Source organism: Pseudoalteromonas aurantia 208 (assembly GCF_014858725.1).
Lineage (GTDB): Bacteria > Pseudomonadota > Gammaproteobacteria > Enterobacterales > Alteromonadaceae > Pseudoalteromonas > Pseudoalteromonas aurantia.
The window spans coordinates 1,211,104-1,267,804 of sequence record NZ_AQGV01000015.1; the positions used below are offsets into that span (position 1 = coordinate 1,211,104).

44 protein-coding genes (1 of these 44 cut by a window edge) are annotated in these 56,701 nt (G+C 40.4%); 24 read left to right on the forward strand and 20 right to left on the reverse strand.

The window, feature by feature from the left end; translation table 11 throughout:
- Positions 1–63: the 5' portion of a type B 50S ribosomal protein L36 gene (ykgO, locus tag PAUR_RS23290; protein ID WP_010361844.1), read on the reverse strand. Its footprint begins 78 nt before the window's first position; 63 of the gene's 141 nt are visible here — the first part of the coding sequence; its start codon is at positions 61–63; its stop codon lies off the left edge, out of view.
- A 10-nt stretch (positions 64–73) separates the two neighbouring features.
- Positions 74–325: a type B 50S ribosomal protein L31 gene (locus PAUR_RS23295; RefSeq protein ID WP_010361845.1), complete on the reverse strand. Its 252-nt coding sequence runs from the start codon at positions 323–325 to the stop codon at positions 74–76.
- Positions 326–518: 193 nt separating this feature from the next.
- Here PAUR_RS23295 and PAUR_RS23300 point away from each other — a divergent pair, with 193 nt between their 5' ends.
- Positions 519–776: a hypothetical protein gene (locus PAUR_RS23300; RefSeq protein WP_404821726.1), complete on the forward strand. Its 258-nt coding sequence runs from the start codon at positions 519–521 to the stop codon at positions 774–776.
- Positions 777–796: 20 nt separating this feature from the next.
- On the opposite strand, the gene PAUR_RS23305 is transcribed toward PAUR_RS23300, so the two are convergent.
- Entirely contained in the window at positions 797–1,450 is a 654-nt protein-coding gene (locus tag PAUR_RS23305) for a DUF6058 family natural product biosynthesis protein (protein WP_192510101.1), read from the reverse strand.
- Positions 1,451–1,599: 149 nt separating this feature from the next.
- Between PAUR_RS23305 and dapA the strand changes: the two genes are divergently transcribed.
- The 6 genes from dapA (at position 1,600) to PAUR_RS23335 (ending at position 13,175) form a co-directional block, all read left to right on the forward strand.
- Positions 1,600–2,514 carry a 4-hydroxy-tetrahydrodipicolinate synthase gene (dapA, locus tag PAUR_RS23310; RefSeq protein WP_192510102.1) on the forward strand — a complete coding sequence of 305 codons (915 nt, stop codon included), beginning with the start codon at positions 1,600–1,602 and terminating at the stop codon, positions 2,512–2,514.
- Between the two features lie 56 nt (positions 2,515–2,570).
- A complete protein-coding gene (locus PAUR_RS23315) occupies positions 2,571–3,884 on the forward strand; it encodes a DEAD/DEAH box helicase (RefSeq protein WP_192510103.1) in 1,314 nt (437 codons plus the stop codon).
- A gap of 212 nt (positions 3,885–4,096) precedes the next feature.
- Positions 4,097–6,781, forward strand: a complete 2,685-nt coding sequence (locus PAUR_RS23320) for a hypothetical protein (protein WP_192510104.1) — start codon at positions 4,097–4,099, stop codon at positions 6,779–6,781.
- Between the two features lie 4 nt (positions 6,782–6,785).
- Positions 6,786–11,363 carry an RHS repeat domain-containing protein gene (locus PAUR_RS23325; RefSeq protein ID WP_192510105.1) on the forward strand — a complete coding sequence of 1,526 codons (4,578 nt, stop codon included), beginning with the start codon at positions 6,786–6,788 and terminating at the stop codon, positions 11,361–11,363.
- Complete coding sequence (locus PAUR_RS23330) at positions 11,360–11,818, forward strand: hypothetical protein (protein ID WP_192510106.1); 459 nt, start codon at positions 11,360–11,362, stop codon at positions 11,816–11,818. Before PAUR_RS23325 ends, PAUR_RS23330 begins: the two co-directional genes overlap by 4 nt.
- 310 nt (positions 11,819–12,128) lie before the next feature.
- Positions 12,129–13,175: a fibrinogen-like YCDxxxxGGGW domain-containing protein gene (locus PAUR_RS23335; RefSeq protein WP_192510107.1), complete on the forward strand. Its 1,047-nt coding sequence runs from the start codon at positions 12,129–12,131 to the stop codon at positions 13,173–13,175.
- A gap of 526 nt (positions 13,176–13,701) precedes the next feature.
- Here PAUR_RS23335 and PAUR_RS23340 read toward each other — a convergent pair.
- The 4 genes from PAUR_RS23340 to zapE all read right to left on the reverse strand — a co-directional run bounded on the left by PAUR_RS23340 (position 13,702) and on the right by zapE (position 18,511).
- Positions 13,702–14,181, reverse strand: a complete 480-nt coding sequence (locus PAUR_RS23340) for a LabA-like NYN domain-containing protein (protein ID WP_192510108.1) — start codon at positions 14,179–14,181, stop codon at positions 13,702–13,704.
- A 307-nt stretch (positions 14,182–14,488) separates the two neighbouring features.
- Positions 14,489–16,123 (reverse strand): methyl-accepting chemotaxis protein, encoded by a 1,635-nt coding sequence (locus tag PAUR_RS23345; protein ID WP_192510109.1) that lies wholly within the window; start codon positions 16,121–16,123, stop codon positions 14,489–14,491.
- A 570-nt stretch (positions 16,124–16,693) separates the two neighbouring features.
- Positions 16,694–17,110, reverse strand: a complete 417-nt coding sequence (locus tag PAUR_RS23350) for a hypothetical protein (RefSeq protein WP_192510110.1) — start codon at positions 17,108–17,110, stop codon at positions 16,694–16,696.
- A gap of 303 nt (positions 17,111–17,413) precedes the next feature.
- A complete protein-coding gene (gene zapE, locus PAUR_RS23355; protein ID WP_192510111.1) occupies positions 17,414–18,511 on the reverse strand; it encodes a cell division protein ZapE in 1,098 nt (365 codons plus the stop codon).
- Between the two features lie 93 nt (positions 18,512–18,604).
- On the opposite strand from zapE, the gene PAUR_RS23360 reads away from it, so the two are divergent.
- The 4 genes from PAUR_RS23360 (at position 18,605) to PAUR_RS23375 (ending at position 21,053) form a co-directional block, all read left to right on the forward strand.
- Positions 18,605–19,201 (forward strand): Crp/Fnr family transcriptional regulator, encoded by a 597-nt coding sequence (locus PAUR_RS23360; protein WP_192510112.1) that lies wholly within the window; start codon positions 18,605–18,607, stop codon positions 19,199–19,201.
- An 82-nt stretch (positions 19,202–19,283) separates the two neighbouring features.
- Positions 19,284–19,928, forward strand: a complete 645-nt coding sequence (locus tag PAUR_RS23365; RefSeq protein ID WP_192510113.1) for a nitroreductase family protein — start codon at positions 19,284–19,286, stop codon at positions 19,926–19,928.
- Positions 19,925–20,377: a DMT family transporter gene (locus tag PAUR_RS23370; RefSeq protein ID WP_192510114.1), complete on the forward strand. Its 453-nt coding sequence runs from the start codon at positions 19,925–19,927 to the stop codon at positions 20,375–20,377. The genes PAUR_RS23365 and PAUR_RS23370 overlap by 4 nt, the downstream gene beginning before the upstream one ends.
- Positions 20,370–21,053, forward strand: a complete 684-nt coding sequence (locus PAUR_RS23375; RefSeq protein WP_192510115.1) for a GNAT family N-acetyltransferase — start codon at positions 20,370–20,372, stop codon at positions 21,051–21,053. Before PAUR_RS23370 ends, PAUR_RS23375 begins: the two co-directional genes overlap by 8 nt.
- On the opposite strand, the gene PAUR_RS23380 is transcribed toward PAUR_RS23375, so the two are convergent.
- From PAUR_RS23380 to PAUR_RS23390, 4 genes are all read right to left on the reverse strand, one after another.
- A complete protein-coding gene (locus PAUR_RS23380) occupies positions 21,044–21,679 on the reverse strand; it encodes a glutathione S-transferase family protein (RefSeq protein WP_192510116.1) in 636 nt (211 codons plus the stop codon). The genes PAUR_RS23375 and PAUR_RS23380 overlap by 10 nt on opposite strands.
- Before the next feature lie 386 nt (positions 21,680–22,065).
- On the reverse strand, positions 22,066–23,670 hold the full coding sequence (locus tag PAUR_RS23385) for an AbgT family transporter (RefSeq protein WP_192510117.1): 1,605 nt from the start codon (positions 23,668–23,670) through the stop codon (positions 22,066–22,068).
- A 217-nt stretch (positions 23,671–23,887) separates the two neighbouring features.
- On the reverse strand, positions 23,888–24,166 hold the full coding sequence (locus tag PAUR_RS23735; RefSeq protein ID WP_404821730.1) for a hypothetical protein: 279 nt from the start codon (positions 24,164–24,166) through the stop codon (positions 23,888–23,890).
- A 59-nt stretch (positions 24,167–24,225) separates the two neighbouring features.
- Positions 24,226–24,489 (reverse strand): DUF3081 family protein, encoded by a 264-nt coding sequence (locus tag PAUR_RS23390; protein ID WP_192510118.1) that lies wholly within the window; start codon positions 24,487–24,489, stop codon positions 24,226–24,228.
- A gap of 75 nt (positions 24,490–24,564) precedes the next feature.
- Here PAUR_RS23390 and PAUR_RS23395 point away from each other — a divergent pair, with 75 nt between their 5' ends.
- The gene (locus PAUR_RS23395; protein WP_192510119.1) at positions 24,565–25,506 is read left to right on the forward strand and encodes a ribonuclease Z; all 942 of its coding nucleotides are present in this window, start codon (positions 24,565–24,567) and stop codon (positions 25,504–25,506) included.
- Here PAUR_RS23395 and PAUR_RS23400 read toward each other — a convergent pair.
- The 6 genes from PAUR_RS23400 to PAUR_RS23425 all read right to left on the reverse strand — a co-directional run bounded on the left by PAUR_RS23400 (position 25,471) and on the right by PAUR_RS23425 (position 32,829).
- Positions 25,471–26,790 carry a DUF2252 family protein gene (locus PAUR_RS23400; protein ID WP_192510120.1) on the reverse strand — a complete coding sequence of 440 codons (1,320 nt, stop codon included), beginning with the start codon at positions 26,788–26,790 and terminating at the stop codon, positions 25,471–25,473. The genes PAUR_RS23395 and PAUR_RS23400 overlap by 36 nt on opposite strands.
- Positions 26,791–27,124: 334 nt before the next feature.
- On the reverse strand, positions 27,125–28,918 hold the full coding sequence (locus PAUR_RS23405; RefSeq protein WP_192510121.1) for a lipoprotein N-acyltransferase Lnb domain-containing protein: 1,794 nt from the start codon (positions 28,916–28,918) through the stop codon (positions 27,125–27,127).
- A 4-nt stretch (positions 28,919–28,922) separates the two neighbouring features.
- Positions 28,923–29,279 (reverse strand): adenosine deaminase, encoded by a 357-nt coding sequence (locus tag PAUR_RS23410; protein WP_192510122.1) that lies wholly within the window; start codon positions 29,277–29,279, stop codon positions 28,923–28,925.
- A gap of 410 nt (positions 29,280–29,689) precedes the next feature.
- Positions 29,690–30,493, reverse strand: a complete 804-nt coding sequence (locus tag PAUR_RS23415) for a DUF1338 domain-containing protein (protein WP_192510123.1) — start codon at positions 30,491–30,493, stop codon at positions 29,690–29,692.
- A gap of 69 nt (positions 30,494–30,562) precedes the next feature.
- The gene (gene astA / locus PAUR_RS23420; protein WP_192510124.1) at positions 30,563–31,582 is read right to left on the reverse strand and encodes an arginine N-succinyltransferase; all 1,020 of its coding nucleotides are present in this window, start codon (positions 31,580–31,582) and stop codon (positions 30,563–30,565) included.
- Between the two features lie 41 nt (positions 31,583–31,623).
- Positions 31,624–32,829: an aspartate aminotransferase family protein gene (locus PAUR_RS23425; RefSeq protein ID WP_192510125.1), complete on the reverse strand. Its 1,206-nt coding sequence runs from the start codon at positions 32,827–32,829 to the stop codon at positions 31,624–31,626.
- 232 nt (positions 32,830–33,061) lie between these two features.
- On the opposite strand from PAUR_RS23425, the gene PAUR_RS23430 reads away from it, so the two are divergent.
- A complete protein-coding gene (locus tag PAUR_RS23430) occupies positions 33,062–33,490 on the forward strand; it encodes an Lrp/AsnC family transcriptional regulator (protein ID WP_192510126.1) in 429 nt (142 codons plus the stop codon).
- 7 nt (positions 33,491–33,497) lie between these two features.
- Here PAUR_RS23430 and PAUR_RS23435 read toward each other — a convergent pair whose 3' ends face one another.
- Complete coding sequence (locus tag PAUR_RS23435; RefSeq protein ID WP_192510127.1) at positions 33,498–35,414, reverse strand: putative bifunctional diguanylate cyclase/phosphodiesterase; 1,917 nt, start codon at positions 35,412–35,414, stop codon at positions 33,498–33,500.
- A gap of 466 nt (positions 35,415–35,880) precedes the next feature.
- On the opposite strand from PAUR_RS23435, the gene PAUR_RS23440 reads away from it, so the two are divergent.
- The 11 genes from PAUR_RS23440 to rluF all read left to right on the forward strand — a co-directional run bounded on the left by PAUR_RS23440 (position 35,881) and on the right by rluF (position 52,409).
- The gene (locus PAUR_RS23440) at positions 35,881–36,186 is read left to right on the forward strand and encodes an isoamylase early set domain-containing protein (protein ID WP_192510128.1); all 306 of its coding nucleotides are present in this window, start codon (positions 35,881–35,883) and stop codon (positions 36,184–36,186) included.
- 6 nt (positions 36,187–36,192) lie between these two features.
- The gene (gene malQ / locus PAUR_RS23445) at positions 36,193–38,181 is read left to right on the forward strand and encodes a 4-alpha-glucanotransferase (protein WP_192510129.1); all 1,989 of its coding nucleotides are present in this window, start codon (positions 36,193–36,195) and stop codon (positions 38,179–38,181) included.
- On the forward strand, positions 38,174–40,402 hold the full coding sequence (gene glgB, locus PAUR_RS23450) for a 1,4-alpha-glucan branching protein GlgB (RefSeq protein WP_192510130.1): 2,229 nt from the start codon (positions 38,174–38,176) through the stop codon (positions 40,400–40,402). Before malQ ends, glgB begins: the two co-directional genes overlap by 8 nt.
- A gap of 3 nt (positions 40,403–40,405) precedes the next feature.
- Complete coding sequence (gene glgX / locus PAUR_RS23455) at positions 40,406–42,457, forward strand: glycogen debranching protein GlgX (protein ID WP_192510131.1); 2,052 nt, start codon at positions 40,406–40,408, stop codon at positions 42,455–42,457.
- On the forward strand, positions 42,450–44,933 hold the full coding sequence (locus tag PAUR_RS23460; RefSeq protein ID WP_192510132.1) for a glycogen/starch/alpha-glucan phosphorylase: 2,484 nt from the start codon (positions 42,450–42,452) through the stop codon (positions 44,931–44,933). Before glgX ends, PAUR_RS23460 begins: the two co-directional genes overlap by 8 nt.
- 27 nt (positions 44,934–44,960) lie before the next feature.
- Entirely contained in the window at positions 44,961–46,259 is a 1,299-nt protein-coding gene (gene glgC, locus PAUR_RS23465; protein WP_192510133.1) for a glucose-1-phosphate adenylyltransferase, read from the forward strand.
- An 11-nt stretch (positions 46,260–46,270) separates the two neighbouring features.
- Positions 46,271–47,812 carry a glycogen synthase gene (locus PAUR_RS23470; protein WP_192510134.1) on the forward strand — a complete coding sequence of 514 codons (1,542 nt, stop codon included), beginning with the start codon at positions 46,271–46,273 and terminating at the stop codon, positions 47,810–47,812.
- 191 nt (positions 47,813–48,003) lie between these two features.
- A complete protein-coding gene (locus PAUR_RS23475; RefSeq protein ID WP_192510135.1) occupies positions 48,004–49,218 on the forward strand; it encodes an EAL and HDOD domain-containing protein in 1,215 nt (404 codons plus the stop codon).
- Between the two features lie 2 nt (positions 49,219–49,220).
- Positions 49,221–50,324 carry a DUF418 domain-containing protein gene (locus PAUR_RS23480; protein WP_192510136.1) on the forward strand — a complete coding sequence of 368 codons (1,104 nt, stop codon included), beginning with the start codon at positions 49,221–49,223 and terminating at the stop codon, positions 50,322–50,324.
- Positions 50,317–51,399, forward strand: coding sequence for an ABC transporter substrate-binding protein (locus tag PAUR_RS23485; RefSeq protein ID WP_225738561.1), 1,083 nt, complete (start codon positions 50,317–50,319; stop codon positions 51,397–51,399). Before PAUR_RS23480 ends, PAUR_RS23485 begins: the two co-directional genes overlap by 8 nt.
- Positions 51,400–51,455: 56 nt before the next feature.
- A complete protein-coding gene (gene rluF, locus PAUR_RS23490) occupies positions 51,456–52,409 on the forward strand; it encodes a 23S rRNA pseudouridine(2604) synthase RluF (protein WP_192510137.1) in 954 nt (317 codons plus the stop codon).
- A gap of 41 nt (positions 52,410–52,450) precedes the next feature.
- Here rluF and PAUR_RS23495 read toward each other — a convergent pair whose 3' ends face one another.
- Both PAUR_RS23495 and PAUR_RS23500 read right to left on the reverse strand, forming a co-directional pair.
- Positions 52,451–55,516, reverse strand: a complete 3,066-nt coding sequence (locus tag PAUR_RS23495) for an efflux RND transporter permease subunit (RefSeq protein ID WP_192510138.1) — start codon at positions 55,514–55,516, stop codon at positions 52,451–52,453.
- A 2-nt stretch (positions 55,517–55,518) separates the two neighbouring features.
- Positions 55,519–56,598, reverse strand: coding sequence for an efflux RND transporter periplasmic adaptor subunit (locus PAUR_RS23500; protein ID WP_192510139.1), 1,080 nt, complete (start codon positions 56,596–56,598; stop codon positions 55,519–55,521).
- Between the last annotated feature and the right edge of the window lie 103 nt (positions 56,599–56,701).

Below are 56,701 nucleotides of genomic sequence, written 5' to 3' on the forward strand. Positions count from 1 at the left end.
TCTTTTTACCACTTGGCACCCAGGGCGGTTCTTTGCACTTTTTAGCGAGCTAAGTACTTTCATAAATCCTCCGTTACTTTGTACTTAAGTTTTTAAACCTTCTATTGAATTGAGCAACACGTCCATCACTGGCAACGGCTTTTTGCTTACCGGTATAAAATGGATGTGATTCACTTGAAACATCAATTGGTACATAAGGGTAAGTGACACCTTCCAACTCAATAGTTCTGTCAGTTTTGATTGTTGAGCCTACAACAAAGTAGCTATCAGCTGCGGTATCGTGAAAAGCAACTTGTTGGTAATCAGGGTGGATCCCAGGCTTCATAAAAACTCCGTAAATAATGTTTTGTTATAATGTAACGAATGGTATTTTAAATAAGAATTGATTGCAACAATTAAAAGTAATTATAAATTTATCTACAGAGATCGCGTGAATGTTGCGCAATCAAGCTCTTTGGGGGTACCAATTCCTTTTCAGCCTGTTATAACTAGTAAAACAACAAGAAAAGGGAACACTTATGATGCAGGACAATGAGCAGTTGGATAACACTGTTATTGCAACTTTGAAAAATAAAGATCACTCCGCATTGAGTGAACAACTCGACAGTTTAAGCTGCACACATACCGACATTATAGAGTTGCTGTCACAGTACCAAGTGCTGAGCGAGCAAGATGACGATGAGAAATTTGATACATGGTATGACGCACTGTGTAAAGAGCAACTGGCTGTATTAAAAGCATTTGAAGTAATGCGAGCTCATTATGAGCAGGCATAGCAGCAGTCAAATACACCGAGCTACTTGACGCTGAGGTCATATTTAACCACTAAAGCGTTAATGTATCGCTCACGCAAAGATAGATTTTGCTCGTGTTTGGCTTGATGACTAATCGCACGGTTTAGCAGTTTTATAGCCTTAAGTAACTGTGGGCGTATCGCTACGTCAATACTTGAGGCTGAGCGTTCATCGGTTAATTCATCAACAATTGCTCTGCCAAGCTCAATGTAAACGATTTCTTCTATTAGCCCGTTTTGACTAATCGCGCCGTATTTGCTGCATAAATATTGTTGCCAGCTACTTTGTATTTGTTCGTCTAAGTCATCGCTAAACCGAGGGTCATGGCAAGCAAGCCCTTGCTGTTGGCACTTACTTAATGTCTGTAAATACTGTTGATAATATAACTCATAAGCTTGTGATGAACTTTGTACTGTATGTTTAGCTAAATCTTGGCCCCATTGAACGCAACCACGTGGGTAAAAGTCTGTAAACTCCTCACATTCATATAGCCCAAGGTATGAACTACATTTAATGTGGTTTTGAATACTATATGATGGTTTTGGGAATAACCCTTTTTGCTGCCATTCAAATAATGTATCTTCAGAAATTTTCAGCGTTTGACACAATTCATCAACACTATAAAAATAGGTATTTAGGTGGCTAAGTAAGCTCATAATAAAATAAACTGGATAAATATACAGTGTTTTTATTGTGGATGATTAAATTTAATAATTCAAGTACTATTTTGCATCGTGAAGTACTCGGATATTGCCACTATTTATGGTAAAACATAGCCCAAATGATACAACGCCAAAAAAACCAAATGCGAACAATACAAACAATTAAACAAGCAAGCTTAATCACCGCAATTAAAACGCCGTATACCATGAATGGTGAAATTGATTTAGACGCATATGACCGTTTGGTCGAAACGCAAATAAATGCGGGTGTTGACGGTATTATTGTCGGTGGTACCACGGGCGAAGGCCAGCTAATGAATTGGGAAGAGCATTTAATGCTTATTGCCCATAGTGTAAACAAGTTTGCAGATAAATTAGTGATTGTGGGTAATACTGGCAGTAATAATACTCGCGAAGCAATAAAAGCAACAGAATATGGTTTTGCATCTGGTATGGATGCAGCATTGCAGATAAATCCGTATTACGGACGCACTTCAATTGAGGGTGTAAAATTACACTTCGAACGATTACTAGAGTTAGGGCCTGCGTTTGTTTACAATGTACCAGGTAGAACTGGGCAAGATTTAACGCCAGATATTATTGAACCGCTAGCAAAGCATAAAAACTTTATTGGTGTAAAAGAGTGCGGTGGTAATGAGCGCATCGGCCATTATGAATCTCAAGGAATTGCATGTTGGTCAGGTAATGATGATGAAGCCCATGATGGTCGGCATTTATATCAATCACATGGCGTGATCTCGGTCACTTCAAACCTGATCCCTGGCTTGTTTCGTGATTTGATGGACCGAAAAAAACCTGAGTTAAATCAGCAGTTAACGCCATTGATGAACTGGTTGTTTTGCGAGCCGAACCCGATTGCGATAAATAGCGCATTAATTATGACGGGCGCAGTGAAACCGGTATTTCGCTTACCTTACGTCCCATTGAATAGTGTGCAGCAGCGCCAGGGCGTTGAGCTTATTAATGCACTCAACGAAACGGATGTTGTCGGGGGTAAAGCAAATATCATAGACGAAACCCTATTAAAACTTTGTTAGGGCGCAACAAATAACGTATAATCTGCGGCCCTTAAGTATTGGTCGCAGGTTTTTTCATGAATTTTAAATCTTTTAGTTTTTCTCCATTGTTGCTTCAGGCACTAGACGAAATAAACTTTCTTACCTTAACCCCAATACAACAAGCCGCTATTCCGGTTGTGCGAAAAGGGCATGATGTACTCGCGACAGCGCAAACTGGCACGGGCAAAACAGCTGCATTTGCACTCCCTATTATCCAAAAGTTACTTGAATCTCAGTGTGCACAGCAAGCTACCACTAAATCGCCGCGTGCTCTTATCTTGGCACCAACACGGGAGCTGGCTGAACAGATCGGCCGAAACTGCGACGAGTTTACACAATATACTGATATTAAAACGGTATCACTTTTTGGTGGAGTAAATACAACGGGTCAAGCTGATAAGCTTGCACTTGGCGTAGACATTGTTGTTGCGACGCCTGGACGCTTACTTGACCACATTCGCTTGGGTAATATCAGCTTAGCCAATGTTCAGCATTTGGTGTTAGATGAAGCCGACCGCATGCTCGATATGGGGTTCATCACCGACATTCAGCAAGTCATCGATTTAACCCATGCTGACAAACAAATATTACTGTTTTCAGCGACCTTCCCGCCGGCAATGAAGCAATTTGCTGGGTCGGTACTGAGACACCCTAAATATGTGCAAGTAACACCAGAAAATACAACGGCTGACACGGTTCGACACGTTGTGTATCCGGTAGAGCAATCTAGAAAGCAAGAATTGTTATCAGAGCTTATAGGTAAGAAAAATTGGCAGCAAGTATTAGTCTTCGTCAATATGAAAGACGTTGCGGATGATTTGGTGAATGAATTGATGCTTGATGGGATCCCGGCAATTGTATGCCATGGTGATAAAACCCAAGGGGCGCGCCGACGTGCACTGCGTGAATTTAAAGAAGGTAAAGTGCGCGTATTGGTTGCAACTGAAGTTGCTGCGCGTGGGATTGATATTGAAGGATTGCCGAGAGTGGTTAACTACGACCTACCTTATTTAGCAGAAGATTACGTACACCGCATTGGTCGGACGGGTCGTGCTGGCAATGAAGGACAGGCAATTTCTTTTGTTGCACGCGAAGAAGAGCAAGTATTGGTTCATATTGAAGAGCTTATTGAGCAACAAATTAAACGTTATTACTTACCGGGCTACGAAGTCAGTAATCGCGACAATTTGATTAAAAAGCTCAGCAAAAAGCAATCGCACCAACGTCGTCAGCCGCGCAGCAATAGGCCAAGTAATCAAGCCAGTGGTGAAGCACGTGCTAAAAACCGTTCGCGTATTGCAAATGTACGAAAGCAAGTTAAAGGCACTAAGCTAGGTCTCGAGAAGTAATGTCAGAACTAGTTAATTAAATTAAATAGCGGCTTAGTCCGCTATTTTTATGTCCAATAGTGTTTTTGACTGAAAATAAACCGCCTAAGTTATAGGTAAACTGATTTTAGGTCGACGCTGGTAATCAGTTTTGATTGTGTGACTGGCTCGGTGATTGGGAAAGTTAAAAAGGTGCTGATTAGTATATCAGCTAGATTTAGAATGGAAGGTCAATGAAAAGTATAGCCGAGTTGTTTCGTGTAAGTCCTGCGATTAAGTTATCGGTGTTTTTTAGCATTTTATTAATGTTGGTATCGCCCCAATCACTTGCAAATAATGTTTATAACAAAGTCACTCATACTTTAAACCTATCATCGACTGTACAAATAAATGGTTCAACCACCGCCAACATTAGCTGGTCGCCATTAAGCGAATTTAAAAGTGTTAATTTTTCATTTGTTAAGCTTGCTATAAAACAGGGTAATAATGGTTGGGCATATACAGACTATCGAGGTAATGGAACTTCAATTCAGTTAACGCAAGTTGGCCGTTGGTGTTTTATGCTCCGTGGCTGGGATAGTTCAGCAAATCAGTTTGGACTATTTGATGCAGAACAATGTCTCACCGTGCCACAACCCCCATTACCTAAAACGCCGACTTTTTCATCTATGTCTAGTTATTACCCGATTAATTCTGAATTTACGCTAAGTTGGAGCAATGATAGCGCAGCTTCGTATTATCAGATTGATGGGAAAACAATATCCACTAATAGCTATACGACCAGCAGTGCTCATTATGGTCAAAAGTCTTTCTCTGTACGTGGCTGTAATATTGTGGATGTGTGTGGCCCATATAGTACGACTAGACATGTAATGGTTTATACAGGGCCAGGTGCACCAAGAACTTTAACAGCTAATCCGGCGGAAGCTGAAGTCGGTAAAGTAGTGACTCTATCGTGGACTGAGCCTGGTGGAAGTGTGCCTGGCATTAAATACAAAGTCATGCGAGAAGAACGGGTTGTTTATCAAGGGCCGTTGACGTACTTTAATGACGCCATTACCGCAGAAGGGGTGTATAATTATACGGTGCAGGCAATAAACCCGACAGGCTTAGCGGGTGGTACAAGTACCCTGTCTGTTAAAGCCGTTATTAAAGAGTACCCCCCAAAAACGCCAAATATAACCACGATTTCACTAGGTGCAAACACTTCTTATATTCCAGTCAATCAGGCGTTTGAAATTCATTGGGAGGAAGTACTCGGTGAGCAATATGAGGTAACTGAAACATTTAACGGACAAACTGTGGTTCGAGGTAGTAAATCTCCAATCAGAATCGCCGGACATAGCCAATATGGCCAATATACATATACTATTCGTGCATACAATTCAAAAGGGTCAGAGTCAGCTCAGCAGCCGGTAAAAATATATACAGGGCCAGGTGCACCAAAATTCTTTGTAGCAACACCTGCAAATGTAGAAGTAGGCAAAAGCGTGACTTTATCATGGGGTACTCCTGGTGGAAGTGTGCCAGGTATTAAATATAAAGTGACGCGAGACGAGACGATTGTTTATGAAGGTGAATCAAAAAAGTTTAGTGAGGTAATAAGTGCTGCCGGTACATATAACTACCATGTACAGGCAATTAACCCGAATAATTTAGCGGGTGGTACAAGCTCGTTATCAGTTGGTGCTGCATTTGAAATTAAGACTCCTGAACTACGAATTAGCTCCGGTGGAGAAAGTACCCTCTATATTCCAGTTAGTACGCCATTTAATATTGATTGGACCAAGGTCAGCGGTGAGGGTTATACATTAACAGAACGTCATAATTCGTCGGATGAACAAGAGTTAGGGTCAGAGCCTGTTGTTGGGCGGGTTATTAATAGCTATGGACACTATACTTACCGACTTGAAGCAAAGAATGCGCTGGGGTCTAAAGTCAGTGAAAAGCGTGTATATGTCTATACGTCACCGGGTGCACCCAGAGTCTCTAGCTTATTTATGACGGTTGCCACAGGCGTTAACTTTTCACTAGAGTGGCATCGTCCTGGTGGCTTGGTTTCAGGGGGGTACTATAAAGTAGCTCATAATGGGAAAGAGCTATATAGCGGCGAGTCAACCTCCTATACACCGCCAAAACATGACGTAGTTGGTACATACATTTATAAGATAAGTGCATGCAACCCTGATCTTGCATGTACAGAGCTTAATTATAAAGTCATTGTTAAAGAGTTCGACCTTTTGCTTAAAATAGAGGCACCAGATAAGGCATTTTTGCACTCTCGCGAAGAAATCACGTGGCAGTTTATAAAGCCACAAAAAAATCGATTTGAAACGTCGTTATCTGTATTAAAACCGGGCAGTAATAAAAAAGCGGTTGTTGCGACGCAAAATAATAGCGCACTAGGAAAGGTTGACTATACATTTGATGCGCCAGGTGTGTATCGTTTTTACGCGCAAGCATGCGGACTAGCACAGAGTAAGGTGCTTGTACCCGTCACCGCAAACGCGATACTTATTCCGGTACTAAGCGATAAACCAGACAAAAATGTATGCGGAGAAATTGAACTATCTGAAGTGCAAGTTGACGTATTGAACACTGAATTTTCGTTTGAAAATGACGGTAGTAAGCTGACATGGTCCGCAGTCGCAGGAGCAACCAGCTTTGAGATTGAAAGTGCAGTATGTGCAAGCAGCTGCGATGACCTATCAGCACTGAATTGGACTCCGCTGGCAAATTTACCGGGCGGTCAATCGAGCTATAACTTAAATCAAAGTGGTCACCGTTTATACCATATTAAGGTATGTTTTAGTGACGGGAAGTGTTCAAGTTGGATCTATCCAATGGAAAAAAAGAAGAGCGTGATCTTTATACATACGGACTTATTGGGCAGCCCTGTGGCAGAGACTAAGGAGTAATTACATGACATATAATAAATTATATAGCTTAATGGTTAAAGGATGCTGTTTAAGCTGGGCACTTAATATGGGTTCTGCGCTAGCTGATACAGGGATCATACCTCCATCGGCGAAAGATAAACAAGCCAGTGAACAGACTTTATTAAAAAATCACATTAGTGACTTTCCAACCGAACGTATTTCTATCCAAGGTTTGAAGTTAGAACACACGTTTGTAACTGGTAGAATTCCGTTTCCAAGCGGAAAAGAAGTGGTTGTTGGCTATAAAGTTAAAGGTTTTAGAAATGGTGCGGTATTTCCATTTTTTGGTTTTGATGAAAGCCGACATGGGTTTAAGCTTATAGGCACCACGAGTAAGGTTGGTCAACGTTCAATAAAAACTATGGGATGTTTGGGTGCTGTTGCAGGCATTGATTTTCAAACAACGAGTGACACAGGGCGTCAATCATCTGCTCCGCAAGGGTCAACAGCGGGTACACGGTCGACACAAGATTTAGCGGTATTTCAAGGCGGTGCAGTACTTAGATGTGACAGCAATGCAAAACCGATGGTGTTATACCCTGATGGCATGCAAGTGAAGTTTGGTGCAAAACAAGTTGACGGTAACTACTTAAGGTGGCCGTTAGAGTCGTTACAAGATCAGTTTGGTAACAGTGTTTCAGTCTCTGGAGGAAAACTCACAATTGGTAATATCACCTCTGAATTAGGCTTTGATACAAAAGGGTTACTAGAGAGCATCACGCTGACAGATGACACTGACACGTATGTGACGAATTTTTATTACGATGCTCTTAATCAAATCGATTATGTTTTAGATGCTGAAAAGCAAAGAACCGACTTTACTCATACCGGTGTTTATACTGGGGGGGGAACATCGATAAAAAGTATCACATTACCCTCTAAATTAAAGGTCACGTACGATTATGCTGGTTATTGGGAGGGAAGCCGAAATAGCCTAACGGTTACCGCTAAAGATATCACAGGACCTAATGTTGCCCCGCGTAGTTTTATTTATCGTCGAGTGAACCCAGAAGTAGGCTACCCAGGTGCTGCTGGGCATCGAGTTTGGGTATATGAATATGCAAAGGATGATAATGGCAATAATGTTGTTACCGAAAATGGCGTAAGCGATGTTTACTATATTCATGGTTCTGATTACCACGGTAAAATATATAAACGAGAGCGTTATTATGGTCCCAATGAAACAGGTATGGAACTGCACTCTAAGTGGGAGCAACAGAGTCTCTTACTTAGGCAAGAAGTTCTTTGGGAACAAGCGAGTGTAGGTACAGAGTTGTGCTTAAAGCAGCTTAATCCGCCATATTATGAGTTTGCATATATCAATGGTTGTAAGGTGGTTCGCAAGAAGCGTGAATATACCAGCTATAAAATGGAGGGTGGTTATGATACCTATGGGACTCATTATAAAAAATATGAAGCGTTTAATTTACCTTGGGAAGTGCAACATACACGTTTTAGTAGCACAACACTGCCAACTGAAGACATTACAAATATGCAATTTCAGGGGGATAGTAAATATATAAAGTATGGCTATACGAGCAGCACTGCTAGCAGACTCATTGGTAACGTATCATCAGTATGGGTGTCTGAAACAGATGTTGCGAGTAAGTACACTCAAGTATCGAAGACGAGCTATCATTTTGGCCGCCCAAAGGAAGTATACAAATTCGGTTTGTTACAGAGTACAAGTAGCTACCATAGCCACGGCGGCCTAAAATCTATTCATTACAATGTGTTACAAGATACGAATACGCTAAATCGAAACCAACATTTTGACAGTACCTATTACGGCAATGTGCCGGAAAACACAACTTCTCGTAGACCACATAGCAATAACACTATGTCAATCAAGCAAGTTGCAAATGGGCTGGGATGGGTCACATCAGTTAATAACTTTAATGGAGGGATTACGTCAACGACATTTGATAAGTTAGGGCGTGTTGCTTCTAAACAGAGTATTCGTGACATCGCGAGGGATATTGACTGGCAAGGTGAGTTAGTTGAGTGGCCAAGTGCGGTTAAACAAGTAATAACAACATGTGTTCTTAACACTGAAAAAACGGCCTGTACCAACGATCAAACCTTTAAAGTGGTTAAGCACTTTGATGCGAATATGAACACTATTAAGCAGGAATGGCATGATTTAGTGAACACTCAGGCGACGACAAGTAGTCGATATCAGCGCTTTGAATACAATAAGTATGGTCAGGTCACATTTGCATCGAATATTTCTACATCAAACGCTGAAACATTGGGCACTCATACTGATTATGATGAGAGCCGACGCAAGAAAAGTGTGACTCAAGATGGTCGAGGCACAGTGCATTTCACATACCTTACAGGTAATAAAATCAAGGTGACAGATGCACGTAATCACACAACGACCACTACGTATGAAGCATTTATAGCCCCAACATATGAGCTGGTGAACAAACTTGAATCACCTAATGGTTTGGTAACAAATACAGAATTAGATGCTTTTGGTTTAGCGCACAAAGTGTCGCAAATAGGTAAAGATCAAGATGGTAAACTTACCACTTTTACCGAAGAGCGTAAGTTCAATGAGTATAAGCAACTCTGTTTGGTAATTAGAAAAGATGTAGGCAATGTACTCATTGGGCGAAATGCACTAGGCGAAGCGACGTGGAAGAAATTTGGCAGTTCTGCAACCGAGTGTGTAGATGAAGCGCCCGCTGGGAGTGTATTTTTTACCTATGATAATGTTGGCAGTATAAGAACAGTTGATTATGTAGATGACAAACTTGATAAAACTTATAGTTATGATAGAAATAGTAACTTAACAGAGTTAGTGGTAGGTGATGTGACGCATACCTACAGCTACAACAATCAAGACTTACTTGAAAAAGAGACATTGCAATTAGTAGGTGAGCAACCGCTGGTACTAGATTATAGATATAATGCAGCCAAACATATACAACAACAAGTGTACCCAGATAACACCATTGTTGAATTTGACCCTAATGGGTTTGGTAAAGCGCAATCAGTCACCGCGGTGACCAGTGAGGGAACTGAACTACAGGTATTTGCATCCGATGTTGAATATTACGTTAATGGTGCAATCAGTGGGTTTACTTATGGTAATGGTGTAAAACACAGTTTATCGTTTTATGATGATAGTCAACGTCCTAAAGCATTATCAGATAAACAAGGTAATGCCCATTTAGTCCACCTATCTTATAGTTATGATAATAATGACAATATTACAAAAATTCTTGATGGTGCCAACACGTCGGCGTACAGCTTAACAAATCTAAAGTATGACAGTTTAGATAGGCTGACAGCGACCACGGGAGGCCAAAGTATAGGCTCTAGCGCCTTAGAGTATGATGACTTCGGCAACATTCTAAAATACTCCAGTAAAGGCAGAGCTCTGTCTTATACGTACAATGCTAAAAATCAACTTTCGTCGGTTTCTGGTATATCAGGAAAATATGACAATATTCAGTATGATAGCCGTGGAAACATTAAACACAATGGCGCTTTTGCATTGCAGTTTAATGATGCTAACCAGCTAAAGTCAGCCAAAGGAAACACCTATGTATATGATGGGCACAATTATCGTGTGATCAGTAATGATAATAATGGGAAGTCTTATAGTTTTTATAGCAAATCAGGTGTGCTGGTCTATCAAGAGACTTCAGAGAATTTATCGCTTGAAGGCACAAACAATATATATCTCAGTGGTAAATTAATAGCAAAATATGGTGATGTACAACCAAAAACGCTAGCTGAGAGTAAACAGCATTATAAACCTTTTGGTGAAACCATTAATGCAGCACAAGATGATATTGGGTTTACGGGGCACAAATTTGATACCGATTTGAATTTAAGCTATATGCAGGCACGATACTATGATCCAGTCATAGGTCGTTTCTATTCGAATGACCCTATTGGGTTCCGCGATATGCATAGCTTTAATCGTTATGTGTATGCGAATAATAATCCGTATAAGTATATTGATCCTACAGGTATGTTCGTGGTGTACTATGGTGGCACTGGTAGTGGCAATGCAGGCGTAAGTGGAGCTGGTGCTATAGGGTCTTTTGTAGACATTTCGTTTGATGGACTTGAATGGGGAGTTTATTCATCAATTGAAGGCGGAGCCCACAGTGGGTTACCTGGTGTGTCAGGTGGTGTTGAATTTGGTTTTTTTACAGGAAAATGGCAAAAAGCTATGACCGGTGAATATGTATTGGCCGGTGCCGAAGCTAAGGCTTTGGCTGGTGGGTCTGTAGCGGGAGTAATGACGGTTGGGAAAGATCCTGAATACGGTGTGCAAGTATCATTATTTGGAGGGACACCAAATGCTGCTGGCTTCATGCATAGAGGGTATGGAGAAGCGACAGATATTGGAGGTGTTAATTTCAAGAAGTTAGGTGAATTAATCGATGCAACTGTTGACGATTTAATAGACGCAGCAGCGCAGCCTATGGGTCAGACAGCACCCAACCCAACAGGGAAAGGAAGTAGACCAGGCTTTAGAAATAGCCTCTCTCACCGTGGAAATATGACAAAGAGAAAACAAGGTTCGAGTAGATGAATACCAAGTTAGGTACAGCGGTAAAAGTATTTATAATCACATATATGATTTATATTTTCTACACCATCGTCGTAGGGAAAGTGGAAAGTGGCAAAGCGTTTGAATTAATGAAATCATCAAATTTTACTACCTTTGAAGTATCTAATTCTCGTTTTCTCAGTGACAAAACTGGTTTTAGGCTTTATAGAGACAAAGAAACGCTTAGCTCGATAAATATGTGTATCAAAAAGCTTGAGCAAGTACCGGATTATAGGGTCGGGAAGTTAAAGGTTGAAAAAACAGCGGTATTATCCAATGAGAAATATAAACATAAGTTTAATATACATTATTATGAAAATGGTATTGTGCTGCTTGGGGGCGGTTACATTCTCAAAGATCTATTGACTAATAAAGTGAAAAATGTGGGGGGGAAAGTCTTTAAATCTGAATGCCTATATCATACGATTAATTTGTAGGCTTTTAACTTTAAAAAATTTAGATTAGGAAAAGGACAAAACTAAGAAAGTACAGGCATAAGTTTCTTGCACAATTGGGTTAGTTAACGACTATTGATATATCCAGCTTTTGTGAGTAATTAAAATGACAAGCGCAAGGAATGCTTTAATTGATTTGTCTGCAACGCCTTATTACCATTTAATAGCACGGTGTGTATGCCGTGCTTTTTTGTGGGGAGTTACACAATGATTCACAGAGGTTTAGTATCGCGTTGTGTGCAACATTGAAATTATGTAATATTCCTTTTTAAATAGTAGTTAAGGAATTAGCATGAACATTTTATGGACTTCACTATCTCTCACTATATTAAGTGGCACTGTACACGCGGAGCAAATAAAAACACGGTTTGAAGGTGTATATAATTTAAAAATAGACCATGAGCATAATGGTGCTTTATTTAATGAAGTCGCTACAGATTATGTTTTTCAAGGATTTAACTCTCACTTTATTGCAACATCTAATAACAAGATAGTTTCAGGCTCGACCAGCGACAATGGCGTGAGTATTCAGTTTGAAATAAGTAAGCTAAATACTGGGCAAAATCAATATTTCTCAGGTCATAAAACAAGCAATGGTGGCTATCAAGGTAGCTGGCATAGTGATGATGGCAGTTCAGGAGATTGGGGCTTAGTAAATTATAAACAGCAAGTTTTTACCACCTGTAAACAAATTTTAGATTCAGGCGCCAGTATCGGCGATGGTGTCTACGAGTTAGTGGATGACAATAATGACCCTATGTCTGCTTATTGTGACATGACATCCAATGGCGGTGGCTGGACATTAGTTGGGAGTTATCCGAATACGGCACCAGGGGGTATTAAACGTATCTCTGAATATGGCCAAATACCAGAAACGAACCCAAGTGGGCCAACCCAACTTTGGATGTATCCAGGTACGCTCGCCAAGTTCAGTGATGCAAAAGAGCAGATTGCCTGCAATGTTGGTGAATTATGTGACACTGGAAAACAAGTATTTGCCGATAATCTAACGGCCCATGAACTTGAGCTTGTTCGTTACTCATGGGGTTATCTTGACCGCGGTGAATACATGCCAAAACTGGTGGATGTTCCTTCATGTAGAACTGATTATAATGATGCTACAACGTTAAGAACAGGATGTGTAAACCCTGCTTATTTAGAGTGGAACGACACGGTTTATCGCAGTACTTACCAAATTGGGTGGCAAATTGATTTATATGGCACAACACACTGTTGGGTAGCACGTGGTGAATATAAATCGGGAGGCTTAGGTTCAACAAGGTGTGCGACTAACGCTGAGCCAAATGGCACAACTTTTGCGCTTCTGTGGATGCGTTAATCGTTGTAACTTAAGGTTGAAATGGGTCAAATGCCTCGTTTCATAATGCTGACTACATATTTAAAGTATTATGAACTTACGGTCTGGCCCTTTTTACGTAAATAATCATAAAGAAACAGATTAAACAAATAGAGACAGCGTTCAATTTAGGTAAAAAAAAGAGCTTCGGTTACATGCGGCTTGCCGTTGTATTCGAAGAATTGTGAAGCACAGTGTATTCGTCTCCCTGACGAAGGTCAGGGTCTATGGGTGTGTAAATAACCTCAGCTCTGGATAAGCGAATTTGCCCAATAAAGCTATTTTTCTCACTCTCGGCGTTGCTTTCATTTGTAATAGCCAGCTATTACTGCATAAAAGCGTCTTGGTATTGAACAAAATACCATCATTGGATTGTACGTAAGTTTATTTTCAAAACATTTTCTATTCCAAAACCCTTATCCAAACCTGAAGTTAAATAGAAAGTCATGAATAGGCTCCGAAGCAAGCTTTTAGTTTAGTGAAAGCACGGCTGCTTATTGACCAAAGGCTAACGGCTCAATAATAACGAAGAATTTATCGGGATGAAGTCGTCACACGATTCAATGAGTAAATTTGCGGTTAACTTGGTCGCGCCATAAACGGTGCTTTTGATTTGATATTGATTACGTAAATGTGCGAGTAAAATGGCAAAGTCGCCATCACCAGATAACAGTATGATTTCATCAACTTTTTTAGCCGCCTCCATCATATCAATGGTAATACCCACATCCCAATCTCCTTTTTTTGAACCATCTTGTCGTTGAATATAGGGCTTAAGCTTCACCTCAAAACCAATTGCTCGTAAAATATTTTGAAATTGAGTTTGTTTATCGTCGCCTTTGTAGGTTGCATAGGCATAGGCGTATTCAATTTGACCAAACTCTTTCGCTTGTGCCCAAAACGCATTGTAATCAAAGTTGCCACCTAAAGATTGTCTACAGGTGTAATAGATATTTTGAACATCGACAAAAATTGCGATCTTTTTCATGGCTAAGCCTAAGTGGTTATTCTTTTAGAATCGGTACCTTATAGTATTAGAAGTTATTTGTCATTGATACGATAAACTTGTACCGAATAAGATTATAAGCTACGGTGTTGGTAGACAAGGCAATTCTTTTGGGCTGGTATGCGGTGGCATTTTTACAATGTTACGACCGCATTAATGTGGAATAACGACACGAAAACGGACCCGTTTAGTGTAAATGTTAAATTGGCCGCTGTAAGCATATTGCAAAGGCTTTGAAAAAGCGCATATATTTGGCGACCAATGCCGCCAAAATAAGGCTGATCACGCACTACACTTTAAATTCACTGACCAGATGATTTAACTGATGCGACATTTCGCTTAAGTTGTGGCTTGAGGCCTTTGTATGCTCCGCCCCAGTTTCTGTTTGACTCGCAACAAGGGCGATACCACTCATCCTATTGGCAATATCACTGGTATTTTGCGTTTGAACTTGGGCAGAGTTAGCAATTTTAATATTTATTTCACTCAATGATTTCACTGCTGAGTCAATTCTTTTTAGTGTGTCGTTACATCTAGAGCCTGTTTCTAACCCTTGTTCAGTTGCACGTTTGCAAGTTAACATTTCGGTTACGGTGGCGGCGACGCCTTGATGGAGCTTAGCAATTATATTTTGAATATCATCCGTTGATTGTTGGGTGCGCATGGCCAATGTTCTAACTTCGTCAGCAACGACAGCGAACCCACAGCCTTGTTCACCGGCTCTGGCGGCTTCTATTGCGGCGTTTAAAGCGAGCAAGTTGGTTTGTTCTGCCACTTTATTTATCACATCGAGCACGGCGCCGATTTCAGTCGATGATTGCTGTAAATCGATAACCACTTTTTCTGCTTGAGATACGCTTTCTGCCACTTTTTCGATAGCAGCCATATTTGATTGCAAATGTTCAATGCCTTGTTCGGTAAGTTGCGACGATTGTTGAGCGGTTTTTAAAGCATGCTGTGTTTGTAAAAATACCGACTCTGATGATGCGCTTAGCGCCGATATTTTATTTTGTACAGATTCAGTATCGGTATTTTGTTGTTTAATACCGGTTTGAATTTGATTTGTCACACACGCAAGTTCTTCAGCCTGAGAGGCGAGTGAATGGGTATTACCGTTAATATTGTTGAGTACATCACGAAAGTGTTGATTCATGCTGTTGAAGGTAAGAGCCATAATCGTTAGTTCATCATTACCTTGGCTTTTTAATTGAATGGTGAGATCTTTATTTTGGGTGATTTGTCCCATAGTGCGGGTGAGTTTTGTCAGTGGTTTGGTGATGTTTCTGGCAATAACATGTGAAAGCAATACGAGTAAGCCGATATAAAACACTGTTTCAATGACTATTTGGACTAGGATGTCTTGATAAGCTTGGTGAACATCAGCCAAATATATACCGGTGCCAATGGCCCAATTCCAGTGACTTAAGCGGTAAATATACGATGTTTTACTTTCTTGCTCTGTCGATCCAGGTTTTGGCCACAGGTATTGAACGAACCCTTGGTGTTGGAATTTTGCTTTTGCCACAAAGTCTGTAAATGCAGATGAAATGAATGCCTGCGGGTGCAAAGTCATAGATTGGGCGTTTAGTTTTGGTTTAATAGGGTGTGTGATCATATTCCCCTCTAAATCAAACATGAAAAAGTAACCTGACTGGCCGTATCTGGTTGAGTTAATTAGGTGTTTGGCTTGGCGTTTTTGCTGTTCCTCATTGAGTTCATGGTTGAGCTTTATCGCGTTAATTTGAGAATTCAAAGTCCCAACCAAATTTTGAGCTTGTATTTTTCTTTCGGCGATCATGGTTGCCTCAAGTTTATTCGCTGAGGTAAGTTGAATTCCAATGATGATAATACTTGCGAGTATGATGCTGAGTCTTAGCTTATTTGCCACACTTAATTGGCCCAAAAGGTGATTTACTTTTAACATGATTTACCTTCAACTGATTGAGATTTGATAGCTAATTGAAACAGCGTTGTCATTTTGGGGCGCAAGTGTACCCTTTGGAGGTAATAATGAAAGAGGGAACTGAGCCGTTGTTAAGTTTCCACACGGTTAAAGGTAACTATGTTATTGATAATAAATCTCATTATTCACATTATTCACATTATTCAAATTGTGAAAGTATGTAAATGGGGAGCATGCTTTACAATAAGAGTTAAGTTTAATAGTGATAAAGGATGGTTTTATGTTTGATTAACAACCTGTAATTAAGTGAAGGTATGTTTACCTTGAGCCGATTTTAGTGGGGAAAGTTAGTTTTTTATACTTTATATCTTAATGTTAGGTATTAGCATGTTGTGTACTCATAATTGGAGATATATAAATATGCTCTACTCAATACAATACTTTATGGTTGGTTCTTTACGTTGTAAAAAAGTATAGAACAATGCTGCATAGTGATACAACATTGTTTTAAATTCAACATTTGAACCGTAAAAATGATAGGGAGTAAGCTCGTCACTGAATTTATTGATAGCAGTGTATCGGATTTCTACCCTAGTGGTTTAAGGGGGGGTTAATATTTATTTCGAGATTGATGATGAGTAAAACCAGCCCGGTAATTAAAAACATCGCACAACCAGATAAGAGAAAGGGATCGATGAGTACGTTGTTGTTAAATTCAAATGTTCCTGCTGAGATTTTCTTCCAGCCCATGAAGTGTTGATTGGCTGCAACGACAGCGCCGAACAATCCAATGACAATAGCAATATATTTGACCATCCAGTGGTATACAAATGGGAGTATAAGTATGATCCCGAGTATCCCAATTACTGTTCTTTGCACCCGACAATATGGGCAAACATACACCGCGCCCATTAACTCTACCAACCATGCAGTTATACTAATTAATATCGCGATAACAGCAACTATTTTTCGATTGTTCGTATACGTATTTAAATCAAGTAATCCCATGCGTTCCCTAATAATTATATTTAAAAGTTAAAAGTAAAGTTATTTCTTATAGTGTTATGGTATAACATATCCACCTTTGATGCAAAGGTTTGAGGTAATGGATGCAAAGGGGGCTGGTTGGCCTGGGCGGTTCTTATGAAGCGCGGCATAATTTATTCGCTGATAAGGTGCTAAAGTGCCGCACAGAGAATTAACATGGCACACCGTCATTGAGAAATACGAATAAGGTACATAAGTGAGCAGGCAACCACAGCATATAAATTGAGGTCGCGAAAACCCCTAGTTTTTCGTGCTTAGGATAAATTATTGCATTAAACGCTCGGTGATAGACCAATTTTGCATTTCGACCAAACGGCTTTTAGTTCGTTCAAATTCAAATGCTAACTGTTTACCGACGTACAACAACTGAAGCTCTACGGCACAATGCATGACAACTAAGCAGCGTTGGTCATAATATTCATCCACTAAGGCAATGAATCTTCGAGCTTCATCGTCAAGTTGGTGGCTTTGCACCGACTGTTGTGCTCGTTTATAGCCATCTTCAATACCTTGTACGGTATGTTTATCGTCAGCTAATACACCCATTTGTGGTACGTTCTTAACAAATATAACTGGATAATTTTGTGCGAGGTACATGTAGTCAGCTGTAGCCCTTGGCGCAGAACAAAGCTGCATAAAATCAAAGGCAATTAGATTACTGGTGCAACATAGCGTTGCTACTTGTCGATTGCAAATATCAATATTGAACACCTGTTTGAATGAGGTGCTGTGCTGGCGTGCATTTTTAAGCGCGTCATCGAATGGCCTAGGATCTTCGATAAAGATATAATTCGGATCAAACCCATGGTTAAACCTGTGGTCGATATGACCATGTACACTCATTAATTCACAGTGTTGCTTTAGTAGTTCAATGGTCGGCAGGAAGCGGTCTCGTTGTAAGCCATTTCGGTATAGTTGATCTGGCTGACAATTTGATGTAGTGACTAATACTAGGCCATTTTTAAACAAATGTTCAAATAGTCTGGCCATGATCATGGCGTCTCCAATATCAGAGACAAAAAACTCGTCAAAGCAGAGTACCTTGGTTTTGTTGGCCCAAGTATCTGCAATTAATTGCAATGGGTTGGCAGCCCCTTGTAGTTGATTTAGCTCTTTATGGACTAAAGCCATAAAATGATGAAAGTGTAAACGCTGTTTTGGAATGTTATCTAACGTACTAAAAAACAGGTCCATTAGCATGCTTTTTCCACGGCCAACCGGACCATATAAATAAGCGCCACTACAAGGCTTTTGATTAACAAGTTTTTCTTGTAAGCGAGTTAAATAATTTAGGGCGTGCTGTTGTGCAACGTCGTTAATGAGTTTGCCTGATTGAATTTGTGCCTGGTATTGTTGCAGCATTGAGTAGTCTGTAAAATTATTTGTCAGTATTAGAGCATATTCATAGGTATTAACCTAGATGCTTAAGGTTTGAAGTTTTGATAAGGAGGTTATATGTCAGCTATCTACAGCCATATGCGCAATGAAATGGACGCTTTTTCTTCGTTAAGTGATGAAACTTGGCAACGATTTTTATCTTTTTGCCGGGTGATCACCAAAAGTAAGGGCGAACATTTATACCCGTTTTCTCAAATGCCAACCAGTTATTGTTTTCTGCACAAAGGCGTTGCAAGACTCTACGCATGTGATGACTTAGGCCAAGAGTATAACAAGCGTTTTTTTATTGAAGGGCAGTTTCCAGGAGTTATGAGTGCGCTACATTTGGGCAAAGCAACTGATCAGGGGGTTGAGTGTTTAACAGACTGTGAACTCGTGGAAGTTGACTTTCACCGTTATCGCACCTACTTATTTACTAGCAATGAACTGATGGCATTTCAAATTAAATATCTAGAAGCCAATTGGCTATTAGATAAAGACCAGAGGGAAATTTTACTTGTACAACAAGATGCCACTGCGCGTTACCTGTTATTTTTACAGCAATGGCCCACACTTACCAATCGTATTGCCCAGTACCATGTTGCCTCACATCTTGGCATTTCTGCAACACAATTAAGCCGTATTCGAAAGTCATTAAATTTTGTTGAAAATTAGTCGAGGTATTTACATAGGTAAATGAAGTAAGCGTGGCCTATCCATACAATGAATCCACATTAAATGATTGAGGATAATTGTAATGACTTGCTACCCTGATATTTCTACTTATTTAAACTGGCGGTATGCGGTGCGTCAGTTTTCAGATAAAAAAGTGTCTCAACAGTGTCTGGATCAGTTGCTTACGATGACGGGTTTAAGTGCGTCTTCTTATGGACTACAGCCTTATAAAATTATCGTGATTGAAAACCCCGCATTAAAGAAAAAATTGGTTGCTCATAGCTGTGGGAAAGAAAAAGTTTCTACTAACAGTCACCTATTGATATTTGCTGCGGATATGTCTGATATACGCACTATGATACAACACTATTTCTCTGTGTTTTCACACGTCAGTACAATACCAGCGCCGAAAATGAAGGCAATGGAAGAAAATATGCGTGATGCACTGACCGCAATGACGACTGAACAACAATTTCATTGGGCAAGTCAGCAGGTAAATATTGCGTTGGGGACATTCCTTGTATCGGCTGCAAGTTTGGGGGTCGATAGCTGTCCAGTTGGGGGCATTGACACAAAAGCGTATGACGATGTTTTAAAATTAGGTGAGCAGCACCTTAAAACAGTACTTGCGTGCCCGATAGGTTACCGCCATAGAAACGATCAAAGTGCTGATGCAGTAAAGGTAAGAAAGCTATTGAGTGAGCTGGTGCTCAATATTACATCATGATGTATGTTTTACTTGCGTGCATTGCTGGTGCGGCGATTGCTTTTCAGGCCAGTATTAACGCGCAACTTGGTGTTTTGCTCAAAAGCCCAATATTGGCAACCACCACGGCTTTTTTTGTCAGTGGATGCTACGCAATGGTGGTTTATCTCTCAACTGAACGACCTGTAATCGACCTGCAAACTGCAACAAAAGTGCCTTGGTATTTATGGACGGTGGGCGGGCTGTTTAGTGTGATTGGTGTTGGCTTAAGTTACTATTTAATACCAAAAATGGGTATTGGAAATCTGATGTCTTTGGTTTTAACTGGGCAACTATTAATGGCCATGATGATTAATCATTTTGGGTGGTTCCATACAGAACCCCTACCAATAACAACCACAAAAGTATTGGGGATCCTAGCTTTGCTAGTGGGGATTTATTTAGTTAATAAAGGGAAAGGGTATGCGTAATTTTTATCTTAAAGAAAACATTCAAAATTTACTGTCATTGTGGCATTGCTATGGTGATGTATCAAAACACCAAAACTTGCGTATTCATGGTCAGTGGCCTCATAAAGTGTGGCATGAGCCACTGCTCTTTGATGAACCGGCTAATGTGATCAGGGGATATAAGCGTGATAAACCGCGAGAAAAAAAGGGGGTTGGTTTTGATACTAAAAGAAAGCCAGACTCAGATGCGGTATCTGCGTTGGTGGTAATGCATAAATTACTTTTAGGCGATGTTGATATTGGCGATGATAACACGATAAAGACCCTATCAAGTGAGAGTGAGCTAGATCTATGGTTGTCTCTAGGCTGTGCTGGGTTTGGCTATAAAATTGATAAAGCACCAATTGCAAGGGCGTTTATTGATAGCCGTTCTAAGTTTTATTTTATTCTAAACGAAGGTGAGCCGGTGGGGACTGTATTAACTTGGGCTCAAGGGCATGATGTAGGCATACATCAAATGACGATTACACAAGCGGGCCGAGGTCGGGGGCTGGCAGGTAAGGCGCTATTACAGCTGGAAAAGCAAGCAAGGGGGAATAGCGCTAAGTCTATGTCATTACAGGCATCAAAAAAGGGGCTAAAAATTTATGAAAGTCTTGGTTTTGTGCCCCTAGGGTTTCTATCAAGTTATTTGTAGATAGTGAGGTCGGTCTCTTCAAACTCACAGACGCTCTTTATAGCTGGGTGTTTTGCTAGGCGTTTTAAGTAACGGTTTAAGTTTGCAAAACTTAAAGGAGGCTTAGTTATCTCGTCTGCCCATATGCATAACATAAACATGTAACAGTCACATACAGTGAATTGGTCATTAATGAGATAATCACTTTCGCCAATTTTATGGTCTAAAATGGCTAAAGCATCACTGATCCGGGTTTGTTGTGTTTTTATTATATCGTCATACATAATGGCATTTTGTGTATGGCGTTCGGGGTAGAAGTACACCATTAATTCATTCTGAAGTGTACCGGTTAAATACATGAGCCACTGATAAAACTCCGCTTTGGCTTTAGGGCCTTCAGGGATCAAGTGCTTTTCTGGGTGCTTTTCGCATAAGTACAGGCATATTGCTGCACTTTCACATAATACAAAGTCATCATCTACTAAGGTGGGTATTCGCCCTGTTGGATTCAAGCGTAGGTATTGTGCCGATTTTTGTGCAACTTTTTTTCTGTCAACGAGCTCAAGCTGAAATGGTACATCTAAAGCTTTTAAAACAAAGTGAGGGGCAAGACTGGCATTACGAGGATAATAAAAAAGTGTATACATAAATTACCTTTGTGATTTGTTTAAGCGTTTCATACGAAACCTAAGCTCCTTTTTGGCAATTTCTAACTTTCAACTTTAGGCTAGCAATTACCATTTAACAAATAATTACGTTCTCCTTCACGCTTTTTGTATCAACAACTATGTACTTAACCTCAGCTCTGGATAAGCGAATCTGCTCAATAAAGCTATTTTTCTCACTCTTGGCGTTGCTTTCATTTGTAATAGCCCGCTATTACTGGATAGAAGCGCCTTGATATTGAACAAAATATCATCATTGGAGTGTACGTAAGTTGGTTTTCAAAACATTTTCTATTCCAAAACCCTTATCCAAACCTGAGGTTACTTAAATAAAAAATGCCAGCAAAGCTGGCATTTTTTATAGTGTATTACGGTGTGTAATAAATAGGGGAGTTGGGTCCAACTGGGAAACCAAATCCAAACACCCAAATATAAAACAACGCGACCCAACCAATTAAGAAAAACATGCTGTAAGGCAACATAGTTGCTACTAATGTGCCAATACCCATGTCTTTCTTATATTTGGTGGCGACTGCCAATATTAAGCCAAAATAACTCATCATCGGTGTGATTAGATTAGTTACTGAATCACCAATTCGATAAGCTGCTTGAATTGTTTCAGGAGCATAGCCGATGAGCATGAGCATAGGCACAAAAATGGGGGCTGTGACGGCCCATTGTGCCGACGAAGAACCTAAAGTTAAGTTAACTAAGGCACACATGAGTATGAACAATACAAATACTTCAGGACCGGTTAGATGCAGCGCCTGTAGTAAGGCTGCGCCATTGATTGCTAAAATAGTGCCTAAGTTTGTCCACTTAAAAAAAGCAACGAATTGTGCTGCAAAGAACACAAGTACAATGTACATCCCCATTGAGCTCATTGATTTACTCATTGCATCAATGACATCACGGTCGTTCTTCATAGTGCCAACAACGCGACCATACACAAAACCTGGAATGGCAAACGTAACAAAAATGAATACAACAATGCCTTTTAAGAAAGGAGAGCCTGCGACTGCTCCTGTTTCAGGGTGACGCAAAATGCCGTTCTCAGGTACGATTGTCAGTGCCAATAGTGCAGAAACAACGAGTAAAGAGACACCTGCCCACTTTAATCCTGAACGTTCTTTATCTGACAAATGATCGATATTATTTTCATTTAAATCGATACTAGCCTCTTCAGGGTTGTACTTCCCTAATCGAGGTTCGACGATTTTTTCTGTGACTAAGGTACCAACAATAGCGATTAAAAATACCGATATCATCATGAAGTACCAGTTAGCTTCAGGGCCAACTTGGTAGGTCGGATCAATCATTTGTGCTGCAGGCGTTGTGATCCCAGCTAGCAGTGGATCAATCGTACCGAGCAGCAAGTTTGCGCTATAACCGCCGGACACCCCAGCAAATGCAGCAGCCAAACCAGCTAATGGGTGGCGACCTAAGCTATGAAAGATCATCGCAGCCAAAGGAATAAGGACAACATACCCTAACTCTGACGCTGTATTTGATAAGATTGCTGCGAATACGACCATGAAAGTCACAAGTCGTTTTGAAGCGCCCATGACCATGCCACGCATGGCAGCAGATAACATCCCTGAGTGCTCAGCAACACTGACGCCAAGTAGAGCGACCAGCACGGTTCCAAGAGGCGCGAAACCCGTAAAGTTGGTTACAAGGCCGGTGACAATTTTTTGAAGACCTTCGGCACTGAGTAAGCTGACGACTTCGATAATACCATCAGGATCACGACCTTTGGCTCCTTCCGGGCGAGGGTCTATGGCGCTGAGCCCAAACCAGTCGGCAATGCCACTGAATACCACGATGGCCACACAGAACATTGCGAATAAAGTGATTGGATGGGGAAGCATATTACCCAAAAACTCAACGGTGGCTAAAAAACGGTTAAACCAACCTTTTGGTTGTTGAGGGTTATCATCCTTTTGAGCTGTTGTCTCTACTGCATTTGACATAGCTGAATTTCTCAAGTGTAAAAATTGGCGATAAGGTATCACTTTTTATTGCGTGGGTCATTTAGATACGGTGATTTATGTCATTAATGCGTTAAAAAGTTAAGTAATTAAATACGCCAGCATTAAGTTCCAACACATTGCTATGTTAAGTCTGTAGAGGTCTGCTTTGTGTTAAGTCACAATGTGTTCAACGTTTGCGAGTGAGAGTGACGCAGCTTTACTCATGGGCCGTAACCACCCCCTTAAACAGCAAAGGATAAAGGCGAATCCGGTTACCAATATAATCGTTAGCGCTAATTTGATTACATATTCTGTGTATGTCATTGTCTAATGCGAGGACCCACTCAATGCGTTCTATAGCAAGTAAAAAGCCACGTTTTAAATAAACCTGAGTTTTATAGTATTCACAGTTTGATTTGATAATGCGCAATTTTTCCGGATTTACCCTTAATTCGTTGAGCACACTGTTTAGGTAGTCACAAGGAGGAGTATCTATTCTAAGGCGTGCTAAGCGTCCTCGTGCGGGTCGTTTTTGATACATAGGTTTAGCCTTGATTATGATAACGCGAGCGTATCTAGGTACTTAACTTTTTCTAAGAAGGCGTGCTTTTGGCGTTCATGTTGATACTCTAGGTGATATGTATTGTGAAAACCATAGCGCATCAAGACGCCACAGCCTTTTAAGTAAATGGTATATCCATCAAAATCAGAAAACGCGATGAGACCATGCACGTGCTTCTGGTCATTATTTTGTACACCATGCTTTTGAATAAACTCGTAGACACGCAATATCGTTTTGCTGTCGATGTCATTTTTCATATTCACCTCTTTTACTGTTCATACGTGTTAGAACTCAGGTACGATTAATGTAATCTTAGTTTTCGTTCTTTTTATATGAAAATCCAATTTTTAGGTACTTCGTCAGGAAGTCCGAGTGTATTTAGAAATGTGTCGGCGACAGCCATTGGCTTTGATAAATCAAAAGAGTGGCTATTAGTTGATTGTGGTGAAGGCTCGCAGCATCAGGTCCTCAAAAGTCAATATACCGCGTACCACTTGGGCACAATTTGTATCACACATATACATGGCGACCATTGCTATGGTTTACCGGGTTTATTGGCATCTATGTCTATGAGTGGTCGAAAAGCGGCCGTAAATCTTGTTGCGCCAAAAAAAGTAATCGAGTTTGTACATAACGCAATGCAGTTAACGGATTTATCACTCGGATTTGATTTGCATACCCATATCATTGAGGCGCTAAACAATAAGCTTAATTTTGATGATTTCGCTATTGAAATTATTAAGCTGCAACATAGGGTCCCGAGCTATGGCTTTAAAATCACTGAAAAATGTATTCCCAATAAATTAAGGCTGAATAAGCTAACTCAGCAAGGTATTCCATCGGGGCCACACTTTAATCAATTACAGCGAGGCTTCGATGTTAATTTTTCAGGAAAGTTACTGAGCGCTAAAGAATATACGTACCCAAGCTGGCGGCCTCGCGTAATAATTGTATGTGGAGACAATGAAAAACCGGCACTATTGAAACCATACATAGTAGGTGTTGATGTGGTGGTGCATGAAGCGACATTTACGCAGTCCGACTTACATAAGGTAGGCATACATACGGGTCACTCGGATGCAAAAAGAGTCGCAGAATTTGCACAGCAATGCCAAATTCCACTGCTTGTGCTATTTCACTTTAGTGTGCGTTACCATGGGGTCGGTCAGTTAGATAAGTTGCGCCAAGAGGCGGCAACTTATTATGATGGGCAATTGCTATTGGCTGAAGATTTTGAGTCAGTCTCCGTTGCTAAGCATTTCAGCCAGCAATGAACAATCAACCTCTATTTGTTTTGCGTAAACGTGTGCTGCTCGAATTAAATGTGGTACATATTCGGGCAACGTATCGATACACTGTTGCTGGAAATTGAGCGAGCGCCGATCGCCTCGCATATGTGCCAGTGCTAATGTGTAACCACAGCTTTGCGCAAATTGCTGAAGTCCCTGCTTTTGAGCTGCACGCTTTCCTAAGCAAAAATCTTCAGGGTCTAGACCTACTCGGGCGTGATGACGAGACCGTACTAACCAGTTTTGTTGTTGCCATAGTGTATCGTCAAGTACGAGGTCAGGTCGACGTTGCATTTTACGTTGACAATTTACGGTAAGATGCGCGGCATTGAGTTCATTTATGGGGCTAAGTGAAGGGAAGTTATGTAAAGGTGCTGCACGACGCTGTTGTTTTACCTCAACAATGTGGCATAGATTTAATTGGTTTGCATCGCTGTTTACTTGCTTTGGACCCACAAGTAAATAGTAGCGACGCATATTATTTGAGCCAGTCCCTGCATTTAACCGTTCTACGCAATCCAATATTGTATCGTCAACATACGGTGAGAAATGTTTCATTAAATCACTCTTGTGTTGTTCTGGTATTGGCTCAAAGCGCTGTGGATTTGTTTTGAATCGAAGAGGTGCTTTAGTGAGGTCAAGTTCTTTTGCGAGTGTACTGCTCGTTAAAAAAGCTGCACCTCCAGCCATGCGCTGTAAACCCTTCTGCCAGCGTTTGTGCAATATGTGTTCTTTATCAAATTCAGTCAGTGCAGATTGATTATTCAGAGTGCCCTCGATAGAGCGAGTACATGCATGTAAATATTGGTCGAAAAAAGCCAATGCAGCAGAGTCAACTTGCTGTTCTGTAACGAGTGGCTTTTGTCGGAGCTTTAAATCATCGCTATTTTCTTGCAAGTTCTGACAATGCTTTTGGCTTAAATAGAGGCTGACTGTGAACCGGAACAAATCCCAAATCATATTGCCGATACAGGCATCATCAAAGTCATTAGGCGCAAATATTAAGGTGTCGCCATGAGAGCCTTCCTCGCTAATGAATCCAAAATTTCCAGTATGGCAATCACCGACAATATTCGTTAAAGGCAATGTGTACAGCGCCTGTGGTATATCGATTAATCCACACGCGATGTCTTGGTACATAAGAGCGGCACTACCACGGAAAAAGAAAAATGGGCTGCTCGCCATTTTTATATGTTTGTTGATCGAGTGTTCAGGGGTTACCTCATCGACCAGCTGCAGTTGTTCACGGATGGTGTTTTTTCTTATCATAATATGTCCTTTAACCGATGTTCTTAACTAAGAAATTAGCTGTTCTATACCGTAAAAAATACGGAACCACTGTGTATCTGCGTTCATTATTGTATTGCGGTATCTATGTTTAACTATATACTACTTTGATTTATATAGAGTTACCTTGAATCATCGATAACATAGATAGACACTTTAGTCACGCTACCTCAGTATTATGACAATTATACGACGCTCAATACATGAGTGAGATCATGTTTGATTTAAGGAATGTTGACTGTCAAAAGCGCTACTGTTATCTGTTTAGCGTGAGCCATACAATAAACAGCGTTGCTTTTGATAAATGAGTAGGTAACTAAAAGTACTTTATATACTGCAAGCCAAGCTTCTGATGTTGCAGTTGACTTGTTTTTACACGGGATAAGCTGAGCGTGATTGAACTATTTTGAGATGGAAACCAACTGATATGCGTATCCAGTGAGTGGTACCCATTTGTTTGCTTAGCTTTACCTGAGTTGACTTCATAACTAGCGATGAGCTTCAAATTACCAATAAGGTCGATGATCACACCTGATTTTGAGTTCACAAACCATTGCGAGTGTTTAATGTCAGAAGTCAGCCCAGTGCCAACAAGTAAGAATCCAGAAATGTCTTTTGAGATATTCATAGTTTTACCGATAGCCCCAGATATTTCTAGTAATGAATCGTTATCTAATAACTTATTATAAGACGGCCGATAACCGATATAGAATTCGCCCGATAACATAGGGAAATACGGGTTATCTTTTCCGTAGCTTTTAACCGAGTAAATAGATAACTCTTCTATATTCACAGCGCCAGTGTCCAAATCAACCTCTAAAGTTGTGTTGCCCATCGTCAGTTCAGACTCACTAAGATATTGCCGATTGTCACCATGAATGAAATGCCCTGTAGGTAACCAATGAAGCTTAATTTTATCCGCGTTCTCCTCATTGCTATATGACAAACCAATACCAGAATCTTGTGGAGTTAAAGCGGGGTGCTTATAGTTTGAAAAATCGAGCCGGTCTGTCTTTTCATTCGGTAAATTGGTTATTTTAGGATTGTGTTTATGGGTACTTTTGTACGGTTTCGAATTTTCGATAACAGTGCGGGCATAATCATAAACGAGAGGGCGTTTAAGTAGTGCTTTGTCAGCAATATGTTCAGGCCCTGATTGTAGAGCTTGATCAATGAGTTTCTTATCGGTTGGATCAATCGTATCGTTAAGTGCACTAAATAACCATATTGGGCTTGTAGAGACGTTTGTTTCAAGAACCATTTTATGCTTTAACACCGCTTTAACAATATCGGCAGGGCTAACAAAGATGCTACGTTCTGACATTATGTTTGGCTTGGCAAGAGCAAGTAACTCTAGTGTTAATGTTGCGCAATTAAATGACTGAAAATAGTATGTCATATTTATTTGATTTAATTCCCACAAGTGATATTGAATCAAGGTTTTTTGTGCACTGGAGAGGTCTAATTTAAATTGCCATAGGTTTCTAGACTCTGTATCTCGGTATTGGGCTTTGTCTTTATGAAATGGGCGTACTGAAAAAAAACCAGGCATGCCTTTTATTGTGCTGTCGACAATCAATTTCGCTGGGTTGAGAGTATCAATTTCGGTAAAATAGGCTAAAGAATGTTCGACTAAGTTACCTTTAAAGTTAACACCGCTCGCTTTTAAAAAAATATGCCCCATCATGCTAGATGCAGATGAAAGTACTTCAGATGCATAAACAACGTCTAACGCATCGAATGGCACATGGTTAATAAATTTTTGCAGTTCAAGGCAGTGTTCTATTTGAGCACCAGTTAATTGAATATTTAGAGCATTTGCAAGATAAGTCACACGAGCTGGAAATCGACACAGCGCAGCTTGTGAATCCGATTTTATGAGCGCTAATGTTTCGGTCAATTCGTTTGCTGCTGAATAATTAGGAAGACTTAAAAGGAAGCTAGCGTCGCTTATTTGTGCGTTACTGTGCCACGAGTGAATAAGGGTTAACCAAATTGGGGTGTTTGCTATGCGCGTAATTTCGTTTGTCTCAGCTCTGGCCTGAGAAATGAAAATGGAAGAGATTAAAAAAGCTGCATGAATGCAGCTTTTTAGTGTATTACTGAACATGTACTTATTCAGGGTTACATTGTACTTCAACGTCAGAGTAATCCCACATTTTGCCTGTCGATGCATCTGTTGTTGAACCTAATACACCACCAATAACAAGGTTTCCAAAAAATACAGGCGTTACTTTTTTGTCAATAACAGTAGATTTGTCGCAATTTCCACTGGTGCTATGCGCAACTTTATTTTTACCATCACGAAGAACGATGACAGTGCCTGGTGTCGTGATAATTTTGTCGTCTACACGTACTTCTACCGCTTTATTATTTGAAGAAGTTACATTGATCGTTTGTTGGTCTGAAGTCATTACACTGGCACAGCCAGAAAGTGTAAGGATTACTGTAGCAGACAATAGCGTTTTCATGAATTTTCCCTTAATTTCTTGTGATTTCTAACACTCATATTTTAGAGCGCAGGGAATGTACCTTATAGTTCGGTTTTATTCAATAACTGTATGGTTTAATCGTAAATATAAGTAAATGAAATATCAATATATACATACATGGTGCAACTCTAATTTTTTGTTTTAAATCATAACTTTTATGATTGTTGTGAGGTTTTTTATATTTCGGTCATGTGGGAAGTGAGAGGGGTTTATTGTTGTTGTTATTTATTTAATTCTCATGTATTAACTCTATCGTTAAGGTATAAAGTGATTACAAAGCAACAGAGAACGAAGTGCATTATGCAGGGTAATATATTGTGCTATAAACGTATTGATTTGCACGTACTATATGAATGTTTTCAATATAGTACGTGCATTGTATTTATCTGTTATCTAGCATTCGTACTTTCAAAGATTTTATCGGCAGATGCAGCTACGAAGCCGGTGTATAATTCACCGTCTGGTTTTGCATAACGTAGCGCAAACTCGTAAAAGCAACTTGGAATTTTGAATTCTCCATCAGAAAACTGCACTGGGTGATGGTCAGCTAAAGTAGATGATTGCTCAAGAAGTACTTCTGGAGAGCCTTTGACTTCACCACCTGCAGTATTCAATTCAAACCCTGCATTCTTTAGATTCTGATTTACGGCATCAATTGTCGTAAAGTTATTCAAATAATTAATGCTTACGGTAAAGTGGTTAGCACGATACCCCCAAGCGGCCATCCATGCAGCATATTCACTTTCAGCAAGCAATGCTTTGTATGTGTCATGGCTTACTTGCCAATGGGTACCTGAATATAAGAAATTATCAGCTGTGATAGCATGTTCATCTATTTTTGCTACCATGTCTTTTACAGCTGCTTGTACTGTGTCAGAGCACTTTTCTACTAGCAGTTCTGAAATAAATACCTTCGGTTTAGTCGGATCTGAATGTTCATAGTGTTTGGCATACAGCTTCTTAGCTTCAAAATGGTATTCCCCACACTCTTTATAACCAACTGCGATAAAGTGTGCTGCGAGTTTTTCTAGCCCTACTTTTTCCAGATTAAAGGTACGTAAAGCAATATGATCATTGATTACATCATCTTTTTGAGTTGAGCCCAGTAATTCGTGGACTTTGACTGCTGAAGGCGTCACTTCTAAATAGTTATTCCACAGAGATTGAAATAATTTGTCGACATTGTTGTGCATAATGGGGTCCTATATATTGCGATTGACATCGCGTTAAACTTGGTGCGAATTAAGCTCGACGCATCAAGGTTATAATTTAAATATTCTCACGTTATCACCTGAGGTTACATTCAGTGCGTTCGCTACGTTTGGATGTAAGTCTAGAGTGTTATTTTGCGGATGGTAAAGCGCTTCTTCAGTGAAAGTTGCTCTAAAGTCATTGAGCTTCTGATTGGAAATTGCCAGACTGCCGGTTCCGGTTGGCTCGCAGATATTCACTTTTGCCACAGATGAGTCTTGTACCGTTTGAATATTGTGGAGTCTCGCTTCAACGGTGGGGCCTGCATCAAATAGGTCAACATAGCCTCGATGTTCAAAACCTTCTTTTTCTAACAGGCGTAATGCTGGTTTAGTTTTTTCATGCACATTACCAATAACCGCTTGTGCTTTTTCGCTCAGTAAGTTGGCGTAAATAGGGTACTTTGGCATTAATTCGCTGATGAATACCTTTTCGCCAAGTCCTACTAAGTGGTCTGCTTGAGGGAATTCAATGCTGAAAAAATGTTCTTGTAGCCATTGCCAAAATGGAGAATGCCCATTTTCATCACTGACCCCTCGCATTTCAGCAATTACCGTATTACTAAACCGATCACTGTGATCCGCCATAAAAGTAAATCGCGAACGGCTTAAAAACCGACCAGCTAGGCCTTTACGATATGGCTCTCGTAAAAACAGAGTACATATTTCACTCGCGCCAGTGTAGTCATTACACATAGATAAAATATCAACCGTGTTATATACGCCAAGTGTTGGGGAGTGGTGTACTGTTTTACCTTGATGATAATGATACAGTGGAACTGTCATACCAACGGCGGCTTCGATGGCGGTTGTACCCATTATATCGCCTGTTTCGCTGTCTTCAAGAACAAATAAATACCCCTCGTCCTGCGGTGTAGATATCTGCTTTATAAAACTTTGCTCTGAGCGATTTATTTTTTCTCTGAGCATGTCATCATTCACAGGTAATGATGTGAAGCCATGGCCAGACTCTTCAGCTATTTGACGTAGTGCATCAAAATCAGTGCTTTTAATTGGTCTTAATATATGCATAGTGCAACCTTAGGGGCTCTGATCAAGAGCCCCTAACTGAATTAACCATTAACGACATCAGCAACAGCAAGCTCAAAGCGTGCTAAACCAGCTTTTATGTCATCATCAGAAATGACTAATGATGGCGTGAAGCGAACAACGTTCGTGCCAGCGACCAGTGCCATTAATCCATTCTTGGTGCTTGCAACTAAAAAGTCACGCGCACGCCCTGTGTAATCGTCATTTAAAACGGCACCGAGTAGCAATCCTTTTCCTCTGATTTCACTAAATACTTTAAACTTGTCATTGATGGCAGATAGGCCTTCACGGAAAAGTTGTTCTTTACGTTTAACATCGTCCAAAACCGATGATGTATTTACCGTGTCAAAAGCAGCTTCAGCAACAGCGCAAGCGAGTGGGTTACCGCCATAGGTTGAACCATGAGTACCTATTTTTAAATGTTCAGCAATGTCTGTTGTGGTGATCATAGCGCCGATTGGAAAGCCACCACCTAGCGCTTTTGCTGTGGTTAAAATATCAGGTGTAACATTCAGCCCTTGATATGCGTATAAGTCGCCTGTACGACCTACGCCTGTTTGCACTTCGTCAAAAATAAGCAAAGCGTTGTGTTTGGTACAAAGAGCTCTCACCCCTTCGATAAAATCTTTGTTAGGTGAAATGATACCGCCTTCACCTTGCAATGGCTCCATCATTACGGCACAGGTAGTGTCGCTAATTAGGGCTTCAAATGCGGCTAAATCATTGTAATCACAATGTACGATATCAGCAGGTTTAGGGCCAAAACCGTCAGAATAAGCGGCTTGTCCACCTACAGTCACGGTAAAGAATGTTCTACCATGAAAACCTTTATTAAAAGCAATAATTTGTGTTTTATGGTCACCGTGTTTATCAAGTGCAAACCTGCGAGCAAGCTTGAGTGCAGCTTCATTAGCTTCGGCACCTGAATTGGCAAAATAGACTTTGTCAGCAAATGTCGCGTCGGTAATTTTTTTTGCGAGGCGAAGTGCAGGTTCATTTGTCATGACATTAGATAGGTGCCAAATTTTTTCCCCTTGCTCTTTTAGTGCATTAACTAAAGCAGGGTGGCAGTGACCCAAGCAGTTAACAGCGATACCACCTGCAAAATCGATATATTCATCGCCTTTTTGATCCCAAACTCGAGAGCCTTTACCTTTTACTGGGATAATTTCTGACGGGTTATAGTTAGGTACCATAACTTGATCGAATAATTCACGGTTAGCTTGCATGACAACTTCCTCTATTTTACTTCAACTACTATTGACCACTAAGCAAACGAATTCATATGAAGACAACGTCTTTTGATTAAATTGTTTGGTAACTCAAAAGCGATTTTAGTGTTCAATACTGTATATGTTCTATTTATTAGGCCCATTATTACTGGTAATGAAGTAAATATGCAGTGCAAAAATGTACAAATTGATTAAAATAAAAGTCAAAATAACGAAGTTAATAGTCAATATGATAAATTCACAAGATGAAAAGCTCATTGGTTTGTTACGAGGTAATGCACGTGCCAGTATTTCAGATTTAGCGAGAAACTTAGATGTCTCTCGTTCTACAGTGCAAAGTCGGTTACTAAAGCTTGAGCTGTCAGGGGTCATTAAAGGCTACAGTGTTGAATTTGGCGCAGCCTATATTGCGGGTTTAGTGTCTGCGCATGTATCAATCAAAGTGCGGCAAAAGCTCACTACTCAAACCACTATAGCTTTGAAGCATATCAATCAAGTCAGTGCGTTGTATGCCATTAGTGGGGAATACGATATGATTGCTTTAGTTGAAGCACAAAGCCTTGAGCAGCTTAACCATATATTAGATGATATTGGCAATTTAGATGGAGTCGAACGAACAAATTCATCGGTCGTTTTAGAAACCAAGTTTACACGTTAAACTTTGGCTATTTACTGTCAGGTAACCAAATACTTGTCCCCGTTGAGGCAATATGATTGACATTGCCTTTGAGCACTTTAGTGCCGACGTTGTGTGACGTTTCGGGGCGACTTACAAGATAGCCTTGAACACATCGGATCCCCATACTTTTGACCAGTTCGAACTGTTCGGCTTGCTCAACACCTTCAGCAACAATTTTAAGTCCAAGTTGGTTACCCAGCTCGCTGATTGAGTTCAGTATTTTATGATATTTCTGATTTTGACTGGCCTGTGTAATAAATAGTTTATCAATTTTAATAACATCAATTGGCAGGTCTGCAAGTGTGCTAAGCGAACTAAATCCAGTACCAAAATCATCAATCGCAATCGTTACACCCGCTCGGCGACAGGCCTCAAGTTGCTCGATGATTTCTTCACTGGCTGTGATAAGCGTTGATTCTGTAATTTCAAGCATCAGTGAACTGGCCGGCAGTCCTGTTTTTTCTAATGTTTGTTCAACCCATTTGGCGATTGGCCGGTGTTTTAACTGAATTCCAGATACATTGACTGAGATTTTGACCTTTTTCATTCCGGCATTGTGCCATGCCGACATTTGACGACATGACTCTAATAATATCCAATCCCCTAACTCCAAGATGAGGTTTGACTCTTCTGCAATCGGAATAAATTCAGCAGGGGGTATCAATCCTTCTATGGGGTGATGCCAACGTATTAGCGCTTCAAAGTAATCAATTGCACAGTCTTCAACATGTACTATTGGTTGAAAAGATAAATGAAAGTTTTGCGATGCAATTGCGAGTCGTAACTCTTCTAATAGGTAGTGATAGCGACGGATTTTACTGCCCATTTCTGGAGAATAAACTTTGAAAATACCTCGACCGTCGGTTTTTGCTCGATACATTGCAACATCAGCCATTTGCAACAAGGCGTGCGGGTGAGAAGCACTCTCTGGGTAGATAGCAATACCAATACTCGCGCCAATTTTAACTATTTTATTGCCGAGCACAAAATCTCTTTCGATTTCATTTAAAATAGTTTGTGACACGCGGGTACAAAAGCTAGCGTCTTCAATTTTGGGAATAAATATTGAAAATTCATCCCCCCCTAAGCGAGATAAATTTTGTTCGAGGCCATGGATTGGGTGGATATCTTGAATATCATACTGCTTGACGATGCTGGATAAGCGATTTGCAACTTGAATAAGAATTTCATCACCAAAGCTATGGCCAAATGAATCATTAACTTGTTTAAACCCATCTAAGTCAATAAATAGTAAGCCACAATGTTGGTGCTTTTTTTCGGCTTCTGTTAATTGAATATCTAGATGTTCTAGATAGGCATGGCGATCGATGAGCTGAGTCAATTTATCTTGATATAGGTTGCTATCTGTTTGTAGTTTAATACGATCAACGTTATCTGCTATGACATGGACTGCATGGCTTATTTGCGCTAGTAGTCCACCATGCTGCAAAATTTGAGTTTTGATATCAAGAGATTCTAGTAATTTAGTCACGTCGGTGCGGACCAAGTTTAGCGCGATGTTATGCCTATATTTTTTCCGTTCAGCCCTAAACAGATAGATTAGTGTGAATATCAACATACAAAAACTCACCAAAGCAGTTGGCGATAACAATGTGGTTGTTAGTAATTCTGAGTTTTTAGCGAGTATTAAATTATCGTTATGCTTATCTAAAAGTACGAACGTGTCGTCTTGATAGGTGAAAAACTGTTGACCAAATATGAATAGCTGATACCAAGGCGTTGGCATTTCTGAGCTTGAATGATCAGCAATTTCAACTAGTGATATATTATTAAATCCCAAGCGAGCATCGACGCAGGTCTTCGAAAAAAGTATGTTAAAAACATAGCCAAATAAAAACGTGCTCACTGCTAAAAAGCTTAATACTTTTAATGTTTTACTCATAATTGGCTAAATCCAGAACCTTAAATTAACTCGCGCTTTGACGTGACACCCTATTATACATATCTAAGCCATTAGAATTATAATCTTTTACACCCTTTTTTCCTTTATTTCAATTAAGTTTACTGCTTACCACGATTATTGCAAAAGGAATAAACAATACAATGATTGTAGTCAATCTTTAGATAAATTCACTTTACATGAGAAGAGTTCTCACCTAATTTTTAATAACTCTCACAATTTGGTCTATGTTTTGCTAATTATACTAGCAAGAATGAAAATTTAGACTTAAATGGTATTAAATAGCACCTAGTTGGTGCAAATACTGAACTGTTGCACTGTCATAAAGCATAAATATTGTTTTGTTGTAATGTGCAATGATGCCCACCGTTTCCGATTGTTGAGTAGTTAAAAGCACGGCGCAGGGGCAAGGACGTAATTACCCAAAACGATTTATTTGGAGCCTGCTATGTTAACAAAACGTTTTTTTAAAACAAAAGACGAAGCTGAAGTCACATTCGCATTTTCTCACCCTGAAGCAAAAAAAGTGCAACTGGTTGCTGAGTTTACAGATTGGGAACCCGTGACGATGAAGTTTAATAAAAAGGAACGGACGTTTAAGAGCAAATATCGCTTACCAACAGATAAACAGTTCCATTTTAGATATTTGATTGATGGAGAGCTATGGGATAACGACCACAAAGCAGATGCTTATGTTACCAATAGTTTTGGCACACAAAATAGTGTGGTAAATACCCAAAAAACAGCGCTGTAGATACAAATGAGTGGATTACAGCAATTATTTTACTTGCATGGTGTTGGCTACGACTATGTTAAGTACACCGGTGAGCATGTCATTTTTGATCAAAATACCCGTAGCCAAGCGTTACAGGCTTGCGGCATTGATACCAACGATGAGCAAATTATCGCTGAGTTAAATTATCAGCTAGACGTGGTTCAGTGGCAATCGGTAGTACCTGAAGTCAGCTTAGTTGATGCTCACTGTAGTACACTGAGCATCAAAGTACCTGCGCATAACAGAGTTACACACGGCGTCATATCAGTTCGAACTATCAACTACGAGCATAATTTTGATACTGCGCATTTAAAAGTTACCGGTGAATATTATTATGACAATATAACGTATTTGGAACTAGAGGTACCATTGCCACCGATGCCTATTGGCTATCATGATGCTGTTATTTCGTTACCTTGGGGTCAATATAATACTCAAATCTGGTCTACTCCAAATCAATGTTTCAATCCCATAGAAAAAAAGCAATTAGGGATATCAGTCCAACTGTATACGCTAAAAAGCGAGAGAAATTTGGGGATAGGGGACTTTTTAGACCTCGAAGCGTTAATTATTGCCAGTGCTAAATCAGGCTGCGACTTTGTCTTACTTAACCCTTTGCACTTATTGTTTCCAGATGAGCCAGATAGAGCCAGCCCATATAGCCCAAACCATAGGGGATTAATTAATCCACTTTATATTTCATTAGATAACTGCCGTTGGGCACATGACAGTGATGAATATAACGCACTGTTAGAAGCTGCGTCCAAGCTTTTAGAAACTCAAAAGCAAGAACAATACATTAATTATAGCTTGATTAGTGACGTTAAACATTCAGTTCTACAGGGACTATATAAAGGGTTTAAGTCTCATGCACCCGAGGATTTAAAAACACAATTCATTTGCTATCAATCTGAGCAAAGCACTTTGCTGACAGGTTTAAAGGGAGACGGCTTCGCTGTTTTTTGCCAATGGCTTGCCTCAAGACAACTGCAGAGGTGTCAAGAAGTTGCAAAGCGAAGTGGGATGTCGGTTGGGTTAATAAATGACTTAGCGGTAGGTTGTGCAGAAGATGGCATTGAATATATAGAAAATAGTCAATTATATGCTGGAAATGCAAATGTTGGCGCGCCACCGGACCCTTGGGCTGAAGGGGGACAAAATTGGGGGTTGCCCGCTTTAGATCCGGTGAAGATTAAACATAACCAGTTTAGTTTTTTTAAAACATTAGTGCGCAGTAATTTAAATTATGTAGGTGGACTGCGCATCGATCACGTAATGGCATTGCGCCGGCTTTGGTGGTGTTTACAAGTAGAGCAGGAACAAAGTGGTTGTTATGTTTACTACCCCTTTGAACATTTAATGGCGATATTGAAAATCGAGTCAAATATTGCTCAGAGCATGATCATTGGAGAAGACCTCGGGGTTGTGCCGCCAGAGGTGGTTACTTCAATGAAAGAAGCGTCATTATTTGGAAATATTCTTTTCTATTTTGAAAAAGACCATCATGGAAACTTTGTACCACGTGATTGTTTGCGTGAAGATACGATTTTGATGGTTGCTAATCATGATGTTCCTCCATTTAAGGGCTGGTGGTACGGTGATGATTTGCAACTTAAGTATACTTACAATTTGATCACAGAGCGTGAACTCGGTACTGAGCAACAGAAGCGAAGTGTTGAGCGGCAACGATTGTTAACCTGGCTATCAGAACATGGCAAAAATGGTCTGACGCAAAGTAGTGAGTCGGATGCGATTTATCAGGCGTTACTGATTGTATTAGCAAGTTCACCATCTAAACTCCTTTGCCTTCAACTCGATGATTTAGATTTTCAATCATTACCAGTAAATATACCAGGCACAGATAAAGAGTACCCTAATTGGCGAAGACGTTTGACGCATTCAATTGACGATATTTTTGCGGAACACGCCCATTTCATTAAAAATTTAACGGATATTAGGACAGGTCATGAATAGCATATTAAAACCAACCAATAAGATACATGACTATTCAGCGCAGCTGGCAGCACTCCAAGCAGGGGTATTTGGTGACCCATTCTCGTTTTTAGGAGCGCATAAAGTCAGTGATACAGAGTACGAAGTACGTGTTTATTTGCCGAGTGCGAAACACGTTTCGTTAGTAGGAAAAAACCATAAATCCGTATTTAAACGTTATGTGAACAGTGATTTATTTTTAATAAGAGTGAATAAAGATGATCTGCCAATTCCGTATAAGCTAGATGTGGCATATGCAGACCAAACAGTTTTAAAAGACGATGTCTATCGTTTCGGTAGCAACTTAAGTGACAGTGTATTGTACTTATTTAATGAGGGGACACTGGAGCATGCATATCGCCATCTTGGCGCCCATTTTGTTTCTCATGAAAATGTAAGTGGTGTACGGTTTGCTGTGTGGGCTCCGAATGCACAAAGTGTTTCGGTCATTGGCGAGTTTAATTGTTGGCAGCGAACAGAGCATTTCATGCGTAAGCATCCAGCCAGTGGTATTTGGGAATTGTTTATACCAGCACTGAACGCAGGGCAAATATACAAGTATTCCGTTGTTGACAGTTACGGGAATGTGAAAGATAGAGCGGACCCTTTTGCTTTTAAGATGCAACAAGCGCCAGGTACCGCCTCTGTGATACAGCCTTTGACCGTAAGAAAAAAACCTTCATCTAAGCAGTTAAACAACAGAGCTAAACGCAATGAAGTTGACGCCCCTATTAGCATTTATGAAGTGCAGCTTGGTTCATGGAAACGCCGCGCTGAAGAGGGTAACCGCTTTTTAACCTATCGCGAATTAGCGGATGATTTGCTTCCTTATGTAAAGGACTTAGGCTTTACACATCTGCAGTTAATGCCTGTGAGTGAATACCCTTTCGATGGGTCATGGGGCTATCAACCAGTTGGGTTATTCTCGCCGACAAGCCGTTTTGGGAGTTACGATGATTTCATTTACTTTGTTGAACGGTGTGAAGATGAAAACTTAGGGCTTTTAATCGACTGGGTGCCAGGGCACTTTCCTTCAGATCCACACGGTTTACATAAATTTGATGGCACACATTTATACGAGCATGCTGACGTTAGGCAAGGTTTCCACCCAGACTGGAATACCTATATTTATAATTACGATCGACCAGAAGTAAAGAGCTTCCTGCTTGCAAATGCGATGTATTGGCTTAGCGAGTTTAACCTCGATGGGTTACGGGTGGATGCTGTCGCATCAATGCTTTACTTAGACTACAGTCGTAATGATGGTGAATGGATTGCAAATAAACATGGCGGACGTGAAAATCTAGGCGCAATTGCATGTATTCAAGACGTAAATAGTCGATGTTATGGACACAACCCAAATATTATGATGGTTGCAGAAGAGTCAACAGCATGGCCAGGCGTCACTAATAGTGTTAACAATAACGGGTTAGGCTTCGGGTTCAAGTGGAATATGGGGTGGATGAATGACAGTTTAAATTATGTCAGTCGCGACCCCATTCATCGCCGTTATCATCATCATGAAATGACATTCTCTATGGCGTACGCTTATTCTGAAAACTATATCTTGCCACTTAGTCATGATGAAGTCGTTCATGGCAAAGGGGCATTGTTGAGTAAAATGCCCGGAGATGATTGGCAACAGTTTGCAACATTGAGAGCGTATTACGGTTTTATGTATGCACATCCGGGTAAAAAGCTGTTGTTTATGGGGAGTGAATTGGCACCTCGGTCAGAATGGGATCACAATCAAGGCTTAGATTGGCAATTACTTGATTCAGCAGCTCATTCGGGAATACAAGCAACGGTCAAATTATTAAATCACGTCTATAAAAAAGAATGCGCATTGCATGAATGCGATAACTCACCAGCGGGCTTTCAGTGGATTGATGGTGATAATGCGGAGCAAAGTATTTTTAGTTTTGCCAGGTATGGTCATTCTAAGGATGATCTTATTGTGGTCATTAGTCACTTTACCCCACAAGTGTTTCATCAGTACAAAATTGGCGTACCGCTGCGTGGCGTGTATGAAGTTATCTTAAACACAGATGATGAAAACCTACATGGCTCTGGTGTGAAGGCCGTTGCAGCAAAACAGCAATTGATTGAATCAACGTCAACCGCTGCGCATGGCTTCGACAATAGTATTGTGCTTACAATTCCTCCTTTAGCCACAGTGTACTTAAAGCGAATTACGGGTTAACCAATGTTAAATTCATGTCGTGGCAACTGTGTACGTTTTGGTAGTGTAGTAAAAGAGTCTGGCGTAAATTTTGCGGTGTTTGCGCCGTATGCTACTCAAGTTTATTTGTGTCTTTTTGATACAAGTGGTCACTCGCAAATTGCAATGATCGAGATGTATTTGCATGAGGGAGGCGGCTGGAGCGTATTTGTTGAGCCATTGAGAGAAAATACCCTCTATGGATATCGAGTGGATGGTGATTATGACCCGAATACAGGGAGATTATTTAACGTACATAAATTACTGATGGACCCATATAGTAAAGACTTCTTTGGGGAATTTATGTGGAGTGAACGGCATTTCTGTCATATGCCAGTAGGGACATTGAGTACTTTGGATAACGCCATTGATATGCCTAAATCTAAAGTGAGCAATATATCTAAGTATGTGGAAGAGCGACCAAATCATGCATGGTCAAAAACGGTTATTTATGAGTGTCATGTTAAAGGCGCAACCTTTAAGCACCCTGAAGTTAACCCTGCATTTCGAGGTAAATTTTTAGGACTCTCAGACCCAGCATTTATACGTCATATCAAACGTCTAGGGATAACAACGCTAGAGTTATTGCCTGTACATGCATTTGTGAGTGAGCAATTTCTTATCACAAAAGGGCTGCGGAACTACTGGGGCTATAATACGCTAAGTTATTTCACACCTCATAAGTCTTACTTGGTAGACAATGATATAACTGAGTTCCAACGTATGATGGCGACCTTACATGAGGTTGGAATTGAAGTCATCTTAGATGTGGTTTTCAACCATACTGCAGAAGCTGGAATTGATGGTCCGACTTTGTCATTAAAGGGGTTAAATAATCTTGGGTACTATCGACATGTATTAGGGGAGCCCAGTGTATATATTAATGACACTGGGTGCGGAAATACTCTCAACATTGACGATCCACAAACATTACGATTGGTTTTAGATAGTTTGCGATATTGGGTCGAAGTAATGGGCGTCGATGGGTTTAGATTTGACTTAGCCACCATTTTAGCACGCACAGAACATGGTTTTAATGCACGACATGCATTTATGCATGCGGTGTTACAAGACCCAGTTTTGAGTAGTGCAAAGCTCATTGCTGAGCCTTGGGATATTGGTCCTGGAGGGTATCAGTTAGGGGCTTTTTTGCCACCATGGCGAGAGTGGAATGATAAATATAGGGATACTGTTAGGCGTTTTTGGCGCCAAGACGAAGGTGTGTTGCCTGAATTAGCTAAGCGTGTACATGGCTCAAATGACATATTTGAACACAATCGGCGGGGTCCTTTAAACTCAATAAACTTTGTAACGAGTCATGATGGATACACGTTAGCGGATTGGGTGAGTTACGAAAATAAGCATAACCTCGCTAATGGCGAAGTGAATCGAGATGGACATAGTGAGAATTATTCGTTCAATTGCGGTGCTGAGGGATTTTCTACCGATATGAAAATAAGTAGCTTAAGGATAAAAATGCAAAAAAATGCATTGGCCACGCTACTTTTATCTAAAGGGGTGCCAATGCTTGCAGCTGGTACTGAGTTTTCTCATTCTCAAGGCGGTAATAACAATGCTTATTGCCAAGATAATCGAACGAACTGGTTAGCGTGGAAATCATCTCAGCTGGATCATGAATTGACGTTCTTTATTCAAGATTTATTGGCGATTAGAAAACAGTTTAGTGTTTTTCAACATCCTTTCTATGTTCACTCTGATGATAGTCGATTCTCGGTAAGTTGGCTTGATGAAAATGGCGAACAAATGAAAGAGTCTGATTGGCATAGCGAAGGGCGAAAGTGGCTTTTATATTCAATTCAAGATCGTCAACTAGAGGAGGCATTGTTTATTGTATTTAATGCGCATGATGCTTGTTTAGACGCAAGATTACCCAGCGCACCGTTTTCAAAACATTGGCAACTTGCATTAAGTAGTTGTGATTCAGCCAAATATGATAATGCACAAAGTATGTGCACAATCTCAGCCCAATCCAGTTGGGTATTTACATCGCTAAAAGAGGGAAACATACATGGCTAATAAAGGCACAAATGTATGCGTCGTAAAACACTGGCAAGATGCACCTAAGCTAGATGAAAGTACATTGAACGATGATTTAACACGTCATTTTTATTATACCTTAGGCCGCGACCGAGTGGGTGAGTCACAACTGTATCTCTACCATGCTTTGGCATTGACAATTAAAGACCGCATGGTTGCTCGATGTAGGGCAACAAATTTGCATCTAACGTCAAAAAAAACACGTAAAGCAGCGTACTTATCTCTTGAATTCTTAATGGGGAGAGCGCTGGGTAATGCGGTACTTAATTTAGATCTACAGGAGTCCACGGCGCTTGCACTTAAGCAATATTGCAGCGAGCTAGAAACTGTTGCTGAGGCTGAGCATGATGCCGGGCTTGGTAATGGCGGGTTAGGTCGCTTAGCAGCCTGTTTTTTAGATAGTTGCGCGAGTCTTGCGTTACCCGTAATAGGATATGGGATTCGATATGAGTATGGCATGTTTAACCAAAGTATTGAAAAGGGGCATCAGATTGAACAGCCTGATAATTGGTTAAGAGAGGGCCACCCTTGGGAGTTGAGTGCGCCTGATCAAGCTTGTAGAGTTAAGTTTTTTGGTCGAGTTGACAGTTATAAGAGTAAGCAAGGGCGAAATGTTCGTTGCTGGGTAGACACTCAAGATGTACTCGCAGTGCCGTACGATGTCCCTATCCCTGGTTATAAAAATGGGGTTGTTAACACATTACGGTTATGGAAATCGGAAGCGACAGATGAATTTGACTTAAATGAGTTTAATGCGGGTAGTTATTCTGAAGCTGTGGCCCGTAAAAATATGGCTGAACAGATCACCATGGTTTTGTATCCTAATGACAGCAGTGAGAACGGCAAAGAATTACGTTTACGTCAGCAGTACTTTTTATCAAGTGCGAGTTTACAAGACATACTTAATAAATGGGTAGGCCAGTTTGGTGCGGAGTTTTCAGATTTCGCGAAATACCATGTGTTTCAATTAAACGATACGCATCCGAGTATTGCTGTTGCCGAGTTGATGCGTTTATTGGTTGATGAATATGATATTGACTGGGATAAAGCTTGGTCCATTACTACAAGTACCATGGCATATACTAACCATACGCTATTACCAGAAGCGTTAGAACGTTGGTCAGTGCCTTTATTTAGCAAATTATTACCTAGATTACTTGAAATTATTTACGAAATTAATGCTAGGTTTTTAGCTGAGGTCGCATTGCAGTGGCCTGGCGATATAGATAAGCAAAGAGAGCTATCTTTAATCGAAGAAGGGGATGTGCCGCAGGTTCGTATGGCGTATTTAGCAATTGTTGGAAGTTACTCGGTAAATGGGGTCGCTGCACTCCATACGCAATTGCTCAAGGCTGGCTTATTTAAAACATTTTATGAATTATGGCCTGATAAATTTAATAATAAAACAAATGGCGTCACGCCGAGGCGTTGGTTGGCTCATTGTAACCCAGCTTTAAGTGAGTTAATCACGAGTAAAATAGGCGATGAATGGGTTGCTGATTTTAGTCAAATTGAGAAAGTGAGACGTTACTACGATGACAAAACCTTTCATAAGCAATGGCAACAAGTTAAGTATCAAAATAAGGAAAGGCTAAGTGCTTTAGTACAAGCGCGCTGTGGTGTTGAGTTTGATCCGACGATGATGTTTGATGTTCAAGTTAAGCGCATACATGAATATAAGCGGCAACTTCTCAATGTATTACATGTGATCCACTTATATGACCGAATTTGTAGAGGCGATGTAGAAGGCTTTACGCCACGCTGTGTATTAATTGGTGGGAAAGCTGCGCCTGGGTATTACATGGCGAAGAAAGTTATTAAGCTCATTAACAATGTGGCTGATGTTGTTAATCAGGATAAGCGTGCAGCTGGACTGTTACGAGTGGCATTTATCCCCAACTATAACGTTACCGCAATGGAAACAATTTGTGCGGCAACGGATTTATCAGAGCAAATATCAACTGCGGGCAAAGAAGCTTCAGGCACAGGTAACATGAAGTTCATGATGAATGGCGCGATAACAATAGGCACCTTAGATGGGGCAAATATTGAAATTAGAGAGCAAGTTGGTGCAGATAACTTTTTCTTATTTGGAGCACACGCAGCACACACTGACCAGATCCGCAGTAATTATGACCCCATTTCAATTATTGCCGAAGATGAAAACTTAAAACGAGTCATTGCATTACTTGAAAGTGGTCATTTTAACTTGTTTGAACCACATATATTTGACGATGTGATAAATGCCATTAAATGTTCTACCGATCCTTGGCTTGTCGCACATGACTTTGCAAGTTACGTAGATGCACAAAACCTCGCATCTAAAACGTATCAAGATAGTAAAACGTGGACACGAATTAGTATTTTAAATACGGCGGCCAGTGGAAACTTTTCTAGTGACCGAACAATTTCACAATATAGTAATGAAATTTGGCGACTTGAGCCAATGCAATAGCCCTGCAAGGATATATGGAGAAGATGAATGCCTAGTTACGCAAACCGCTACATAAGTAGTTTAACAAGAGAGACATACGCCCTTATTTTGGCTGGTGGCCGAGGTTCACGTTTGCATGAGCTGACAAATTGGCGCGCTAAACCAGCGGTTTATTTTGGTGGTAAGCACAGAATTATTGATTTCCCTCTGTCAAATTGTATCAACTCAGGGATCCGTAGAGTGGGTATTGCAACTCAATACAAGTCGCACTCTTTGATACGTCATGTGAATAGAGCCTGGGGCCACTTCAAAAAAGAATTGGGAGAGTCTGTTGAGATATTGCCTGCATCACAGCGATATGGAGATGAGTGGTACTGCGGCACAGCGGACGCCGTATTTCAAAATATGGATATTATTCGTCATGAGCTACCGAAGTATGTGATGATCTTATCAGGCGACCATGTTTATAGAATGGATTATGGTGCGCTGTTAGCTAAGCATGTTGAAACCGGTGCAGATATGACGGTGTGTTGTATTGAAGTTGAATGTGAAGAAGCTGCCAATACGTTCGGTGTTATGACAGTGGACAAAGATAAGCGTGTTAGAAGGTTCGATGAAAAACCTGCTGAGCCATCATCGATACCGGGCAAAGAGGGTATATGTTTAGCTTCAATGGGGAACTATGTATTCAATACGGAATTTTTATTTGAGCAATTAAAGCAAGATGCTGAAAGAGAAGGTTCTGGTCGCGACTTTGGGCATGATATTATTCCCGCTATTATTGAAGAACATAATGTTTTTGCATTTCCGTTTAGAGATCCTAGTCATGAAGGACAACCCTATTGGCGTGATGTGGGTACTATAGATTCATTTTGGGAAGCCAATATGGAGTTGGTGTCACCAGAGCCTCAATTAGACTTGTATGATCCGACATGGCCAATTTGGACTTACCAAGAGCAATTGCCACCGGCGAAATTTATATTCGATGATGAAGAACGCAGAGGTATGGCTGTAGACTCGACGGTATCTGGTGGTTGTATTATTTCAGGGTCAGTGGTTAGGAAATCGTTGTTGTTCTCTAATGTTCACGTGCATTCATTTTGCGAAATTGAAGGTGCAGTGCTATTACCTGGCGCGATAGTTGAGAGACATTGTAAAATTCGTAATGCTATTGTAGACCGAGGGTGTCATCTACCTGAAGGGTTAGTATTAGGTTTTGATGCGGACGAAGATCGCAAAAATGGCTTCCGTGTGTCTAATAAAGGTATAGTATTGGTAACACGAGAAATGCTAGTGGCGTATAGTCAGCGTAAAGAACAAGAAGCGTCCAAGCTTAAAACAGCGTAGTAAGGCGAAATATGCGGGTATTAATGGTTGCAGCGGAGAATGACCGCTTACCAAAATGTAAAGTGGGAGGGGTAGCCGATGTTATTCGAGATATCCCTTACGCATTAGCAAAGCACGAAGTTGAAGCACTAGTAGTTGTGCCTGATTATGGTCAAAATGATCTAAATAGAACTTTTGTAGGTGATATCGCAGTACCATTTAGGCAACACTTGGAAACTGCGACTTTATGGGAAGTCGAGCGAGGCGAGGGGGTGATACAATATGTTATTTCCCACTCCCTCTTTAGTGCGCATGGTGGATCAATTTATTGTAACGATGATGAGCAACGTCCATTTGCAACTGATGCGAGCAAGTTTGCTTTTTTTAGCGCTGCCGTAAGTGAAGCGATAGAGCATGGTCTATTCCAGAAACTCGATGTATTACATCTACATGATTGGCACGCAGCATGTGTTGCAGTCTTGAAAGAGTTTAGCCCTCGTTTTGTTCGATTGAAGACACTAAGAACTATTTATACGGTGCATAATTTGGCATTACAGGGGATCAGGCCGTTTAAGCATGATGAATCGAGCCTAGAGGCTTGGTTTCCTACATTAAGTTATGATGGACAAATGCTGTGCGATCATCAGTACCCTCATTGCTTTAATCCAATGCGCAGTGCAATCACATTGTGCGATAAAGTGCATGTTGTTTCACCGAATTATAGTAGTGAAGTATTGCGTAGTAGTGAACCTGACAGAGGTTTCTTTGGTGGGGAGGGTCTAGAGCATGATATGCAGATAGCCAATCGCTATGGGAAGTTAGTCGGGATCTTAAATGGATGTGAATACCCTCATAAGCAAGAGTCAAAAGGCGATCAAACGATGTTTCTCAATGCGAGTGAAGCACTTTTGTTTGAGTGGATGGCAAGTTCGCCGCAACTGTCTTCTAGCCACTATCTTGCGCATCAGCGCATCAAGCAGTGGCGAGACGCTCAAGAGCAAGGGCCTGTTGTCACGAGTGTCGGGCGACTGACAGATCAAAAAGCATTACTTTTGAGGCAGGAGGTAAACACTGGAGTTTTATTGGATGAACTCTCAAGTATCGCTGCTAAAATAGGGGGACGAATCATAATTTTGGGCTCTGGCGATACTAATTTAGAGTTTACTTTTACTCAAGTGATGGCTCGAAACGAAAATGTACTGTTTCTAAATGGATATGGGCAGCATTTAGGAGATATGCTTTATGAACTCGGAGATTTGTTTTTGATGCCAAGCTCGTTTGAGCCATGTGGCATTAGCCAAATGCTGGCAATGCGGGCAGGACAACCCTGTTTGGTGCACAAAGTGGGTGGTCTCAGCGATACAGTCGTTCATTTTGAAAGTGGTTTTGTATTTGAAGGAGAAGACTTGGGTAAACAGCAAAGTGCATTAATTAGTACGTTTACTTCAACACTGGCAATGTATGATGAGGATAATGAAAAATACAACCAAATACGCGAGTGTGCACGAACACAGCGTTTTGAATGGCATAATGTAGCGAAAGATTATATTAATTTACTTTATTCCACTACGTAAAACTCAGTAAGTATATCTTTAAAAAGCAGGCCTATGGCCTGCTTTTTGTCATTTGACTGCTATATTTATGCGAGGGTGATTTTAGTAATCTCTTTGTTCTATATGATTTTTAATCATTTATGGTTAAAATAAGTGTATCATTGCAAACCAAAGTACTATCTTCTGGGTAGTGATCAGCAAGGAGCCACCATTTGAAGGTATTTGTAGCTAGGCAAGCTATTTTTAATCGAAAAAAACAGGTTGTTGCATACGAGCTGTTATTTAGAGATGGGACGAGTAATAGCTTTCCTAATGTGAGTGATGATGCTGCAACCGCAAAATTGATCATGGATAACCAACTTAATCTTGGAACGCGTTATCTTACATCAGGTAAAAAAGCGCTCATTAATATAGGTCCAGATTCTTTAACGCAGGAGTTGGCACAATTTTTACCTGCGCACGATGTTATCCTGGAGCTGCTAGAAACGATAGAACCAACAGCTGAAAATTACGAATTAGTAAGAACGCTTTTCCACAATGACTACCGTTTGGCGCTTGATGACTTCGAGTACACCAAAGATTGGGAACCTTTTCTTAAACTGGTAAGACTCGTTAAGTTTGATATTATGCAAAGCCCTTTATCTAGCATTGAACCTTTGGTTAATAACTTTAAACGTCGAAAGAATATGAAGTTACTGGCGGAAAAGGTTGAAACGGAAGAGGAGTTTAAGCAAGCATATGCTATGGGATTTCATTTTTTTCAAGGATACTTTTTCGCAAAACCGAAAGTCATAGAACAGAATGACATTGAAATTAACTATGCTGTTGCAATGCTAATTTATGCAGAGGTGCTTAAACCTCATATGAATATGGTACGAGTGGCCGAATTATTTGCACAAGATACAGCGTTAGCATACAAATTACTTCGTTTATTAAACTCAGGGGTGTTTCCTATAAAAAACAAAATAGAGTCTCTTAAACAAGCATTAGTGTATCTAGGTAATGAACGAACGAAGAAGTTTGTGGGGCTGATTATGACTGCACATATCGCAGAAGGTAAGCCAACAGAGCTAACTCGGCTGAGTATTGTTAGATCGCGCTTTTGTGAGTTAATCGCGAGAAAATTAAGTCCTAATATGGCGGGTATGAGTTTTTTAACTGGCTTATTTTCGTTACTCGATGCGATATTGGATAAGCCAATGACGCAAGTAATTAATCGTTTACCGTTTCCCGAGGCGCTTAGGGATGCGCTAATCGGTGAGCCTAATATTCTTTATTACATACTGAATGTCGTTAAAGCGTATGAGTCTGGAAGTTGGTGGCATTTACAAGAGGCGTGTACCTTACTTAACTTGGAAGATACTTGCTTACCAGATTTTCACGCTGCAGCGATTAGTTGGGCTGATATGTATAAAGATAGAGTGTGAGCATGGAGCGTATTGCAACACTAGATATAAACCGAGGAATTGCAGTACTTGGGTTATTATTTTTGAATATTTACTACTTCTCTATGTTTGAAGTGGGCTATGTTAATCTACCTGTAGTGCCTTTATCAGATTCTGTTATTGATTGGATTAATGCATTGCTACTTGACGGCCGATTTCGAAGTTTGTTTTGCTTATTATTTGGCGCTGCCTTGTGTTTGCAAATGGATAAAAATGGCAGTGATCAGCAAGTTAAAGACCGGCTCTTTTGGATCGTGACAATAGGCCTACTCCACGGTTATATTCTTTGGCCTGGTGACATTTTGGTCAGTTATGGTTTGGCTGGGTTTATCGCATTAAAGTATATAGATGCAGGGCCATCTCGGCTAATTAGACATGGCTGTGGTTTTGGCTTGTTTGGTGTTTCAATGATGCTTGTATTGGGATCTATAGATGTGGCAGATCCCATTATTAGAGGGAGTAGCGAGTTTTATGAAATAGTAGATAATTTGCCAAGAGATGTAGTATCACATTTTGGACATAATGGTGTGTATTATTCAATTATGTTGCTTATCATGCCGCTGATCACACTTTGGTATAGTGCAGGCTTGATGATTGCGGGAATTTACTGTTATAAACAGGGGATTTTTAAACATGGCTTATCAAATAACGCAAAGCCATTAGTTATTACCGCAACAGCTTTGCTGTCCGTAGGTACGATTTATCTTAAGGTTCTGGACATTAACTCTTTGTCGGTGTTAGTAGATAGTCTTATTTGGGTCAACGCGTTTGCGGGGGCTTTATTAATTATTCACTGTGTGGTGAAAATGAGCCGTAAGGGGTTTCAGTTTTCTTGGCTTCAAGCGGTGGGACGCATGGCTTTGACACTTTATATATTTCAATCAGTACTGATGGTGTCATTCTTCTATTGGGTTATGCCTAACGGATATGAACAATACAATCGTATGGAATACATGGCTATCGCTCTACTTTTGTCTCTTTTTCAATTGCTTATTGCGCCGCTTTACTTTCGCTTTTTCAAACAAGGACCACTAGAGTATCTATTGAAGAGGCTGTGTTTGCGCAGTAAGGAGGCAGATTATGTTTAGGGTTAGATTATCACTGTGGTTAATTGGTGTGTTGATGCTACCTCTAGAAGGGGCTGCTAAAAGTGAGTTTTCGGTATTGTTCGTTAACCCATCGGTCGCTGGAGAGCCATTTTGGCATAAAGTTCAAACGATTACTGAGCAGGCTGCCGCACAACTTAATGTTAAAATTGATACGATTTACGGAGAAGGGAATCGCCATATTCAATTGGCGGAATTGAAAAAATATTTAAATTATCGTGCGACACCAGACTATGTCATTCTCATGAATTATCCTGGAGGTGCTGAGGCGACATTAGAGCTGTTAGATAAATATGGAATTAATTTTATTACATTAGAGCAGACAATTACTGGTCCTGAAAGGCATGCAATAGGAAACCCTCATGAACGTTATCCAACATGGCTCGGAGAGGTATTTCATGATAATTATGATGCGGGAAGTAGGCTTGCAGAAGCGCTCGTGCTTGATAGTGATATTCACATTAAAAAGATTAAAGCTATCGTAATTAATGGTCATTATGGTTCTGAATCTGATGTGCGAAGTCAAGGCGCAATCGATTATTTTAATGAACAAGGCGTTAAGTTACACCAACAGGTTCATGCAAGTTGGTCCAAAGAGCAAGCGTATGATAAAACCAAGCGACTATTATCACGCTATCCAGATACTAATTTAATTTGGACTGCCTCAGACCTAATGGCAATGGGAGCTCTTACTGGGGTTAAGTCTTCGAAAATACCTCACAAAGTTGCCATAGGAGGTTTTGATTGGCTAGGTGATGCTATTGAGCTTGTAGATAATGGCGATATGAGCGCAACAATTGGTGGTCATTTTATGATGGGAGGATGGGCACTCGTTACTCTACGTGACCATTATCATAGCCACCCATTTTGGCAAAAAAACACCATGTTAAGTTTTAAACTGGGTGTAATTAGCCGCAAAAACTTAGACGACTTCAGATGGATAGTACATAGCCCAGACTGGTCATTGATTGATTACAAAGCAATGAGCTTGATTGGGACAAAAAAGTTGACGTATGACTTTAATTTAACTCAGTTACAGCGAAGTGCAGAAAAATAAGAAATTTAACAACGGTTAGTTTAGAATACGGTTTTTTCTTCAGGTAAGAGTAACAAGTGACGCAATTAACCCGCCTAAATAAATATATAAGCGAAACGGGATTCTGTTCTCGTCGAGAAGCTGACAAACTTATAGAGTCAGGCCGAGTTAGGGTCAATAATGCTCTACCTGAAATGGGCGTAAAGGTGAGTGATTCCGATACAATTACGGTAGACGGTAAGCCTCTAAAAGCGAAGCCTAAATGTGTATATATTGCGTACAATAAGCCTGTTGGGGTCACGTGCACGACAGAACGCAAAATTAGAAGTAATATTGTTAGCGCTATCGACTATCCTGAGCGTATTTTTCCAATCGGTCGATTAGACAGGCCTTCTGAGGGGCTCATTTTTCTGACGAACGAAGGTGATATCGTCAACAAAATATTGCGAGCGGGGAATAATCACGAAAAAGAATACGTGGTTACGGTTGATAGACCAATTAATAAACGGTTTATTGAACGAATGGCTGGTGGAATTCCAATTTTAGACACAGTCACCAAAAAGTGTCAGGTGAAACAAACGTCGAATAAAGAGTTTGTGATTGTGCTAACTCAAGGGTTGAATCGTCAGATCCGACGTATGTGCGAATATTTAGGCTATGAAGTTGAAACGTTAAAGCGTGTGCGTATTATGAACGTAAGAATGGAGGGTCTCAAATCGGGTCAGTGGCGTCATTTAACGCAAAAAGAAATGAATGAAATAAATAGCTCTATCGAATCGTCAGCTAAAACGGAAGAGGGCTCAATTGATCCAAATAAAAGGCCGGAAAGAAAGCCAAACGTTCACGATAAAGAGCAAGCTGATAGAAAAGGGGTTAATCGTGAAGAACATTCAAAGCCACAGCGAAATGACGTAAAAGCGCGGCATAAAGTTGAGAAAAGCGCGCCTAAACCTAAAAGAACGAATAATAAGGTGTCAACGACAAACAAGCCAGTTAAACGCAAAGGTGGCACACTATCACTGAAGAAATAATAAAAGGCCCAGAAGGGCCTTTTATTGGTTTATGGGAAGAACTAAGACGTACTCGCTTCGTGTTTAATGCCAAATAATAGACAATACATAACAGGCACAAATACGAGAGTTAATATTGTTGCAAAGCCAAGTCCAAACATAATTGTGACCGCCATAGACTTGAAGAACACATCAAATAATAGTGGGATCATCCCTAAAATGGTCGTAATTGCCGCCATGGAGACTGGTCGAACTCGACTGACACCAGAGTCAAATACGGCCATGTAAGGTGGCTTGCCTTCTTGCAATTCTAGGTTGATTTGATCAACAAGCACGATACCATTTTTAATTAACATACCAGATAAACTTAATAGCCCAAGCAGTGCCATAAAACTGAAGGGCGCGTTGAGTGAGACTAGCCCTGCTGTTACACCGATAACCGCAAGTGGCACAGTTGACCATATTACTAATGGCTTTTTAACCGAGTTAAACAGCAATACGGTGATCATGAACATCGCCAAGTATCCGATAGGTAATGAACCAAAAATAGCCGTTTTTGCTTTTGACGATGATTCAAATTCGCCGCCCCAGCTCATTTCATAGCCATTAGGGAGTTCAATTGCTTCAATGTCATTACGCACGCGGTTAAATAGTTTTGCAGGTGTTTCGTCACCAATAACATTATGATCTGCCATAACGGTAATCGTGCGTTTTCTATCCCGCCGCATGATCAGTGGGTCTTCCCAGAGCACATTAAAATCGTCGACGATTTGGGTTATCGGAATGTATACATTGAGTAACGGGCTAAAGATCTGTAAATCACTGAGGTTTTCTATATTTTTACGCTCTTCTTCGGGAGAGCGCGCGACGATGGGCAACAATTGTGTACCATCTCTATACAGGCCAACTTTATTACCAGACACACTGGTAAGCAGTAATTGATCAAGGTCTGATTTACTTATGCCTAATCGACGTGCTTTCTGCTCATTAAATTCAGGACGGATTACTTTGGTTCTTTGACGCCAATCGTCTCGAATATTAAACGCCTTAGGGTCTTTAGCGAGCATTATTTGAGCTTCTGCAGATAACCGACGAAGGATAACAGGATCAGGGCCTGAGAAGCGAGCTTCAATTTTTGCTTTGGTGGAAGGACCTATCTCCATACGTTTGATGTTTAACGTGCCAGTTAAGACATGCTGTTTTTCAAACTCTCTTAACTTCGCAATCATATTGGTGACCGCTTCACGGTTTTTAACACGGACAATGAGTTGTCCGTATGCGTCATATTGTTGCTCAGGAGAATACGTTAACATGAATCGTGGGGCGCCTTGCCCAATTGTTGAGGTAACTTCCAGCACTAAATCGTCATTTTGCAAAAATCGTTCTATTTTAGCAAGATTATCAGCTGTACTACGAATGTCAGCGCCTTGATAATGCCAATAGTCTACGTAAAACATAGGGGTGTTCGATGACGGAAAAAATGATTGTTTAACTGACTTAAATCCAAACAAAGACAGGCCGAGTAACGCAATCATGATCATAACTGTAGATAGCCTGTATTTCAAAGCGGTGCTCAGTAGAGCTTTATAAAGCGTGAATATCATGCCTTGATATGGGTCTTGCTGTTGTACTTCTTTACTTGCAATCGTCTCCTTAAAAAGTAAATCAGCAAAAAATGGCGTCAATGTAATCGCAGTAACCCAGCTTAACAATAATGAAATAAGTAGCACCCAAAATAAAGAGCCTGCAAATTCGCCACTGGCATCACTACTTAGACCAATAGGAGCGAAAGCGGTAATGCCAATAACCGTTGCGCCTAATAAAGGCCACTTTGTTTGCTCCACAATATTGATGGCTGCTTGTAGCTTAGTTTGACCACGTTTTAAATTGATCAAAATTCCTTCAGTGACAACAATGGCGTTATCGACCAGCATACCCAAAGCGATAATGAGTGCACCCAGAGAAATACGCTGTAGATCAATTGCAAATAGCTTCATAAAAATGAAAGTACCAAGGACTGTCAGAAGCAATACCGCACCAATTAATAAGCCACTTTTTACACCCATAAATAGTAATAAGACCACAATAACGATTGCCACGGCCTCGATAAGGCTGATTATAAATCCATCAACTGATTTTTGTACTTCATTAGGTTGGTGGTATACCACATTAATTTCGATGCCATGCGGTCGCTGATATTCTAGTGAAGCAAGGTGTGCCTCCATTGCTTGACCAATATCGACAACATTTACACCAGAGCTAAAAGAGACACCTACGAGTAGAGCTCGCTGTTCATTAAACCGTGTAATGTGCTGCGGAATTTCTGCATATTCACGACTCACGCTGGCAACATCACCTAAATATATAAGCTCTTTTGCGCCAGGTTTGGATATCAACAAATGTTCTAGTTCTGTAACATCTTGGAACTCTCCCGTTGGATGGAGGCGAATAGACTCGGCGCCAACTCTTATTTTTCCAGCATTTGAAACGCTGTTTTGCGCTTCTAAAAGTGAGAATATACGAGAAGGGGCAATACCGAGTTGAGACAACTTATGTGTCGCAATTTCTACAACTACTTGAGCTTGTTGTTCTCCTGCTACAGTGATTTTACTCACCCCTTTAACCAATACAAGTTCACGCTTTAGATAATCAACATAGTCTTTGAGTTCATCGTAGGAGTATCCATCTCCTGTAACCGCATACATAACCCCATATACATCTGCAAAATCATCAATAACTTTAGGTGTGTAAACACCTGGTGGTAGGCTAGGGATTAGATCATTAACTTTACGGCGCAGTTCATCCCAAATTTGTTTAAGGTCATTCTTACGGTAGGTGCTCTTCATCTCAACGGATATTTGTGATTTTCCTGCGGATGAAATCGACGTAACGTAATCAACATAGGGGAGCTGTTGTATGGCATTCTCAATTGGAAAAGTGACCTCTTCTTCAACTTGTTGTGGAGAAGCGCCTGGGTACATTGTCACTATCATGGCTTTTTTTAAGGTAAATTCTGGGTCTTCAAGTTGGCCCAAACCAAAATAGGAAATCGCGCCAGCCAAGAGTAGCAGCAATGCAAACATCCAACTTATTACTTTGTTTTCAATTGACCATTTAGCTAAGCTCATTGTTATAGCCCTCGTTCTTTAGCCCAAGGTCGTACTCTTAAACCTTGTTTTAAATGGTGTACACCCGCACCGACGACAATATCTGTGTTTGAAAGGCCTGATAATATTTCTATACCTTGGTCATACATATCACCCACAGTGACCGGATGCATAGAAATCGTCTGAGTTTGTTCGTTGTACAACCATACATAGGCATTGTTAGCGAGTTGCTCTGTTTGCTTTGAAAAAACGGCTTCAACTGGAACAAACAGCTTTTTGGCAGGCAGCTTTGTTACTTTACTGTGATCTATATATACATGACCACTCATGCCAGCAAGCAAATTAAAGTCCTTAGGTATTGGTAGGGTAAATACGACTTTGTAACTTAACGTCGCTGGATCTGCCTGTGTATCCCACTCTTTAATGGTCAGCTGATATGATTTAGACGGATAGCCGTCAAAAACTACACTGGGGTGATAATCTAGATCTTTATTAACACGAGCCACCAACTTTTCTGGTACTTGTATGATCACATCCATCATGTCTCTGGTTTCTAGACGAAGGATGTTTTGCTTGGCGACCACACTTTCATAGTTTTTAACAAACACTTTAGCAATTGTGCCACTAAATGGTGCCCTCAACTCTGAGTTTTCAAGATTGGTTTTGGCAATTTTAAACGCAGACTCAGCGACTTGTTTGTTGGCAAGCGCTTGGTCAAATTCAGACTTGGTGGCGATTGATTTATCGAAGAGCGATTTTATCCGTGCTAGTTGTGAACGTGCCAATTCAAATTGTGCACTACGTTGCTCGTATTGTAACTGTAGATCCTCAGGGTCAAGTTTTGCAAGCAACTGGCCTTTATCAACATGCTGCCCAGCAAGAACTGGAAATGCAAGCAATTCACCATTGACTCTAAATGCAAGATAAGAGCCTTGGTTAGCAACCACCTCAGCAGGAAAGCTGCGAACTAACCCTTGCTGGGAATCAGTCACGGTCACTAATTTTACCGGTCTAATAACCTCGGCTTGTGAGTTCTGTTCTGTGGCATCTTGGCAGCCGAGCAATAAAAACAAGGCGATCGTAATAGCGGTGGACCTTAGCATGGTAAAACTCCATCTTAAATTCAGTGTATTAATAATTGTGGTGCACGATATAGAAAAGCACGATAAAATAAAAATTATATAATATTTGAATTTATATAAATAT

Bases quoted from the DNA above. Each gene is read 5' to 3' on its own strand.
- PAUR_RS23380 (WP_192510116.1), bottom strand. From the start codon at position 21,679: ATGTATACACTTTTTTATTATCCTCGTAATGCCAGTCTTGCCCCTCAC.
- PAUR_RS23425 (WP_192510125.1), bottom strand. From the start codon at position 32,829: ATGCAAGCTAACCGTGAATTATTCGATCAAGTTATGGTACCTAACTAT.
- PAUR_RS23375 (WP_192510115.1), top strand. From the start codon at position 20,370: ATGCGTAATTTTTATCTTAAAGAAAACATTCAAAATTTACTGTCATTG.
- PAUR_RS23370 (WP_192510114.1), top strand. From the start codon at position 19,925: ATGATGTATGTTTTACTTGCGTGCATTGCTGGTGCGGCGATTGCTTTT.
- PAUR_RS23300 (WP_404821726.1), top strand. From the start codon at position 519: ATGATGCAGGACAATGAGCAGTTGGATAACACTGTTATTGCAACTTTG.
- PAUR_RS23305 (WP_192510101.1), bottom strand. From the start codon at position 1,450: ATGAGCTTACTTAGCCACCTAAATACCTATTTTTATAGTGTTGATGAA.
- malQ (WP_192510129.1), top strand. From the start codon at position 36,193: ATGAGTGGATTACAGCAATTATTTTACTTGCATGGTGTTGGCTACGAC.
- PAUR_RS23320 (WP_192510104.1), top strand. From the start codon at position 4,097: ATGAAAAGTATAGCCGAGTTGTTTCGTGTAAGTCCTGCGATTAAGTTA.
- PAUR_RS23495 (WP_192510138.1), bottom strand. From the start codon at position 55,516: ATGAGCTTAGCTAAATGGTCAATTGAAAACAAAGTAATAAGTTGGATG.
- PAUR_RS23345 (WP_192510109.1), bottom strand. From the start codon at position 16,123: ATGTTAAAAGTAAATCACCTTTTGGGCCAATTAAGTGTGGCAAATAAG.
- zapE (WP_192510111.1), bottom strand. From the start codon at position 18,511: ATGCTGCAACAATACCAGGCACAAATTCAATCAGGCAAACTCATTAAC.
- PAUR_RS23435 (WP_192510127.1), bottom strand. From the start codon at position 35,414: ATGAGTAAAACATTAAAAGTATTAAGCTTTTTAGCAGTGAGCACGTTT.
- PAUR_RS23400 (WP_192510120.1), bottom strand. From the start codon at position 26,790: ATGATAAGAAAAAACACCATCCGTGAACAACTGCAGCTGGTCGATGAG.
- PAUR_RS23335 (WP_192510107.1), top strand. From the start codon at position 12,129: ATGAACATTTTATGGACTTCACTATCTCTCACTATATTAAGTGGCACT.
- PAUR_RS23385 (WP_192510117.1), bottom strand. From the start codon at position 23,670: ATGTCAAATGCAGTAGAGACAACAGCTCAAAAGGATGATAACCCTCAA.
- PAUR_RS23365 (WP_192510113.1), top strand. From the start codon at position 19,284: ATGACTTGCTACCCTGATATTTCTACTTATTTAAACTGGCGGTATGCG.
- PAUR_RS23485 (WP_225738561.1), top strand. From the start codon at position 50,317: ATGTTTAGGGTTAGATTATCACTGTGGTTAATTGGTGTGTTGATGCTA.
- glgC (WP_192510133.1), top strand. From the start codon at position 44,961: ATGCCTAGTTACGCAAACCGCTACATAAGTAGTTTAACAAGAGAGACA.
- PAUR_RS23315 (WP_192510103.1), top strand. From the start codon at position 2,571: ATGAATTTTAAATCTTTTAGTTTTTCTCCATTGTTGCTTCAGGCACTA.
- PAUR_RS23405 (WP_192510121.1), bottom strand. From the start codon at position 28,918: ATGTTCAGTAATACACTAAAAAGCTGCATTCATGCAGCTTTTTTAATC.
- glgX (WP_192510131.1), top strand. From the start codon at position 40,406: ATGTTAAATTCATGTCGTGGCAACTGTGTACGTTTTGGTAGTGTAGTA.
- PAUR_RS23460 (WP_192510132.1), top strand. From the start codon at position 42,450: ATGGCTAATAAAGGCACAAATGTATGCGTCGTAAAACACTGGCAAGAT.
- PAUR_RS23350 (WP_192510110.1), bottom strand. From the start codon at position 17,110: ATGGGATTACTTGATTTAAATACGTATACGAACAATCGAAAAATAGTT.
- PAUR_RS23410 (WP_192510122.1), bottom strand. From the start codon at position 29,279: ATGAAAACGCTATTGTCTGCTACAGTAATCCTTACACTTTCTGGCTGT.
- PAUR_RS23390 (WP_192510118.1), bottom strand. From the start codon at position 24,489: ATGAAAAATGACATCGACAGCAAAACGATATTGCGTGTCTACGAGTTT.
- PAUR_RS23325 (WP_192510105.1), top strand. From the start codon at position 6,786: ATGACATATAATAAATTATATAGCTTAATGGTTAAAGGATGCTGTTTA.
- astA (WP_192510124.1), bottom strand. From the start codon at position 31,582: ATGCATATATTAAGACCAATTAAAAGCACTGATTTTGATGCACTACGT.
- PAUR_RS23340 (WP_192510108.1), bottom strand. From the start codon at position 14,181: ATGAAAAAGATCGCAATTTTTGTCGATGTTCAAAATATCTATTACACC.
- PAUR_RS23330 (WP_192510106.1), top strand. From the start codon at position 11,360: ATGAATACCAAGTTAGGTACAGCGGTAAAAGTATTTATAATCACATAT.
- PAUR_RS23440 (WP_192510128.1), top strand. From the start codon at position 35,881: ATGTTAACAAAACGTTTTTTTAAAACAAAAGACGAAGCTGAAGTCACA.
- dapA (WP_192510102.1), top strand. From the start codon at position 1,600: ATGCGAACAATACAAACAATTAAACAAGCAAGCTTAATCACCGCAATT.
- PAUR_RS23470 (WP_192510134.1), top strand. From the start codon at position 46,271: ATGCGGGTATTAATGGTTGCAGCGGAGAATGACCGCTTACCAAAATGT.
- PAUR_RS23500 (WP_192510139.1), bottom strand. From the start codon at position 56,598: ATGCTAAGGTCCACCGCTATTACGATCGCCTTGTTTTTATTGCTCGGC.
- PAUR_RS23430 (WP_192510126.1), top strand. From the start codon at position 33,062: ATGATAAATTCACAAGATGAAAAGCTCATTGGTTTGTTACGAGGTAAT.
- glgB (WP_192510130.1), top strand. From the start codon at position 38,174: ATGAATAGCATATTAAAACCAACCAATAAGATACATGACTATTCAGCG.
- PAUR_RS23360 (WP_192510112.1), top strand. From the start codon at position 18,605: ATGTCAGCTATCTACAGCCATATGCGCAATGAAATGGACGCTTTTTCT.
- PAUR_RS23480 (WP_192510136.1), top strand. From the start codon at position 49,221: ATGGAGCGTATTGCAACACTAGATATAAACCGAGGAATTGCAGTACTT.
- PAUR_RS23295 (WP_010361845.1), bottom strand. From the start codon at position 325: ATGAAGCCTGGGATCCACCCTGATTACCAACAAGTTGCTTTTCACGAT.
- PAUR_RS23415 (WP_192510123.1), bottom strand. From the start codon at position 30,493: ATGCACAACAATGTCGACAAATTATTTCAATCTCTGTGGAATAACTAT.
- PAUR_RS23395 (WP_192510119.1), top strand. From the start codon at position 24,565: ATGAAAATCCAATTTTTAGGTACTTCGTCAGGAAGTCCGAGTGTATTT.